At 58.5% G+C, this 57,671-nt stretch carries 47 protein-coding genes and 1 pseudogene (1 of these 48 running past the window's edge); 26 read left to right on the top strand and 22 right to left on the bottom strand.

Annotated features, from left to right (window positions below; genetic code table 11):
* Window positions 1–250 carry the 5' portion of a serine hydroxymethyltransferase gene (gene glyA, locus ACR0DO_RS17825; protein WP_480560826.1) on the bottom strand. Its footprint begins 1,004 nt before the window's first position, so the window shows 250 of its 1,254 coding nt (coding positions 1–250); it begins with the start codon at window positions 248–250; the stop codon falls past the left edge of the window.
* A 146-nt stretch (window positions 251–396) separates the two neighbouring features.
* Here glyA and ACR0DO_RS17820 point away from each other — a divergent pair, with 146 nt between their 5' ends.
* The gene (locus ACR0DO_RS17820; protein WP_170328704.1) at window positions 397–999 is read left to right on the top strand and encodes a helix-turn-helix domain-containing protein; all 603 of its coding nucleotides are present in this window, start codon (window positions 397–399) and stop codon (window positions 997–999) included.
* 27 nt (window positions 1,000–1,026) lie between these two features.
* Here ACR0DO_RS17820 and ACR0DO_RS17815 read toward each other — a convergent pair whose 3' ends face one another.
* The 3 genes from ACR0DO_RS17815 to ACR0DO_RS17805 all read right to left on the bottom strand — a co-directional run bounded on the left by ACR0DO_RS17815 (window position 1,027) and on the right by ACR0DO_RS17805 (window position 3,690).
* Window positions 1,027–2,136, bottom strand: coding sequence for a mandelate racemase/muconate lactonizing enzyme family protein (locus ACR0DO_RS17815; RefSeq protein ID WP_480560824.1), 1,110 nt, complete (start codon window positions 2,134–2,136; stop codon window positions 1,027–1,029).
* A 27-nt stretch (window positions 2,137–2,163) separates the two neighbouring features.
* Window positions 2,164–2,715 carry a TetR/AcrR family transcriptional regulator gene (locus ACR0DO_RS17810; protein WP_480560822.1) on the bottom strand — a complete coding sequence of 184 codons (552 nt, stop codon included), beginning with the start codon at window positions 2,713–2,715 and terminating at the stop codon, window positions 2,164–2,166.
* 93 nt (window positions 2,716–2,808) lie between these two features.
* Window positions 2,809–3,690, bottom strand: a complete 882-nt coding sequence (locus ACR0DO_RS17805; protein WP_480560820.1) for a LysR family transcriptional regulator — start codon at window positions 3,688–3,690, stop codon at window positions 2,809–2,811.
* A gap of 268 nt (window positions 3,691–3,958) precedes the next feature.
* Between ACR0DO_RS17805 and ACR0DO_RS17800 the strand changes: the two genes are divergently transcribed.
* From ACR0DO_RS17800 to ACR0DO_RS17765, 8 genes are all read left to right on the top strand, one after another.
* Complete coding sequence (locus tag ACR0DO_RS17800) at window positions 3,959–6,412, top strand: GcvT family protein (RefSeq protein ID WP_480560818.1); 2,454 nt, start codon at window positions 3,959–3,961, stop codon at window positions 6,410–6,412.
* 16 nt (window positions 6,413–6,428) lie between these two features.
* On the top strand, window positions 6,429–7,949 hold the full coding sequence (locus ACR0DO_RS17795) for a trimethylamine methyltransferase family protein (protein ID WP_480560816.1): 1,521 nt from the start codon (window positions 6,429–6,431) through the stop codon (window positions 7,947–7,949).
* A gap of 57 nt (window positions 7,950–8,006) precedes the next feature.
* Window positions 8,007–9,017 carry an Ldh family oxidoreductase gene (locus ACR0DO_RS17790; RefSeq protein ID WP_480560814.1) on the top strand — a complete coding sequence of 337 codons (1,011 nt, stop codon included), beginning with the start codon at window positions 8,007–8,009 and terminating at the stop codon, window positions 9,015–9,017.
* Window positions 9,018–9,032: 15 nt separating this feature from the next.
* Complete coding sequence (locus ACR0DO_RS17785) at window positions 9,033–10,277, top strand: NAD(P)/FAD-dependent oxidoreductase (RefSeq protein WP_480560812.1); 1,245 nt, start codon at window positions 9,033–9,035, stop codon at window positions 10,275–10,277.
* Between the two features lie 851 nt (window positions 10,278–11,128).
* A complete protein-coding gene (locus ACR0DO_RS17780; protein WP_170448863.1) occupies window positions 11,129–11,986 on the top strand; it encodes a LytTR family DNA-binding domain-containing protein in 858 nt (285 codons plus the stop codon).
* A gap of 140 nt (window positions 11,987–12,126) precedes the next feature.
* Window positions 12,127–12,648, top strand: a complete 522-nt coding sequence (locus tag ACR0DO_RS17775) for a helix-turn-helix transcriptional regulator (protein ID WP_480560810.1) — start codon at window positions 12,127–12,129, stop codon at window positions 12,646–12,648.
* A 789-nt stretch (window positions 12,649–13,437) separates the two neighbouring features.
* Window positions 13,438–17,496, top strand: a complete 4,059-nt coding sequence (locus tag ACR0DO_RS17770; RefSeq protein WP_480560808.1) for a beta strand repeat-containing protein — start codon at window positions 13,438–13,440, stop codon at window positions 17,494–17,496.
* A 337-nt stretch (window positions 17,497–17,833) separates the two neighbouring features.
* Window positions 17,834–19,177: a ferredoxin reductase family protein gene (locus ACR0DO_RS17765; protein ID WP_480560806.1), complete on the top strand. Its 1,344-nt coding sequence runs from the start codon at window positions 17,834–17,836 to the stop codon at window positions 19,175–19,177.
* 554 nt (window positions 19,178–19,731) lie between these two features.
* Here ACR0DO_RS17765 and ACR0DO_RS17760 read toward each other — a convergent pair.
* The 7 genes from ACR0DO_RS17760 to ACR0DO_RS17730 all read right to left on the bottom strand — a co-directional run bounded on the left by ACR0DO_RS17760 (window position 19,732) and on the right by ACR0DO_RS17730 (window position 27,473).
* Window positions 19,732–20,289 (bottom strand): hypothetical protein, encoded by a 558-nt coding sequence (locus tag ACR0DO_RS17760; RefSeq protein ID WP_480560804.1) that lies wholly within the window; start codon window positions 20,287–20,289, stop codon window positions 19,732–19,734.
* A gap of 15 nt (window positions 20,290–20,304) precedes the next feature.
* Window positions 20,305–21,282 carry a hypothetical protein gene (locus ACR0DO_RS17755; protein ID WP_480560802.1) on the bottom strand — a complete coding sequence of 326 codons (978 nt, stop codon included), beginning with the start codon at window positions 21,280–21,282 and terminating at the stop codon, window positions 20,305–20,307.
* Between the two features lie 27 nt (window positions 21,283–21,309).
* Window positions 21,310–21,753, bottom strand: a complete 444-nt coding sequence (locus ACR0DO_RS17750; RefSeq protein WP_170448874.1) for a hypothetical protein — start codon at window positions 21,751–21,753, stop codon at window positions 21,310–21,312.
* 168 nt (window positions 21,754–21,921) lie between these two features.
* The gene (locus tag ACR0DO_RS17745; protein ID WP_480560800.1) at window positions 21,922–22,770 is read right to left on the bottom strand and encodes an ABC transporter six-transmembrane domain-containing protein; all 849 of its coding nucleotides are present in this window, start codon (window positions 22,768–22,770) and stop codon (window positions 21,922–21,924) included.
* Between the two features lie 6 nt (window positions 22,771–22,776).
* Window positions 22,777–23,196 carry a DUF2141 domain-containing protein gene (locus tag ACR0DO_RS17740; RefSeq protein WP_480560798.1) on the bottom strand — a complete coding sequence of 140 codons (420 nt, stop codon included), beginning with the start codon at window positions 23,194–23,196 and terminating at the stop codon, window positions 22,777–22,779.
* Entirely contained in the window at window positions 23,193–26,321 is a 3,129-nt protein-coding gene (locus ACR0DO_RS17735; protein ID WP_480560796.1) for an efflux RND transporter permease subunit, read from the bottom strand. The genes ACR0DO_RS17740 and ACR0DO_RS17735 overlap by 4 nt, the downstream gene beginning before the upstream one ends.
* 3 nt (window positions 26,322–26,324) lie before the next feature.
* A complete protein-coding gene (locus ACR0DO_RS17730; protein WP_480560794.1) occupies window positions 26,325–27,473 on the bottom strand; it encodes an efflux RND transporter periplasmic adaptor subunit in 1,149 nt (382 codons plus the stop codon).
* A 66-nt stretch (window positions 27,474–27,539) separates the two neighbouring features.
* On the opposite strand from ACR0DO_RS17730, the gene ACR0DO_RS17725 reads away from it, so the two are divergent.
* A complete protein-coding gene (locus tag ACR0DO_RS17725) occupies window positions 27,540–28,190 on the top strand; it encodes a TetR/AcrR family transcriptional regulator (RefSeq protein ID WP_480560792.1) in 651 nt (216 codons plus the stop codon).
* A gap of 141 nt (window positions 28,191–28,331) precedes the next feature.
* Here ACR0DO_RS17725 and ACR0DO_RS17720 read toward each other — a convergent pair whose 3' ends face one another.
* From ACR0DO_RS17720 to ACR0DO_RS17705, 4 genes are all read right to left on the bottom strand, one after another.
* Window positions 28,332–28,646 carry a carboxymuconolactone decarboxylase family protein gene (locus tag ACR0DO_RS17720; protein WP_480560790.1) on the bottom strand — a complete coding sequence of 105 codons (315 nt, stop codon included), beginning with the start codon at window positions 28,644–28,646 and terminating at the stop codon, window positions 28,332–28,334.
* 18 nt (window positions 28,647–28,664) lie between these two features.
* A complete protein-coding gene (locus ACR0DO_RS17715) occupies window positions 28,665–29,099 on the bottom strand; it encodes a pseudoazurin (protein ID WP_480560788.1) in 435 nt (144 codons plus the stop codon).
* Window positions 29,100–29,128: 29 nt separating this feature from the next.
* Complete coding sequence (moaA, locus tag ACR0DO_RS17710) at window positions 29,129–30,229, bottom strand: GTP 3',8-cyclase MoaA (protein WP_480560786.1); 1,101 nt, start codon at window positions 30,227–30,229, stop codon at window positions 29,129–29,131.
* 80 nt (window positions 30,230–30,309) lie between these two features.
* Window positions 30,310–32,979: a molybdopterin-dependent oxidoreductase gene (locus ACR0DO_RS17705; protein ID WP_480560784.1), complete on the bottom strand. Its 2,670-nt coding sequence runs from the start codon at window positions 32,977–32,979 to the stop codon at window positions 30,310–30,312.
* Between the two features lie 114 nt (window positions 32,980–33,093).
* On the opposite strand from ACR0DO_RS17705, the gene ACR0DO_RS17700 reads away from it, so the two are divergent.
* Entirely contained in the window at window positions 33,094–33,798 is a 705-nt protein-coding gene (locus tag ACR0DO_RS17700) for a response regulator (protein ID WP_170448892.1), read from the top strand.
* On the opposite strand, the gene ACR0DO_RS17695 is transcribed toward ACR0DO_RS17700, so the two are convergent.
* Window positions 33,771–36,551: an ATP-binding protein gene (locus ACR0DO_RS17695; RefSeq protein ID WP_480560782.1), complete on the bottom strand. Its 2,781-nt coding sequence runs from the start codon at window positions 36,549–36,551 to the stop codon at window positions 33,771–33,773. The two genes, ACR0DO_RS17700 and ACR0DO_RS17695, sit on opposite strands and share 28 nt — an antisense overlap.
* A gap of 103 nt (window positions 36,552–36,654) precedes the next feature.
* Between ACR0DO_RS17695 and torT the strand changes: the two genes are divergently transcribed.
* Together torT and ACR0DO_RS17685 are read left to right on the top strand one after the other, a co-directional pair.
* Window positions 36,655–37,530, top strand: a complete 876-nt coding sequence (gene torT / locus ACR0DO_RS17690; protein WP_480560780.1) for a TMAO reductase system periplasmic protein TorT — start codon at window positions 36,655–36,657, stop codon at window positions 37,528–37,530.
* A 131-nt stretch (window positions 37,531–37,661) separates the two neighbouring features.
* On the top strand, window positions 37,662–38,363 hold the full coding sequence (locus ACR0DO_RS17685; protein ID WP_480560778.1) for an endonuclease III domain-containing protein: 702 nt from the start codon (window positions 37,662–37,664) through the stop codon (window positions 38,361–38,363).
* Window positions 38,364–38,535: 172 nt separating this feature from the next.
* Here ACR0DO_RS17685 and ACR0DO_RS17680 read toward each other — a convergent pair whose 3' ends face one another.
* The 3 genes from ACR0DO_RS17680 to ACR0DO_RS17670 all read right to left on the bottom strand — a co-directional run bounded on the left by ACR0DO_RS17680 (window position 38,536) and on the right by ACR0DO_RS17670 (window position 40,944).
* Window positions 38,536–39,159 carry a hypothetical protein gene (locus ACR0DO_RS17680; RefSeq protein ID WP_480560776.1) on the bottom strand — a complete coding sequence of 208 codons (624 nt, stop codon included), beginning with the start codon at window positions 39,157–39,159 and terminating at the stop codon, window positions 38,536–38,538.
* Window positions 39,160–39,265: 106 nt separating this feature from the next.
* Window positions 39,266–40,120 carry an amidohydrolase family protein gene (locus ACR0DO_RS17675; RefSeq protein ID WP_480560774.1) on the bottom strand — a complete coding sequence of 285 codons (855 nt, stop codon included), beginning with the start codon at window positions 40,118–40,120 and terminating at the stop codon, window positions 39,266–39,268.
* Between the two features lie 41 nt (window positions 40,121–40,161).
* Complete coding sequence (locus ACR0DO_RS17670; protein ID WP_170448902.1) at window positions 40,162–40,944, bottom strand: IclR family transcriptional regulator; 783 nt, start codon at window positions 40,942–40,944, stop codon at window positions 40,162–40,164.
* Window positions 40,945–41,102: 158 nt separating this feature from the next.
* On the opposite strand from ACR0DO_RS17670, the gene ACR0DO_RS17665 reads away from it, so the two are divergent.
* The 13 genes from ACR0DO_RS17665 (at window position 41,103) to ACR0DO_RS17605 (ending at window position 53,616) form a co-directional block, all read left to right on the top strand.
* Window positions 41,103–42,425: an extracellular solute-binding protein gene (locus ACR0DO_RS17665; RefSeq protein ID WP_480560772.1), complete on the top strand. Its 1,323-nt coding sequence runs from the start codon at window positions 41,103–41,105 to the stop codon at window positions 42,423–42,425.
* 70 nt (window positions 42,426–42,495) lie between these two features.
* A complete protein-coding gene (locus ACR0DO_RS17660) occupies window positions 42,496–43,389 on the top strand; it encodes a carbohydrate ABC transporter permease (protein ID WP_480560770.1) in 894 nt (297 codons plus the stop codon).
* A 4-nt stretch (window positions 43,390–43,393) separates the two neighbouring features.
* Entirely contained in the window at window positions 43,394–44,257 is an 864-nt protein-coding gene (locus ACR0DO_RS17655) for a carbohydrate ABC transporter permease (protein ID WP_170448909.1), read from the top strand.
* A gap of 4 nt (window positions 44,258–44,261) precedes the next feature.
* Window positions 44,262–45,356: an ABC transporter ATP-binding protein gene (locus tag ACR0DO_RS17650; protein ID WP_480560768.1), complete on the top strand. Its 1,095-nt coding sequence runs from the start codon at window positions 44,262–44,264 to the stop codon at window positions 45,354–45,356.
* 6 nt (window positions 45,357–45,362) lie between these two features.
* Window positions 45,363–46,472 carry a mandelate racemase/muconate lactonizing enzyme family protein gene (locus tag ACR0DO_RS17645; protein WP_480560766.1) on the top strand — a complete coding sequence of 370 codons (1,110 nt, stop codon included), beginning with the start codon at window positions 45,363–45,365 and terminating at the stop codon, window positions 46,470–46,472.
* On the top strand, window positions 46,472–46,801 hold the full coding sequence (locus ACR0DO_RS17640) for an L-rhamnose mutarotase (protein ID WP_480560764.1): 330 nt from the start codon (window positions 46,472–46,474) through the stop codon (window positions 46,799–46,801). Before ACR0DO_RS17645 ends, ACR0DO_RS17640 begins: the two co-directional genes overlap by 1 nt.
* Before the next feature lie 7 nt (window positions 46,802–46,808).
* Complete coding sequence (locus ACR0DO_RS17635; RefSeq protein WP_170675042.1) at window positions 46,809–47,558, top strand: SDR family oxidoreductase; 750 nt, start codon at window positions 46,809–46,811, stop codon at window positions 47,556–47,558.
* 15 nt (window positions 47,559–47,573) lie between these two features.
* Window positions 47,574–48,419, top strand: coding sequence for a fumarylacetoacetate hydrolase family protein (locus ACR0DO_RS17630; protein ID WP_480560761.1), 846 nt, complete (start codon window positions 47,574–47,576; stop codon window positions 48,417–48,419).
* Window positions 48,416–49,705 (top strand): L-fuconate dehydratase, encoded by a 1,290-nt coding sequence (locus tag ACR0DO_RS17625; protein ID WP_170448921.1) that lies wholly within the window; start codon window positions 48,416–48,418, stop codon window positions 49,703–49,705. Before ACR0DO_RS17630 ends, ACR0DO_RS17625 begins: the two co-directional genes overlap by 4 nt.
* Before the next feature lie 69 nt (window positions 49,706–49,774).
* Window positions 49,775–50,749 carry a sialic acid TRAP transporter substrate-binding protein SiaP gene (locus ACR0DO_RS17620; RefSeq protein ID WP_480560759.1) on the top strand — a complete coding sequence of 325 codons (975 nt, stop codon included), beginning with the start codon at window positions 49,775–49,777 and terminating at the stop codon, window positions 50,747–50,749.
* 60 nt (window positions 50,750–50,809) lie between these two features.
* Window positions 50,810–51,352: a TRAP transporter small permease gene (locus ACR0DO_RS17615; RefSeq protein WP_480560757.1), complete on the top strand. Its 543-nt coding sequence runs from the start codon at window positions 50,810–50,812 to the stop codon at window positions 51,350–51,352.
* A complete protein-coding gene (locus ACR0DO_RS17610) occupies window positions 51,343–52,623 on the top strand; it encodes a TRAP transporter large permease (protein WP_170448927.1) in 1,281 nt (426 codons plus the stop codon). The genes ACR0DO_RS17615 and ACR0DO_RS17610 overlap by 10 nt, the downstream gene beginning before the upstream one ends.
* A gap of 27 nt (window positions 52,624–52,650) precedes the next feature.
* Window positions 52,651–53,616 carry an aldo/keto reductase gene (locus ACR0DO_RS17605; RefSeq protein WP_480560755.1) on the top strand — a complete coding sequence of 322 codons (966 nt, stop codon included), beginning with the start codon at window positions 52,651–52,653 and terminating at the stop codon, window positions 53,614–53,616.
* A 364-nt stretch (window positions 53,617–53,980) separates the two neighbouring features.
* Here the strand turns inward: ACR0DO_RS17605 and ACR0DO_RS17600 are convergent.
* The 3 genes and pseudogenes from ACR0DO_RS17600 to ACR0DO_RS17590 all read right to left on the bottom strand — a co-directional run.
* A pseudogene (locus tag ACR0DO_RS17600) lies at window positions 53,981–54,139 on the bottom strand (IS5/IS1182 family transposase); the annotation flags it as partial.
* A gap of 205 nt (window positions 54,140–54,344) precedes the next feature.
* Complete coding sequence (locus ACR0DO_RS17595) at window positions 54,345–54,962, bottom strand: response regulator transcription factor (protein ID WP_480560752.1); 618 nt, start codon at window positions 54,960–54,962, stop codon at window positions 54,345–54,347.
* Window positions 54,959–57,349, bottom strand: coding sequence for an ATP-binding protein (locus tag ACR0DO_RS17590; RefSeq protein WP_480560750.1), 2,391 nt, complete (start codon window positions 57,347–57,349; stop codon window positions 54,959–54,961). The genes ACR0DO_RS17595 and ACR0DO_RS17590 overlap by 4 nt, the downstream gene beginning before the upstream one ends.
* Window positions 57,350–57,671 lie beyond the last annotated feature (322 nt).

Genomic DNA, 57,671 nt, shown 5'->3' with positions numbered 1-57,671 from the left:
ACAACTGCTTAAGCCGGTCGATCGCTTCGACTTCGACCTCATCCACATACTCGCACCCGCCATAGTAACGGCGGCCAGGATACCCTTCGGCGTATTTGTTGGTCAGCACCGAACCCTGCGCCTCGATCACGGCCTGAGAGACGATGTTTTCGGATGCGATCAGCTCGATCTGTTCGGCCTGACGTGTGCCTTCACGCGCAATCGATGCGGCGATCTTCGGGTCGGCCTCGGCCAGCGACGTCTTAAACATAGTCTCCTCCTCTTCTTCGAATCCCCGGTTCGAGAATTTGTTTCCTATAGGGGAAATAGTTCCCCCAAATCAACAAAAATCTCGTATTCGTAAAGTTGCGTGCGAATAGGGGAACGGGTAACCTGCCGCAGAATAGGGAGATTTTCATGGGCGAAGACCAAAGGAACGAAGCCTCAGCACCTGAGGAGCTGGACGAAGGCGCCGCTTTGGGGCGCTCGATTCGGGATGCGCGGCGGGAGAAAGGCTGGACGCTGGAAGAGGCCGGACGCGCCGCGGGAATCGGTCGTTCCACCTTATCGAAGATCGAAAACAACCAGACAAAGCCCAGCTTTGAGATCGTGCGGCGCCTGACACAGGCGCTGGATCTGAACCCGCCGCAACTGTTTCTTCAGTCCGGCCAGACCGGTATCACCGGTCGGCGGGACTATACGCCGAAAGGGCAGGGGGAATTTCGCGAGACCGCAACCTATCTGCACGAGCTGCTGTGTTCGGACCTGACCAGCAAGCGGATGCTGCCTTATGTGGCGACGATCCGGGCGCGGGATATTTCCGAGTTCGATCCGTGGATTCGCCACTCGGGCGAAGAGTTCATGTATGTGCTGAGCGGTGAGTTGATCTTTATCTCGGAACACTACCGCCCGCTGCCGATGAAGGCGGGGGATTCACTCTATTACGACAGCAGCATGGGGCATGGGTGCGTGTCCACCAGCAAGGAAGACGCGCAAGTTCTTTGGGTGTCGCTGGAATAGGCGCAGGGGGTCAACGCCAGGTCAGCATCAGCCCCCAAAAGACGCGACGGGTTCACCAAAGAGCGTCTCATCCGGGTGGATATCCAAACCCGGCCCCGTTGGCCGTTCGATGTGGCCGCCGACGATTTGAATGCCATTCTCCGGGTCGTAATTGCCTTCGATGTATGGCGCGGCCAGCCAGACCCCTTCGCACAGCTCGGGTTTGACGGTTGCGCCGATCTGGGTGCAGGCGGCGGCAATGATGTCCCCGCCCCAGCTGTCATCGCAGGTATGCGGCAGGTTGCGGGCCTCGCAGATGTCGCGGAAGGCACGCATGTGGGTCAGGCCGCCGATACGCGTGACCTTCATGCCGAACCCGTCCACCAAGCCGGTGCCGGCAGCTGAAATGACAGTGTTCAGGTCGATGCTGTTTTCATCCATGTAGATGCCGTGGCTAACCTGCGGGCGGATTTTTTCCAAGTCCTGTATCGTGTTACAGGGCTGCTCCATGACGAAGGGTACATGCGGCAATTCCCGGCTGACGCGCAGGGCGTCGCGGGTTGTCCAGCCGCGGTTGCCGTCCACTGCCAGGCGCATACCTGTGCCTTTGACGACCTCCCAGACCTTGGAGATCACCTCGATATCGATCTCGACGGGGCGACCGCCAACTTTGATCTGCAGGCGCGGATAGCCCTCGTCCAGCTTCTCTTTGGCCAGTTTTGCAATGTCATCCGGCGCGCCGACACCGGTTGCGTAGTATGATGGCACGCGGTCGGTCACGGCACCTCCCAGCAGGTCGGCGACATTGACGCCCAGCGACTTGCCGAACAGGTCATAAGCCGCGATATCCAAAGCGGCCTTGGCGTAGTTGTGACCGGCCAGCAGAGTATCCATCTTGCGGCGCAGAGTGCCCGGTGTCGCCTCGGCGCCAATCAACCCTCCGGCCATTGCCATCAGCGCAGCACGGGCGCCTTCCGCATGGGCCTCGGCATAGGTTGGACCCACCGGGCAGGTCTCGCCCCAACCGACATGACCGGTGTCCGACACCAGTTTGACAAGAGTGGTGTCCAGCGCCCAGACCGCACCGCTGGCCATCGTATAGGGGCCATTCCTGACCGGCAGCTCATGGGCGTAGATATGGATTTCCTTCAGCTTCATGTTGCGGCTTTCCTTGGTGTGGAGGGGTTACTTGATACCCGCCGCAGCCAGGATCTGGTCTGCAGTGCGGAGGGTTTGTCGGCTGGCCCGTTCGGACCCGATCATGCGGGCGGCTTCGGTCAAGCCTTCGTGTAGAACGAACAATTGGTCGGCCAGTGCGTCCGCATCACAATGCGGAGCGACATCCACAAGGCGTCGGTGAAACTGAGCCCGTACCGCAGACTTATGGACCTCGACCGCGGCGCGGATCGGAGCGCTGTCGGGATAGGCGGACAGGGCGTTGCGGAACAGGCAACCGCAGTTCGATATTCCAAGTAGCCAGTCGGACAGCCGCTGAAGAATATGGACAACATGCGCCGCGCCGTCCTTGGGGCCGTCGCCGATCCAGTCGGCATAGGCACGGTCGCGGTGCTGCAACGCGCCCACCACCATGGCCTCGCGGCTGGGGAAATACTTGTAGAGGGTTCTCAGCGAAACATCCGCACCCGCGCGCAGAGCCTCGACGCCGGGTCCGGCAAACCCCATTTCCTCGAACTGACCATGCAGACGGGCGGCAATCTGGTGTTTCATGTCGATCATGAGAAAGTGGTAGAGCGATCACTCTACTTTGGACTTGACGAAAACCGACGCGTTCTGACGGGGTGGCGACATGGCGGTGAGACGACAAAAAACTTAGGTCGTTTCCGCAAGCCATCGATACACGAGTTTGGCGCGATCAGATGCAGTGTTGTGAAGCGCGACGTAAAAATCCAGCGGTGAGGAAAGGGTCTGTGGCAGCAGGTTGACCAGTTTCCCGGATGCGACAAGTTCCGCAGTCAGCCCCTCCCATCCCAACACTGCCCCCATGTCGTCCTGCGCGGCCTGAAGCGCAATGGTGTAGTTGTTGACGCGATGCGCCGAATTCAAAGGCCCGTCATACCCCAGTTGGTTGGTCCATTCGCGCCAATCCGTCCACCCCGTTCCCGGCGCATCAAGGTGGATCAAGGGGATGCGCGCCATGTCCTGAATGCCAGTAATATTGTTCTGTTCCAAGAACCGGGGGCTGCCGAGGGCCATGATGCGGTCACGAAACAGAACATGGCTGGTGCCCTTCTCCTCGGAGGCATCCCCATAGCAAATACTGAGGTCGCATTTCGTTGTGTCAAACCCCAGATCCGTGACCACTTGCGTCACCGATATATGCCCGTGCCTTTTCCAGAATTGCGCAAGCCGGGGGGTCAGCCAAAGCGAACTGACGGCCGTGCTGGACCGAATCGTCACCCCGGATCGGTCATAATGCGAGCGCAACTGCTGCAAGGCCTCGCTGATATCTTCAAGCCCCCGTTGCAGGGCGACCAGCAGGTAAGCCCCGCTTTCGGTCAGTTCGACCCCGCGATGGTGCCGGCGAAACAACGAACAGTTAAGCTCGTTTTCCAGTGATTTGACCTGGTGGCTGATGGCCGCCGGGGTGACGTTCAGCTCTGACGCGGCGTTTTTAAAGCTGACATGACGCGCGGCGGCTTCAAAGCTGATTAACGAGCTTACCGGGGGCAGTTCATATGGGCCTTTGGGCAAGGTGGTTTGACCTTTGATCCTGAGTTTTCCGACTTTTTAGCACAAAAATCCAAGTTTGAATTACTTCAGTTATTGCAAAGTGAATTTTTTTGCGATTGCCCGACGGCCTGTCGCCCGCGATGTTGGTCATCAGCATTCGGGATGTGTCTGTCTTGGGCGGCAACGGAGGTGTTCATGGTAACGTAAATGCCTGCGGTCCCGGACAAACCCGGCATCAGCGAATTGCCAGTATGGCCGGGTTTTTGGCGCAAGTTAGGGAGTCGATTGAATGAAGTCGCACGCAAAAGTAGTGGTTGTCGGTGGCGGATGCGTTGGGGCATCGATCCTTTATGGTCTGACCGAGCATGGCTGTTCGGACGCGGTCATGCTGGAGCGCACGACGCTGACCTCCGGGTCCACCTGGCACGCAGCGGGGCTGTTGGTGACCTTTGTGCGGTCGCACAATGTGTCGAAGATGACGATGGAAACCATTTGCATCTATTCCGAGGTCGAAGAAAAGATGGGCACCTCGGTCGGCCTGCGCAAAGTTGGCCAGCTGCGGGTTGCCAATACCGAGAAACGCTGGGATGAGTTCCAGTCCTACATCTCGATTGCCGAGGCCGCAGGCGTACCCTGCAAGCTGGTCACGCCGGAAGAGATTGCGGATATCCATCCCCTGCTGAACCAAAGCCCGGACATTCGCGGTGGTATTCTGCACACTGAAGACGGCTATGTGAACCCGGCCGATATCACCATGGCGCTGGCCAAGCTGGCGCGGGACGCGGGCGCAAAGGTTTACCAGAACACCGAAGCGCAATCTTATGAAAAGCTGGACAATGGCCACTGGAAGGTGACAACCAATCAGGGTGAGATCACCTGTGAACACCTGATCTTTGCCACCGGCAACTATGCCCGCGAAAACGCGCGCCGGGTGGGGCTGGACCTGCCGTGTATCCCGATCGTGCACCAGTATTGGACAACCGAGACCGTGCCGTTGCTGAAAGAGCGCCGGGCGCAGGGCCTGACGGAGTTCCCGATCCTGCGGGACGAGGATTATGGTGCTTATCTGCGTGAGGATGTCGGTGGCATCCAGTTCGGCCCCTATGAGTTCACCAAAGACCTCAAACTGTTCGCCGAAGATCGCGTGCCGCCGGATTTCGGGGCGGATCTGCTGCCCGAAGATTTCGACGCTGTGGAAACCCAGTGGGAGCGCGCCATCGAACGGGTTCCGACCCTGGGCGAGGTTGGCATCAAGGCCAACACCCGCGGCCCGTTCCAGATGACGCCTGACGAGCTGCCTCTGGCCGGTCCCGCGCCGGGGCATGAAAACCTGTGGCTGGCCGAAGGTATGCCGGGCGGCATCCTGTGGGGCGGAACCGTGGGCAATCGTCTGGCAAAGTGGATCGTCGATGGTGATCCGGGCATGGACATGTCGGAACTCGACCCGCGCCGGTTCTCGGATTACGCGTCCAAGCGCTGGACCATGGACAAGGTGCGCGAAACCTGGGGCACCCATATGGATGCGCATGTTCCGGGCGAAGATTTCCCCGATGCGCGCCCGATGAAGACTGTGGGATCATACGATCTGCTGACTGCCCATGGCGCGGTCTGGACCAGCTTCAACGGCTACGAATTCCCCCGTTGGTTTGCCAAGTCACCCAGCGAGGCAATCCCCGAACACAGCTTCCGCCGCACCGACCACATGGAACTGGTGCAGGAAGAGGTGCGCCGCACAAGGGAAGAGGCTGGCTTCATCGAGATGTCGCCGATGACCAAGTTCACTGTGCGCGGTCCCGGTGCCGCCAAGTGGCTGGACGGTCTGATGGCGAACAAGCTGCCCAAAGTGGGCCGCATGACCCTGTCGCTGATGCTGAACGACAAAGGCGGCATGGATGCGGAATATACCATCGTCCGCTATGCGCAGGACGATTTCTATCTGATCTCGACCCCGAACTGGCGCGCTTACAATTGGGATCAGTTGCAGCGCGTCTTGCCGCGCGACGGGTCGGTGGTGATCGAGGATATCTCGGAGCAGCTGGGTGTGATCGCTCTGGCCGGGCCCAAGGCGCGGGATATCCTGCAGCCGCTGACCGATAACGACCTGTCGAACGAAGCCTTCCCGTGGCTGTCGGCCCAGATGGGTGAGGTGGGCTATGCCAAGGGCGTACACCTGCTGCGCGTGTCTTATACCGGTGAGTTGGGATGGGAACTGCACCACCCGGTCGGATACAACCGCCACCTTGTTGATCTGCTGCTGAAGGCGGGTGTGAAACCGTTCGGCCTTGAGGCGCTGGAATCGATGCGGCTTGAGAAATCCTATCGCGCTATCAACCGCGAGATCTGCAAGGACCTGACGCCGTATGAGGCCGATCTGGGCCGCTTTGTGGCGATGACCGAAAAGATCGGCGGGCAGGTGGCCGAGCGTGATTTCATCGGCAAAGCCGCGCTGCAAAAGCAGCAGGAAACGGGCGGATACAATACTCTGGTCACGCTGAAACTGCCGTTCTGCGATACCTCGGTGATGTTCGACGAAGGGGTCTATGCTGATGGCAAGCTGATCGGTCGCGTCACTTCGGGCGGGTTTTCGTATTACTGCAACCACGACATCGCGATGGCGCTGGTGCCGCAGGGCATGACTGCACCGGGCACAAAGATGCAGGTGCTGGTGCACAATGAAATGCGCGATGCCGAGGTGATCGACACCTGCGCCGTTGACCCAACCAGCGCCCGTGCGCGCGCCTGATCTGGGAGGATTTGATATGGCAGACGCCAAAGCACGCCCTGGCCGTGGTGGTCGCGCAGCACGGGTTCAGGCTCGCACCAACCCTCCACCGGTTTACCTGCCGACGCTGAACCGCAAGATCGGCCCGATTGATTTGCTCGGCCCCGAAGGGGTCGAGAAAATCCACAACGCCGCGATGACGATCCTTGAAACCACCGGTATCGAGTTCCGCGACCCGGTCGCCTTGGCCGATTGGAAGAAATACGGCGCGGATGTTCAGGGCGAGCGGGTCCGCATCGGCCGGGACATGCTGATGGACCTGATCTCGGCGGTTCCGTCGGAATGGGGTTACGCGGCGCGCAACCCGGACCGTTCGTTGCGGGTCGGCAACCAGCATTCAGTGTTCGCCAACGCCTATGGCGCGCCATTTGTCTATGGTCTGGACGGAGTGCGTCGGCCCTCGGTGTTGGAGGATGCGCACAACTTTTTCAAGCTCAGCCAGATGAGCCAGTCGATGATGGTGCCCGGCGTTCTGCCGGTCGAGCCGCAGGACGTCCCTGTCCCGCAGCGCCATCTGGAGCTGGTCCACGCCGCGCTGACGCTGACCGACAAGCCGATCAAGGGTTCGGTCCTGTCAGAGCAGGCGGCGCGGGATTCGGTTGAAATGGCGCGGATCGTGTTCGGTGAGGATTTCGTCGATACCAACGTGGTGATGGCCGCGCTGCTGAACTGCAACACGCCGCTGGTCTGGGACGAAACGATGCTGCAAAGCTTGCGCGTCTATGCCTCGGCCAATCAGCCCTGCCTGCTGTCGCCCTTTGTTCTGGCCGGGGCCAGTACGCCCGCCAGCCCGCAGGGCGGTGTGGCGCTGCTGATCGCAGAGTCGCTGGCGGGGATGGCCTATAGCCAGATCATCCGCCGTGGCGCGCCGATGGTGCTGGGCGTGGCGATCATGGGTGTGTCGATGAAGACCGGCGCGCCGATGATGGGCTCGCCCGAGCCGGGGCTGATGAACTTGCTGGTAGGCCAGATGGCGCGATTCTATGGCGTGCCGTGGCGGACCTGTACGATGTGGACCGGCGCGAAATCTCCGGACATGCAGGCGGCGTTCGATACGGCCAACACCATGTGGCCGGTGCTGCTGGGCGGGGCCAACTACATCGTGCATTCGGCAGGTTTTCTGGAAGGCGCGCTTGGGGTCAGCTATTCGAAATGGGTTCAGGACACCCGGCAGCTTGAGAACTTCCACCGGTTCTTCAGCGGGCTTGAGGATGAAAATCTGGACGCAATCCTGGATGACATTGCCGAAATCGGCCCCGGTGGTCACTTCCTGGGGACAGACCACACCAGGGAAAACCCGCTGCACATGAACCCGCTGCAGAACAATGACAGTTTCGAACAGTGGGAAGCGGAAGGGTCGAAAACCGCTGAAACCGTCGGCAATGAAGAGGCTCAGCGCATGTTGGACAACTATGTCAAGCCGCCGATGCCGGATGATCAGCGTGGAGCACTTGACGAATTTGTTGCCAAGAAGAAGCTGGAATATCAGAACGCGTAACGGAAAACACGGGCGCGCAAGCGCCCGCAAGCCCGACATAAGGACAGGATGAAGCTAATGACCGACGCCCCGACGAAAACGCTCTCACTCGAAGAGGTGAAGGCATTGGCCAAATCCGTCCTTGTGTCCGCTGGCCTTGATGCGCATAGCAGTGAAGTCATAGCAGATCTTGTACGGATGTCCGAACGCGATGGCCCCCGCAGTCATGGACTGCGCTTGTTGCCGGTTTACGCGCAATATCTGTCATCGGGTTACGCCAACCCGAAGGCTGCGCCATCAATTCAGCGAATAGCGCCCGGTGTGTTACGTGGCGATGGCGACAACGGGTTCTATCAGGTAGCCGCATTGGCGGCACGGGCAGAGCTGATTGAGATGGCGCGCGAGAACGGGATTGCGGCCTTTACCTGCGCCAATTGCCATCATCTGGGCGCGCTGCGCTTTGACACCGGGCCGCTGGCCGAGGCGGGGCTTGTGGCGTTAGGGGTCGTGAACTCTTTGTCCATGGTTGTGCCGCAGGGTGGGGTGCGCCCGGTCTTTGGCACCAACCCGATGTCCTTTGCGTGCCCGCGTCCGGGGGGCGATCCGATTGTCTGGGATCAGGCATCTTCGATGGTGGCGCTGATGGACATCAAGATGGCCGCGGCCGAGGGCCATGATCTGCCGCGCGCCGGGGGGCTGGATACCGATGGCCAGCCCAGCACCGATCCGAACGCCATTCTGGAAACCCGCAGCCTGCTGCCCTTTGGCGAACACAAAGGCGCGGCCATTGCCTTCCTGATCGAGGTGCTGGGGGCGGCGCTGGCCGGCGGCACCCTGTCGGTCGACAATCAGGAGCGTGAGGCTCATGGCGCCCTCAACGTCAAAGGTGGCGCAACCCTGATCGCGATTGACCCAAGCCGGTTTGGCAACCCGGCGTTCGACGACTACGTCACCCGCATCTGCGCCGAGATCGAGGGCAACGGCACCGCGCGCGTTCCCGGTGACGGACGGTTGAAAAACCGCGCGGCGGCCGAGGCGAACGGAGTCCCGGTCGCACCGGACCTGCTGGCGCAGTTGCAGGCCTTGTAGGAAAGGTCGCAAAACATGCCTGATCTGGTGGTGATCGGCGGCGGCGTCGTGGGTATCTCGTGCGCGCTGGCTTTGCAGTCCGAGGGACATCAAGTCACCGTTATCGAGCCGGGCCCGGTGGGCGAGGGCGCCAGTTGGGCCTCGTGCGGCTGCATCGCGGTGGGTGAGGTCGTGCCGCTGTCCCAACCCGGAATGCTGGCGAAGGTTCCGGGGCTGTTGATGCACCCCAAGGCGCCGTTGACCTTGCGCCCGGGCTCGGCCCTGCGATTGATGCCATGGTTCACCCGATTTGTCGCCAATGCGCGCCCTTCGAAAATGCGGGCCATTGCGGCGGACTTGGCGCGGCTGACCTTTCTGGCGACCACGGATTTCAAGGCGCAACTGGCTGATATCGGGCGGCCTGACCTGTTGGTGGAACGCCCTGTCATCAAGCTGTTTGACGGCGATGACGATCGCGCCAACATGGCCGCCGCCTTTGATCTGGCCCGCGAACTAGGGTGCTCGATCGAAGAAGTCAGCGGCGCAGAGGCACATGACATCGACCCGGCCATTGCGCCGGATTTCAAACATGCTGCCCTGCTGCGCGACTGGAGTTTCGTGACCGACCCCAAGCGATTGGTTGAGGCGCTGCATGACGCCTTTCTGACGCGTGGGGGAACGGTCATCCCTGACAGTGCGGTCGGTTTTGACCGGGACGGCCGTCAGGTAAAGGCCGTGAAGCTGCGCGATGGCCGCGCCATTACGGCTGACGAGTTTGTCTTGGCTGCGGGCACGCGCTCCCGCGATCTGGCGGCAGAATTGGGCGTTCCGCTGCGGATCGAAGGCGTCATCGGCTATTCCACCGCCTTGAAGAACAGCGGTGTCGACCTGTCCCATACCGTGTTCTACGCAAAGGGCGGGTTCGGTATCACGCCCTACGACGGCGCGCTTGCCGTTGCCGGGACAATTGAATTTGCCGGTGCCGACGCGCGCCCAAACTGGGACCGTGCCGATATATTGGTAGAGAAGGCACGGCGGGTTCTGCCGGGGTTAAAGACGGGCAGCGCAGAACGCCGGTTCGGACGGAGGCCGCTGACACCCGACACCCGACCGATCATTGGCCGAAGCGGAAGTCTGGCGAATGTCACCTTTGCAACGGGCCACGGGCAATTGGGCCTGACTTTGGGTGCAACAACGGCCCTGCTGGTTGCGGACGAGATTGCAAATCGGCAGTCCCGGACCGACATACAGGCATTCAGCCCGGATCGTTTCCGGGGATGAGCGACCGTCGGCAGCGCAGTCGCTTTGGGTGTCGTTGGGATACGTTTCAGTCCTAATCGAAACAGCGCCTGCACACCCGTCTCGTCCCTGTTCGACTAGAGGCGTTTGAATTCCAAAGCTTACATTTTTTAGTGTTTTTTGGTGAAATGCAGCCGAAATCAGAGTTAGTCTGTCAACGAGGCCGGGGGCCGTTGACGCCGCGCGGCCTCCCCTCGCCATCAAGCCGCGTGGATTCGAACAGACAGCCAAAAATCGGGCGTTACAGGGCTATGTCTGCGTTCTTTGTTCGTCGTTGGCTGGCCGCTCGCGACGTTGCAGTGCGGAAACAGTGCAATCTGACGAAAAAGAAGGGCGACAGTGAAATCACCGCCGAACGTTACTCGCACCAAAATGCCAGTTATTCACACCAAAGCGGGAATTCCCAAATGTCAGCCGGTTTAGATGAGGGCAACTACACTGTAGGTTCCGCAAAGTGCCGACCTTGAGAAACTTGCTCTTCCGGACTGAAAACCAAGCGCAGAATTGGTCACAACAGAAATAGTCATGTCGCGCAGATTCAACTTTTCGCAGATCAAACCCCTGCAACCTAAAGGCGTGCGGGGCTACAAGTTGGGGATGGAAATGGTCCAGGTGGCATGCAGACCGAAGCGTCCCGCTACTCGCATCAGGTTTTTGTTTGAAAGGGGACTCTATGCCCAAAGCCCATTCAATACCTACTTGGCGGTTCTGGGTCGCGGTATTACTACCCTCCACAAGAACCTGTTTGTGACGAGTCTTGCGCCAGCTCTCAGTTTTTCGGTAGCGGCGGAAAGCAGGTATGTCCGAATTGATGATCGCTTGGGGAGCAAAGTTTGTTGCTGACGAAGGCTGAACTTACGGTCTGGCTACGTGGCTTGATGAAAGACAAAGTCTTCATTTCAGCCTATGCCGTCATTTTTCTAGCTCTCGTAATTGTGGAGCGCGGGCATGCAGTTCCCAACATCAGCCAGCTTCAGCACGCCTTGTATGTGCTGGCATGGGTTATTGCGTTTTATGCGTTCTATTTTTTTGCCGGGCCCACTCTGTTCTACTGGTCTCTTCGAAATTCAGTTTGCGTCTTTTGGGCAGCTTTAGGCAGCTATCTAATAATTCTGTTCCTGAAAACCTTTATTGTAACTTACTTGCTGGCGGGCGGATCATCTTTTGGACACGCAATTCTGTATTATTGCACATCTGCGTTTGTCTCTAGCGTAATTACCTACGCTATATTTTTGCACTTCAGAGCGCAGGCGGTAAACGGTTTCGGATACGACCCCCTGAAGTACCTGTTCCGGCGCCCACCAAGGCACTTGGACTGCCCGATCCAGATGAGGCTAGACGAGGCAAATCGCGGACCCTTGCTGATGCTTGAAGCTCAGAACCAATATGTATCGGTTACAACTGAAAACGGAACACAGTTGATACGAATGACGCTGAAAAGCGCCGCAGAAAACCTGGATTCCGATGCCGGTCTGTTGGTCCATCGGTCGAGGTGGCTGTCCAAGAAAGAAATGGGCGAGCTCGTTTACAGAAATGGGAACCCATACATAGTGACTCCGGGGGGTGATCAGTTTTCGATAAGCCGAAAGATAGTGCCCAAGGTTAAAGAAATAATCGAACAACGAAAAGCGCAGACTCCCGAAACCAAGCAGGCGGATAAAGCAACCAAAAACAAACGGGCTCAATGCTGAGCCTTTTCGGGCAGCATCAGTGCTCGACCCTCTAACAACATCTCGTCTGCTCAATTTTTCCTCATCGAGGCGTTCTGCATGGCGAGGATGGTCAACTGACCAGCTTGATCCGCACATAAGAAACAACGACTGGCGCAAAGATGACCGGCAATTTGAAAGACCCCACTATGACGCCCTCCAAAGAACGTCTGGCACTATCTTTTTTCGCATCACTTGCTGCAGCACTCGTGATGCTCCTGGAAGAGTTCAGCGAGGCGATGGGATGGGAGTGGCTGCACAACTGGGATGAGTACCACATCTGGGCAATCATCGTAATGCTGTGTTTGTTGGGGGCGATCGCTGTTCTGGGAGTAGAGTTGCTTCGAATGGGGAACCACGTCACCAAGCTGGAAGGCAAAGCGACCCGCGCCTCAGAAGCGTTTGAGGAACTCTTGATGAGTTACTTTGAAAAGTGGGCATTTACCAAAGCCGAAAGGGATGTCGCACGGCTTCTTCTGAAAGGATGTTCCACAGCGGAGATTGCTGAAGCCAGAAATGCGAAAGAAGGCACAGTGAAAGCGCAAACGTACTCAATCTACAGGAAGTCAGGCTATTCCAACAAAGCGCAGCTGTTCAGCGCCCTTTTGGAAGATCTTACCGGTGACGGATCGAAACCAAAGTGACAGCGCTTAGAGCGTGATTGGTAGTATTTCTGACTGGCGCTCAGCCTGCGGCACGTCGTCAAGGTGCCGGCATGCAGATGTCTATTCTTGAACCGTTGTTGGTCTGGAGCGAAGACCCCTTCGAACAGAACGGCGCCCTGCTGGAGTGAACTTTACCCTCAAGCCCAAGGACGGTGACGCAATCCAGGCACCTCGGTCAAGCTGCAGTTTTGATAGAGCCGACAAACCGTTCATTTTCGTGTTTTGATGGTCAGCCGTGCAACCTATGCGTTCCGTGCTGCCTGCGCAGAACTAAAAGCGTACGGTTTGGTCGGGCCGCTCTTCATGTCTTCGAAATCGCGAAGTTTCAGGCTGCGATAAACTAAGGTGTAAGCGACATAAACTAAGGTTCAATACCTGTGAAACAGCCGTATTCTCGCCTTTTTTGACCCTTCAAGCCCAGTATTGAGTGTGCGAGCAAATGCGCATTGAGCGGATGACGCTGGGTAATCAGTCCTGATCGTTCACAACAAAAAATATTAGCCAGATGGGGCAGAAAACATGCAGGTCGAGCAGCGGGTACGCGCTTTTGCGCGCGGGGGGCGTCTAACCAAGTGGAAGGGACAAGTGGCGAGCATTGCGCCTTCGCTCTTCTTGTGCTCTGCCTCCGTTTTGGCAGTGTCCGCAGGGGCCTCGGTGGGAGAGGTTGTGAACGGCCCGCGAACTACGCCCCTGATCAGCAGTGTGGATGAAGACCATACCATCACCAGCACCGGGTCGATTAGCATCAATCGCTTGCCGGGGCCTGCCTTGGTTCAGGTCAACGTGGCGGATTATTCCAGCACTGTGACGAATGCCGGGCAATTGACAGCCCCCGAGGCGAACGTCAGGACCCGCGCAGCGATCGACATCACTGGCGATTTGTCCGGCACCGTCCTGAACTCGGGAACAATTTCTATGGGTGCGGCGCTTGGTGATACAGCAGTCATTTTCGGCGTCGATGTTTCGGGCGTCACGACAGGATCGGTGCAGAACACTGGTGTCATTGACATCGCGAATTCAGCGCTGACCATCGGAACCTCAGTGGGAATTTTGACCAATCAAGTCGACGGCACACTCGCAAACAGCGGGACGATCACCCTGCGGGGCAGCAACAGCAGTAGAGCTGAAGCAATCGGGTTAGTGGTCGACGTTGTGAATGGATCCGCGAGTAACAGCGGTAGCATTGATATTGATGTCTCAAGCACTGGCGGGCAGGCCATCGCGGACGGTATTTCTCTAACGACGATCAACGGGGTGGTCGATAACTCTGGCCCCATCAATGTTTCCGCGACCGGCTCAACTATTGCCGGTGCAGATGGGTTTGGCATTGGCGATCTGAATGGAAATCTGAATAACGTCGGTGCCATCAATGTGTCGGCAACTGCTGGAAACAATGCTAATGGGGACGCGATTGAAATCACAAACCTCTCCGGTCGCCTGACAAACACTGGCCCACTTACGGTCATGATGACAGCGGGCAATACCGGCGGTGCTTTTTTGGACGTCGTCGAAGTTTCCAACCTGACCGGGTCACTGACAAACACTGGCTTTCTTGTCGGGCTGGCCCGTGGTGGAAACGTGATTGCGGATGGGTTTGACATTGGAGGTGTTGCTGCCGGTGCCAGCTTTGATAACTCGGGTATCGTGATTGTTCAGGCCCGAGCGACAACCTCAACCGCAAGTGCTGATGGGTTGGAGTTTGGTGATGTTCTCGGCAGTGTGTCGAACTCCGGGCCTGTCAATGCCATTGCCGAGGGTGTCACCTCTGCTACAGCCCGCGGAATTCGGGCGGGTAACGTCACTGGTACTCTGTTGAACAGGGCGAACATTCTTGCAGATGCTTTGGCCAGCAACGGGTCAGCCACGGCTGTTGGGCTTCAGGCTGGTGAGGTGCGCAATCAGCTGACCAATGATGGAGAATTGGTAGCTTTAGCAAATGGGAGCCGCAACGGGGCCGCAATCGGCATTTCGACGGATTTCGTTCAGGGCACTTTGGCCAATAACGGAGCTATCAGGGCAATTGGTCAAGGCAGCAGCGCCAACGTCATCGGGATAGAGACTGGCAACGTCGACGGTTCCCTGATCAACACCAACACAATAACTTTAGAGGCCGTCGCCACATCTTCGTCAGCACTGGTGACAGGCATTGATACCGGAAGGCTGAACGGGACACTTCAGAACTCGGGCAACATCAGCGTTCGGGCCGATGCCGTCAGTCACGCGTCCGCCTATGGTATTGATGTTGGCGAAATAGGCGGCGCTTTGAGCAACTCTGGTTCAATCGCTGTCCAAGTGGACAACGGATCGAGCATAGAGGCTATTGGCATCCGGTCTTCGACGGTTTCGGGGACGCTTTTCAACAGCGGGAACATCATGGTTGCCAGTCACGGGTCCAGTGGCTCGGCCGAAGGCATTCGCGCAGGTTCCATTGCGGCAAATGGGGCCATGACAAACACCGGTACGATCACTGCCACCGCCGTGGGGCAAGGATCAGGGGCGGGTGCCGAGGGGATCAGGGTTTTGGGCCGTGTAGCGGGCACGCTGGAAAACAGTGGTCAAATCATGGTCCAGGCGATCGACACCAGTTCCGCCAGTTCAACCGGCATTCTGACCGGTGCCATTGATGGATCGTTGACCAACAGCGGGACAATATCGGCGGCCGCTGGGGGAGGGTCCTTTGCATACGTCGAAGGGATCGAAATAAGAGGTAACCTTGATGGGGCCTTCAATAACAGCGGTGCAATTACGGCTCAGGCCATCGGCACAAGCTCTGCCTACGTAGATGGGATTAATGCTATTGATGTTGCCGGTACGTTCAGCAACTCGGGCGTCATATCTGTATCCGCCCAGGCGGCGTTTGCAGGTGCAGAAGGGCTGAGTTTGGATGATATTCAAGGTTCAGTCGATAATTCCGGGGGTATTTCGGCGATAGCCTCGGGAACCAGCACTGCGAGAGCGAGCGGGATTTTCCTCGGCGCCATCGACGGCAGTTTTTCAAATTCAGGAAGTATTACAGCAAGTGCGACGACACTCGGTTCGGGCGCGTCCTTTCCTTTCCAACGCGCTGTTGCCAGCGGGATTTACGTGGATAACATCAACGAAGACCCGATGGGCGGTTTCGGCTCGTTTGAGAATTCGGGCGCGATTGCGGCCTCGGCCTCAGGTTTGAATGCCTCCGCCTTGGGCCTTCGGTTTTCTCACGTCGGTGGCAAGCTGTCCAACAGCGGTAACATTTCTGTCGGCGCGATGGCGGACCAGGGCTCCTCAGCCTTTGCAGCTGGGATTATCGGTGCAAACGTTCGGGACAGCGGGGACGTGTTCAACTCCGGCACCCTTCAGGTTTCTGCGATAGGTCAAAACGTTTCTACCGTTGCAGCCGTCGGAATGGCTTTTGACCAGATCGATACGACAGTTTCGAATAGCGGAGCGATCGCGGTTTCAGCCCAAGGTGACTCGCTTGTCCGCGCGCACGGTATTACCACGGCCGTATTGTCCACTGGTGGCGTTCTGAGCCATAGCGGCGCGATCTCGGTCTCTGCCAACGGCGGCACGGACACGGAAGCATATGGCATTTTTGTGGGTAGCGCCCAAGGCACAGTCAATGTGATGGGCGACGTCTCTGCCACTTCTACCGGCAGGAGCTATGCGGTGTTTCTGGGTGACGGCGGCGGCACGCTGAATGTCGAAACCTCTGCGGATATCGACGGCACCATTCGCGTCAGCGATCACGATGTTAACCTGAGCCATATCGGCGGACGGGTTGTTTATCGTTTCCAGGACGATGACACGGCCAACGGTGTGTTCACGACGTCTGTGTCCTCGGCGTCGCAAGGTTGGTTTGTTGATGATGAAGGGGGCGCGGCACCCGTTTATGCCTCGTTTGACGCCACCGAACTACAGCCGAACACAAACCAATCGTTCGAGATCGCGGGGCTGTCATACACTCTTGCACGTCAGTTGGACAACGGTGAGGTCGACAATGTCAGCCGCGACAGGGTTGTGCTCAGCACTCGGGGGAGCGGCCCTATCGACGGCTTTCGGCCATACGTCTCGGTGAGTGGCAGCAGAAGTGATGGGACGGCAAGCGGCAGTTCTACGTCGCTTTCCTCGAATATGTGGAGCGTCAGCGTAGGCGCGACCCGCGACCTTGGAACCGGTTTGCGATACGGGTTTGGGGCCAGCTATTTCGAGAACGATGGCACCTTTGGTTCTTCGTCCTTTGACACCTCGGGTGTGTTTATCAGCGGTATCGTCGCCCAGAACTTCGGGTTTGCCGATCTGAGCTTTGGTTTGGGATATGGTGATCTGGACACTGACGAGTCTCGCCCCGTCGGGAGTGATACGTCAGAGGCTGACTATTCCGGCGACATGATAACCGCCTTGGTTGCTGCGAAACGGCAATTCGCCTTGAAAAACGGCGCGATCCTGACCCCCAGGGCAAGCTTTCTGTACGGCGAACAAAATTTGGATGGCTACACCGAAACAGGCGGTTCCGCCAATGCAACAGTGGGGGACAGAACCGTCACGTTCAATGAAACCCGGATCGGTGGTGAATACGCGACTTACACGCTTGGTGGGCGTCTTTCAGCTTCATTGGCGGCAGTCCGCCGGGATGCAGATGCGCCGTCAGTCGTGGATGTAACCATATTTGGCAATACGCTTGCTCTGGCCTCAGGCGGAGGAGGCACCGACACCTTTGGCGAGGTGGGGCTGAACTTCGAAAAGCCCTTCGATCATGGGGGAATCCTGCACCTTGAAGCAAGATCAACCCTCGGGGCTGATGTATCAACACAGGCCCTCTGGGCATCCTACGAATGGAAGTTCTAAACCGGAGGTCACTCGTGTTTTGGCAAGTCAAAACAGAGAACTCCCATTGGCCACCTCGATCTTCTTGTGCGTGGCCCTGAGATAGCAACTCGCCAAAACGTCTGTCTCCGTGGATCACCTCAGGCCGCTCGCACAGGTGGTCCACAAACTCTCTCGGGGTTTCAGGGCCAGACAAAGTGACGAGGTGGACGTGAGCTCCGTCAGTTTAGGCCGAACTGAGCGCCATGCGGGACATAAACCTTCGGCCTATGTCGCTTGAATTCTGCCAAAAGACCAATTTTGTCGGACGCAACAGCTTCTCAGGTAAAGGCGACCCCATTCTCAAAAAGGACCCGAGATGAATCCAGTTGGCCTCATTCTGATCTGCGCAACAACGCTAGTCCCAGCATATCAGCTATTCTCCCTGCCGGGTATCACTGACCAAGCCGCGCTGTTTTCCCAGTATCTGGGTCTTGCCGCGCTGGTCCTTATGGCGTGGGGCCAGATACTGTCCACGCGCCTGACGGGTATCGAGCATTTGTTCGGTGGGCTGGACCGCGTTTACGTCTTGCACAAATGGGCGGGCATCGTGGCCATGGGCGCGCTTCTTTTGCATGATACTATAGGGGCTGAAATGCGCGGGGTGGGTCGCGAAACCGCACTAAGTGACTTTGCTGAATCCCTCGGCGAAATCAGCTTTTATGGCCTGCTGTTGCTGGTTCTCATCTCAGTTGCGACCTTTATTCCTTATCACTTGTGGAAGTGGACCCACAAAGCCATGGGCGCCCTGTTTGCATTCGGAGCTTTGCATTTCTTCCTGATCACGAAACCCTTTGCCATGACCGATCCTGCCGGGCTTTATACAGGTTCATTCTGTGTGGTCGGCATGGCGGCCTATCTGTGGATGCTGCTACCGGACAAACTGCGCCCGTCTTACAGGTACAGGATCGCAAAGCTTGAAACCACTGGCGGAGCATTGGCCATCACACTTGCGCCGGAAGGCAATCGGCTACACCCGCAGCCCGGGCAGTTTGGTGTTCTGCGTTTCACTGGTGCCGGAAAAAATGAACCCCACCCGTTCAGCTTTTCAAAGATCGGGTCCGACGGCAAATTGCGCGTGACTGTAAAATCGCTCGGGGACTATACAGCCATCCTCAAAGGTGCGCTGAAAACAGACCAGATGGTGCGTGTTCAAGGGCCGTTCGGAAGGTTCCGGTATGTCGGAAAAGCGCCCGAGGTTTGGGTGGCCGGTGGTATCGGCATCACGCCCTTTCTTGCCTGGGCGGATGCGCTGGATGCTGAAAACGAGCCTGTAGATCTGTTCTATTGCGTCAGGTCGCGCACGGGCGCGCCGCATCTGGGCGAAATCGAAAGATTGGCTGAGATGAAACCGAACCTGCGCCTGCACCTTGTCGTCTCGGATGAAGGTCAGAGGATCACCGCGAAAGAGATTGCAGGCGAGATTGGGCCGAACCTGTCCCGAGCCCTGGTTTCGTTCTGTGGCCCAGCTTCCCTTCGCGAGTCGCTTCGGGCAGGGTTGAGGCCCTACGGCGTCACTTCGCGGCGGTTCCACTATGAAGAATTTGAATTTCGAACCGGTATCGGGTTCACACGCTTGGTAAAGTGGTTGAGAGACCGGTTTTCGAACTACGGTACAATTAACCGGCTGGAGCGGATCATACCTCCGTCCGGTCGAGGCTGAAGCGCCGCAAGAACGGGCTCTGTCACTTGACCCGGATTTTGACCGGGCCCTTGCTCGCGCGCGCATTCTTGTTTCGGCGGCGTCCGCAGACCGCGAATTCGGCCACCACTTGGTTTCGCGCCATCGGCAAATGGCGGCAAAGGGGCTGCCGTTGCAGCATCAAGGTGTTGGATTGGATGTCGGCTATGGGCCGTTCTACACCTCGGCGAGGCGGGGTCGTCGATAAAGACGCCGCGATCGCCCGACGTCAGCTTTGAACCCAAAGACGCCGATGCTGCGTTGAGCTCTTGTGGCCGTTTCTGACGTTCGGCCAGAACTTACCGTTTTTTCCCAGGTCGCTTGAGACTTGACCCACTATGGCGGTTGCATTGTCAATCAAATGGGGAAGGCCCCAAGCCCTCTGCTCTGAAGAAGTTGGGTGTCGGGTCGGCAAACGTGTCAGTTCACCGGCCTTCCGGTTCTGCTTTCACGTCATTTCCGGATCACCTGGACACGTTTCGTCAGCTCTGTTCGTTCGGAATGGTTGCGGCAAGAAGGAACCCACCCCTCAGTTGTCAAGGGACGAAAGGTCGTGAGATAAACCCCCCGAATTCCTGACGTGCTTCGCTGCGTGGGATGTTATGGGTCACGGTAAAACCCACGACGGTGCATTCCACCGTATCGACCCAGCTTTCGTTGATGTTGTTCCAGATTTCGAACAACTGAACTGCCATATCATCATTTGGATTGCTGATATTCCATTCTGTCGACTCCCCTGTGGTCGTGCTGCCTGACACGGTAGCCGCAGTTCCGTCACCCTCGCCGGTGACCGAGACGCTACCTGTCGCTGAGGCCGAGGTCGTCCATTTCCGGCTGCCTCCGGCCGGTATGACAGGGCCCGGAACTTCGAACGTTTCGGTCTCGGATTCGACGTTTGAGCGGCCCTGAAAAGTACACGGCCAGGGTGTGGGAATGTCGCCCAGACATACGCAGAAGGCATGCGGGCTGGAGCGACGCACGAGCGACGGCACTGCTCCCAATTGCATACAGGCGCCACAGGGCGATCCAAGCGGTCCAAAGGTCCACTGATAGACCGTGATTGACGAGTTATTGGGTGGAGGAGGCGGGGGCATGGCAGGTCTCCGGAATCAGATTGGCAGGGGGTCGCCCTGCATGAGGGTGAGGCGGGCTTCGAGGCTGGTAAGACCAGTGTCGGTGAGCGCACTGCCCGTCCAGAGCAGAAGCGCGCCGGGGTTGATCCCGGCAGGCAGGTCATCTTGCGACACCGAGGTGATTTCGATCCGCCAGGTCAGTTTGAAACGTTTGCGAAAGAATACTGTGAGAACGCCATGGTTTTCGTGCATCCCCGAATATTCCAACAATGTGCCATCGGCCAGATCAGCCAGATCGACTTGTGGGCGGCTGGCGGGTACAGCCATGGCGACGGGGCCGTCGACTGCCTCGTCATGCGTGATCCCATCTGGCGCGTCGCGATCAAGCACCAACATCAGCGACCGCGCTTGTGCAGTCAGCGCCATCGGCAGATAGGCGGCACGATCATCGGCAAAGGCGAGGATCGCGCTTTGTCCGGCGGCGACCATTTCGATCAGGGCATAGCCGCGTTCATTGGTGCGATAGGTCCAGGCGACGGCTGTGCCGCTGCCAGGCGGGTCGATGATGAACACCTCGGCATCGGCTACGGGCTGCAAGTCCGGGTCGACAACACGCACCAGAAGCGTGCCTTTCTGATAGCGCTGTGCCGCACCGAGTTGAGCTTTCAGCAGATCTTGCATCGCAGCCGGATGTCCCGCACCGTCCAGCGTGGACATGAGGTCTTCGGCATCCGAAAGCATCAGCGTGCCATAGTCGTGTCCCCGTTGGGCAAGATCGAGGGCCTGTGCCTCGCTAAGCCCGTCGAGCCGCAAAAGCCGTGCTTGCGGGATGAATTCTGCCATCAGGTTTTCAACCGTCAGCCCGCCCAGATCGGCCAGGCTTTGCGCAAGGACGATATCAGGATGACCCAAGAGCTGTTCGGAGTGGTGAATGCCAACGCCTGAGAGCGCTTCGGCCATTACGGGGCCGATACCGTTCAGCACTTGTGTGTCATGCCACGTCGTGTCGATCATTGTGTCCTCCTGTCATGGCCGGGTCGGTTAATCGATTGCGTCCCCCAAACCGCTGTCGATCAGAAGCGTAGTGAGCGAGGTCCAAGTCGTGCCGGAAACGGTTTCGACACCTTCAGTGGGGTTCCCACCGGGTTCGGGCGGGACAAGCACGGTGCCGACAAAGCGATCGAAGGATCGCGCGCCTTTGCTCGTCCGTAACAGGATCTTGCGGCCCAATGCCCGGTCACGTGTCAGCGCGAAGGCTGCAACAGCCCGTTCGTGCGTGACCCCACTGGTGCCCCGCAATTCCGGCGTATCCACGCCTTTGAGACGAATTGGAACATAGCTGTAGGTGAGAAAGCCCAGATCAGCGACGACATCAATGGTGTCACCGTCCACGACGTGTTCACAGACGCACCGAAAATAGTTCGCCTGCGACGCCTCGGCGAAGGAAAGGGGAAAATCTTCAAACTGGAATGGCTCGCGGCTCATGTTCTGGCCCGCCCAAAGTATAGATTGAAATAATACGTCGATTTTGCACCTCATGGCCGAGTCGATGCAATGAGGTTCTGTTTAAGCGGGTTATTCGGCAGAAAATGGCCGTCAGGAATAGGCGCCGCTCGGGATCATCCTGTCATCAGATTGAGAAGGCCCCAACCGTCAGCCGCTCTGCAGCCGGGTCGTGATTTCGGACAGTCGTGACCAGGACTGCAATGTCACCGGCAAGGTAAGCGCCGCTTCAGCAAACTCCCACGAATAGCTGACAATCGAAAAGATCGTTCCCGGTGTCGCATCCAGGTTTTGCGTTGCGAACCACAGGTTGAAGAGGATAAGGCCAATCAGCAGAACGAAGATCACGCCGTACAGAATGGCTTCGGTGTCCGAGAGCTTTATTTCGAAGCGGCGCAGTTTTTCCAGGTGAATCAGCACCGGGCGGCTGCGGCGTTGTTCCAGAATGCTGACTTGATGCTCCATTTGCTCATTCAGCGCACGGTTCCATTGCCAGAACGTCGAATGAAACAGGGCGTAGACGGATATCATTCCGACAAGAACACCACAGGCTGAAAGAGCCAGCTCTGGCGAGAAGTAAAACAGCAAAACCGCCGAAACAACGAACTGTACAACCCCGGCAATCGCGTTGGGCAATACCTCTTCCAAAAAGTCGGCCAGTTCGCGCCCCATCCCGATCCGAGCGTTCAGCGACGAGATTGGCAGGTTCGAAAACCGCGCGGCAAGTGCTTTGCCCAGTTCGACGCGGATGGTTCCGTACACGCGGGTATCGTAAATCCGCCGGATCACGCTGATCAGAGTCAGAGTGACCATGAGCGCACCCAAATGCAAAAAGGGCTGAAAATCTCCGGCCAGCAATCCATCTATGGCGAAGCCAATGAAGAGCGGGATCAACACAGTTAGGGCCGTTTCTGACAGGATCAGAAACCATGTGATCCCGACCCGCCAGCGAAACACACGCAGAAGCGTTCCGATTTTCAGTTTTTGGTTCTTCAACATTGGGCGCTACTGGTCATAGTGGATACGAACGTAAACATCGCCCGGCCAGACCGATGCAGCTTTGAAATCAGGCTCGTCCTGGGGATTGGGGGCACCTGTTGCCCCCAGCCCCTCTAACAACTGCGTCGCAGTCATATTCAGGTCTTCGTCCTTGTTTTCATCATGAAACAACAGCACTGCATATGGGCCTGCGTTCAGGCCAGCGAACTCATGGCTGACACTGCCTTTACGCGACGGAATCTGGGCGTAGTCAATGGCGCTCCAGACATCCAAACTGTCAAAGGCGCGCGCGTCATCAAAGACAAGGATCACGATGTTTCCCTTGGTATTGCGGATGCCGTCGACAGTCACCTTCAAACCATCGGCGGCGGCGGGCGTCGCCAGCGCCGTCAGGGCGAATGCGGGGGCCAGAAGGATTCGTGTCATGGCGTTGTCCTTTCTTCAGAGGTCTGCGGAAGGGGTGGTTTGAAAACGGCGATGACATCCTCGGTGATGGCGATCAGCACCGGCACCAGCACCAGCATGAGAGCCGTGCCGAAGAGCTCCCCAAAGGCCAGAGAAATAGCCGCAGGGATCAGATACTGCGCTTGCTCAGAGGTTTCGGTCAGCAATGGCAGCAGGCCGATCACCGTCGTTGCGGTGGTCAGAAAGATCGCCTTGAAACGTCCGATGCCTGCGCTCTTCAGCGCCAGATTCACGGGCTGACCTTCCTCGCGCGCCTGATTGTAACGGGTGATCATGACCAGACTGTCGTTCACGATCACACCGGTCAGAGCCAGCATGCCGAAGAACGAAAACAGCGACAGCGAGACATCCATGATCAGGTGCCCGACGGCGGCCGCGATAAAGCCAAATGGGACAATGGCCAGGATGACGAAGGGTTGCCAATAGCTTTTCAGCGGCACGGCCATCAGCACATAGATCAGAACAGCCGCCAGCAGCAGCGCACGTTTCAGGCCATCGCTGATATCGGCCATCTCTTCCAGTTCACCGGCGGGCAGGACTGTTACGCTGGGGTATTTGGCGCGGAGTTTCGGGACCAACTGTTCGAACACCGCCTGACCGACCTCTTCGGGGGCAACACGGTCGCGGTCGATAGACGCGGCCACGATGTTCATACGCTTTCCGTCACGGCGGTCGATGGTGCCAGAGGTGTAGGCACCTTCGATTTCGGCCACCGTATCAAGCGGCACCCAGGCGCCGGACGCGCTGCGCAACTGGGTCCGCATCAGATCGGCAAGCGTATCGCGGTTTTCCCGCGCGTTCTGCACGACCACGCGGACTTCGGACCCATCACGCCTGACCTTGGTCACCTCGGCACCGCCGAACCCATAGCCTATCTGTCTGGCCAAGGCCTCGGCGTTGAAACCAAGGTGCCGCGCGTCCGGGCGCAGACGGAGTTTCAGTTCGGGTTGGCCGCCTGCCAACCCATCGCGAACATTCGCCACACCCTCGATATTCGACAGGAAGTCTTTCATCTCGGTGCTGGCTTGCTGCAGCAGGTCTTCGTCTTTTGACGCCAACCGGATGCGGAACCCTCCGGCAAGCGTTTCCGATCCGGTGAACTCCAGCTCGGTTGCGCCTTCGACTGCACCAACCCGGTCGCGCCATTCGCGGACGACGGAGAGGATCGGAACATCAGGGCGCTCGGTCACCGGGATCATTTCAGCGTACATTTGCGCGCTTCCCGCACTGTTGATGATGGTGAACACTGTCTGAACGGGCGGCGTGACCATGCCTGCGTCTTCGGCAAGTTCGGTGTTCAGATCGTTCAGCACGCTTTCGATCCGATCCACGTTCGTGCGGGTCAGTGGGAAGGGCGCGCGGGCATCCATTTCCAGGTTCATCGTGATGATCTGACCCGGTGCCTCGGGAAAGAACACCGTCCTGACCTTGCCCTTGTACATCAGGCCCAGCCCCAGCGTTGCAGCGGCAATGAAAAGGATCAGCACGGCGTAGCGCTGTCGCACGGCCGCAACGAGCAACGGCTGATAGATGCGATCCCGGACCCAGTTCAAACCGCCCTGCGCAGTATCCTGTACGCGGCCCCAGAGGCGGGTCAGCAGATGCCGACGCTCTTGCTCCATCGAAACCTGTGCCAGATGGGCGGGCAGGATGAATTTGCTTTCGATGAGCGAGAAGATCAGCGTCAGGATCACGATCCCCGCGAACCCGGCCAGCACCTTGCCCAGCGAGTTGTCGATCAGCAGCATCGGGAAAAAGGCCGCGATTGTGGTCAGCACGCCAAAGACGGTGGCGACGGCCACGCGATGCACACCGCGTTCCGTGTCTTTGATCGGGTCTTTGCCCTTGCGGCGTTCTTCAAAAACGCTTTCGCCGACCACAACGGCGTCATCGACCAGAATACCCAAGGCGATGATCAGGCCAAAAGTCGTGACATCATTCAGCGAATAATCCACCCATTTCGAGCCCGAGACCGCGATCGCGCCCATGACCGAAACGGGAATGCCCATGGCGACCCAGAAGGCCAAACGCACGTTCAGAAACACCGACAGCATCAAGGTCACAAGGATCAGCCCCTGCACCCCGTTCGACCGCAACAGCGCCAGACGGTCCGAGATATAGCCAGCGCTATCGCCCCAGACCTCGACCTGGACCTGCGGCGGCAACTGGCGGCTGAACTCATCCACTGTGCGGCGCACAACGTCACTGATTTCCAGTAGGTTCTCTTTCTGCCCGACCAGAACCTCCATCCCCACAGTCGGTTTGCCGTTCAGCCGGAACAGGAACTCGCCATCCTGAAACCCGTCTTCGATTTTGGCAATGTCGCCCAAAGGCACAAAGGACCCGTCGTCACGTTCAATGACTGGCAGGGCCGCGTATTCCGGCACGTATTTTGCCCTGTTGTCCGCGCGCAGATAGATCGTGCCGCCTTCGGTCCGCAGACGGCCTGCCTGAAAGGCCAGCGAATTTCCTTCGATGGCGCGAGTTACATCAGAAACGGTCAGCCCATAATGACGCAACAGCGCCGGGTCGATCTCGATGCGCAATTCCCTTGGAATCAGACCCCAGATTTGCAGCCGGGACAGTTCCGGTTGCGCCAGCAGCTCTTCCTTCAGGCGCTGCGCCAGGCTCTGCAAGGTGGCCGGATCTGTTTCACCGAACAGGTTCAGATACAGGGCCGGAAAATCGAAACCCGACGCTTCGATCACAGGGCGGCGCGCGGTGTCGGGCAGGTCGGTCAAGCCGTCGACCCGAATACGGACCCGATCCAGAACGGCTTGCAGTTTCTGGCCACCTGCGCGGCGGACGGTGACCACGCTGAGGTCATTTTGGGATCGTGAGGTTACGCTTCGCACACCCTCCAACCCTTCGAGTGCCTGCTCAACTTTCTGGGCCACCAATTCATCGACCTGTTCGGCCGTGGCGTCCGGAAACTCGATCGCGATTGTGACACTTTCCGGCGGAATGCGTGGGAAGCCTTCGATCCGAATGTTCAGCAACGTCTGCACGCCAAGGAACAGGATCAACGCCATCATCAGATTGGCAGCGACCGGATTTCGGATGAACCAGGATGTCAGCGCGTGCATGGCTCAGCCCCCAACCGACTGCGGTGTCACCCGCTGGCCCGGCAGAAACGAGGCCAGAGGTGTTCTGGCCACGCGCCACGGGCCAGTTCCATCAGGGGCCACGATTGTGACTGTACCTTCGCTGCGGAACAGAATGTTCGGGCTGAGCCTTTGCAAGTGCTCCTCATCATCCACCAACCAAATGTACCCCGCACGGGTCAGCGCGCTTTCCGGTAGGGTCACGGTGTCTTCAATCCGGCGGCCGGGAATATGAACCTGAAGGAAATCTCCGGCAAGAATGCCTTCATCCGGGTTCGTGACGTCTAAGAAAACACGTACCTGCCGCGTGTTTTGATCCAGAAACCCGCCGCCACGCCGAACCTCAGCCTGCCCCAAGGAACGACCTGAGCGTTGTTTCAGATCGGCAGTGGCGCCAGAGATCGGATGATCCAGCAGCGCCCAATCCGCCTGGTTGAACTCGGCAACCAGTTCGAATTGCCGGTCGTCCGAAAGGTGTATCAGAGCATCGCCCGGGTTGACCGTCTGGCCAAGGCTGGCAAAGCGATTGGTGACAAAGCCCGAAAACGGGGCAACAACCTCTGCGTCCTTCAGCTCATTGCGCGCCGCATTCAAGCGTGCCTGCGCCGCCGCAACGGTTTTTTCGGCAATGCGCAATTGCGGCAGGTTCAAAGCCAGTTCGTTTGGGGGTGCTGTTTCGTCCCGGTCAAACTGTCGCTGCGCAACGGTTACGTTGTTCTGCGCGCGCAACAGCGCCAGTTTCGCCTGCTCAAGTTCCATCTCAGCCGCGGCAACGGCACTTTGATACGGTGCCTTTTCGATTGAAAACAAAGGGTCGCCCCGTTCCACCTGTGCCCCGGCCAACGCGGCGGCATGCACTGCTGTGATGCGCCCGGTCACGGCAGATCGCAGCTCGGCATCCCAACGAGGGCGCACTTCGGCAAAGGCCGAAACCCGCGCCTGCACGGTCTCCGGGGCAACGCTGACGACAGAGACGGTCGGCGGTGGGGGTGAGGTGTTTGTTGCCTGAACATCAATTGTATCTTCGGTGTCAAACAACAGCATGACGATCGCGATAAACAGCGCCAGCGACAGTCCAATCCAAAGCCATCGCCGGGATGGCTTTTGCTGAGTTTCCAGGGTTTTGTCCGTCATCGTCCTGTTTTTCCCGTTCCGCCGAATCCATTGTGCCTTGTGGTATGAGGTGAAATCTCATATAATATGAACGATCGTTCGTTCAATACAAAATGCGAAAAAATGACCAAAGACACCAAAAAGCCGGGTTCAATCCGGGAAAAGGCAACAGCCAAGCGGCGCAACCAGATTTTGGAGGCCGCGGTTATGTGTTTTCTTGAGAGCGGCTATCATCAGACCGGAGTCCGCGACATTGCGGCCCGGGCGGGCGTCAGCCTTGGAAACCTCTATAACCATTTTCGTGGCAAACATGATGTGCTTGTGGAAATCGCAATGCTCGAACGCCGCGAGCTGGAGCCGTTTCTGAAAATCCTGAATTCAAATGCGCCCGCGCCGAAAGTTCTGAAAAAGTTCATCGCAGCCTACGCCAAGTATCTAGCAGCGCCGGAAAACGTTATTCTTGCGTTGGAGATTTCCAGCGAAGCCATTCGTCAACCGGACATCGCGCAGCTGTTTGTCGAGAACCGCTCCAGCTTGAATGACGCTCTTGAAACGGTTGTAAGGCGAGGGATAGCAGACTGTGATCTGCGCGCCGTTCCTGATCCGACGCAGGCTGCGCAATTGGTGATAGACGTTCTGGAAGGTAGCGCCTATCGCAGCGTGTTGTCAGAATTGCCCATGAACAAAATCATTGGAAGCGTGGAAGATTTTGTTCTGAGTGCACTGCTGGCGCGGTGATATCCGGTCTTCGGATGCTTGCTCAGATCAAAGGGCGCTGAATCTCCAAGAACGCCGGTTCTGATCGTTTCGGATAATCAGCGATGCAACCCATTGAGCCGCTTGAAAATGTGGTGCCGGAAACCCGGCACCGCGTTGAATTTACTTGTCGGTCACGTCCGAAATCCATGTTCCGGCGGCGACAGCGCGCGGCAAGCCCAGAGGGCCGATCGCCAAAAGCGCAACCTGCTGCATATCTTCAGCCGAGATGCCTTCGGCCACCCCTCGGCGGCTATGCGAGTGCACGGCACCTTCGGAAGCGGCACCAATTGCAAGCGCAAGTTTGACGAGGCGGCGTTCCCGTTCGGTCAGTGAACCCGCCTGTGCGGTTGCTGATCCAAGCGCGGCATATGCATCCCAAATCGTCGGATGTTTCGCGGCAAGCGCCCCTGCGGCGCCGGGCAGATCTTTCGTCATCTCAGTCTCTCCATCCTGTTAGCTTGTCCCTGTGGCAATGATGTCTTCAAACGCCTTCTTGGCTTTCTTGGGCATTTTTGCGTCGAGGAACCCATCGGGCATGTCACCAGCGCCGACCTGAATGACCATTACCATACCCATGCCAAGATGTGGTTTGCATTTCACGCCGATCATGCCTTCGGTGGTCAGTTCGACCTCGATCTCTTCATTGATCTTGCCTGCAAAAGGCTCTTGTCCTTCGGGGACCATGCCCTTGACGGTTTCGGCATTGTGACCTTTGTCTGCCGCGCGGAAGACCACAACGTCTCCAATCTGGGCCGAGACAAATCTCGGTTCGAACACCATAGCGCCCGCTTCGCCGCGGTTCAGCATCTGTACCTCGATGGTATCGGCAAGCGCGGATATCGGGGCAAGCGCCAGCAGGGTGGTGGCGGTCAGAGATTTAAGTTTCATCTTACGTTTCCTTGTCAGGCTTGAACGTTTCATCCACCAAGCGCGGACATATGGCGCGCCACGGCGGGTTTTGATATTTGTGAAAGGTCGAAGCGGTGACGCTCGGGCTTCATCAACAGCGCGCTTCGAATGGCGGACGACGCCTCGTCCTCGGATCGGCGCAGGGGCGCGCGCAGGTCAACCGACCCTTCGTCGCCCATGCAGGTATAAAGGCGTCCGGTGCAACTGACCCGCACCCGATTGCAGAGAGCGCAAAAGTTGCAGGACATCGGGGAAATGAACCCAAGCTGGCCACCTGTCTCTGCGATCTGCACATAGCGCGCCGGACCGCCAGAGCTGCGGTTTAGCGGAGTCAGCGTCCAGCGGTGCGACAGGTCCGATTGCAGATCACGCAGGGACAACGCGCTGTCACTTCGATCCAGACCGGTATCGCCCAGCGGCATTTCCTCGATCAGCGTCAGGCCCATGCCGCGCCCATGGGCAAAGCGGATCAGGTCGTCGACTTCGTCTTCGAACGCGCCACGACTGGCAACCGCGTTCAGCTTGACTTTCAGACCCGCGTCCTGCGCGGCATCCAGTCCGGCCAGAACCATGCGTATATCCCCAAGCCGGGTCAGGCTGCGGTATCGGTCCGGGCACAGCGTGTCGAGTGAGACGTTGACCCGCTTTACCCCGCAAGCCGCCAAACCATCTGCGTGGCGCGCCAGCAATGTACCGTTGGTGGTAAGTGTCAGTTCATCCAGCGCGCCGGACCGCAGATGCCGCGACACATCCCGAAACAAGTCCATCACATCGCGGCGCACCAGAGGTTCGCCCCCGGTAATGCGCAGCTTGCGCACACCGCGCCGTATGAAAATGTCGCTGAGGCGGGCCATTTCTTCAAGGCTCAGAAGGTCGCGCTTGGGAAGAAATGACATCTTCTCGGCCATGCAATAGGTGCAGCGCAGGTCGCAGCGGTCGGTCACGGACAGACGCAAATAGGTGACGGCTCGGCCAAAACCATCGACCAGCGGATCGGGCGCTTTTCTTTTGGATGTGGCAGATGCGCTGATACGCGCAGATTGAATGGGGGCCAGTTCAGAAGGGTCGGCATTTTTTCCGAAACCACTGCTGTTTGTATTGTCTAGCATCGGACCCTCCTGCATGTGTTAGTGAAATTCTGGGGGGATGCGCGGCCGGGCTTGGACCCGGCCACGCTGTTTTTGGTGTCTTAGTTGGCGTCGGCCGCGTTCATCATCAGGTATTCCATGACGAGTTCGCGTTCGCCGTCATCCAGACCAGCCCGTTCGAACATGGACGGCACGATGCCTTTCCATTGTTGTTGCGTGTAGTGGGTCACTTCCCGAGGGGCGTGACAGACGGTGCAACGCTGGAAGAACATCTTTTCGCCCGGGGTCATGTCGGCATAAAGAGACGCGGTCAACGCTTCGAGCCGTTCCAGACCCAGCTTGTCGTCGTCAATTGCGGCAAGCTCCGTATCCTCGATGATCGCTGGCTTTTCATAGGCCATGTTCGGACCTTCCGGGTCTTCGCACTTGCGCATTTCGATCAGCACGGTGTTGGCCGACGTGGCCTCGCTGAGGCCCGAGGCGCGCTGCGTGGAGGTCAGGAAATTCACCAGCCCCGAGTTACAACGTCCCTTGCTGTCCAGCGACGGCCAGCACCCTTCGTAGATCGAAACGACGCCCGGCATGATCTCGTCGCTGACAACGGCCCCGGCGATAACGGTACCCCGGTCGTTGTAAAGCTCGACCAGATCGCCATCGGCGATGCCGCGTTTTGCGGCGTCATCGGCGTTGATCCGAACCGGTTCGCGGCCCTGTACCTTGTAGATACCCCGCAGCGTTTCCGACTGGTCCATCTGGCTGTGCAGGCGATACCATGGGTGGGGGGATACGACGTGCAACTGACCTTCTTTGGCGTTGCCGAGATATTCGTGTTTTTCCATCCACATCGGCATGCCGGGGCAGTCCTCGATCTCCATGTTCGCGATGTTTTCGCAGAACATTTCGATCTTGCCCGATGCGGTGTGCAGCGGGTTTGTGTCCGGGTCGGAGTAGAAATCGCCGTGGCGCACCCATTTCCGGGCCTCTGCAGGGACCGGCATCCGGGCATAGCCTTTTTCCCAGAACTCTTCGAACGGGGTTTCCTTGGCTGCGCCCGACGCCTCATAGGCCAGTTTGATGTGATACATCTTGTCTTCGCTGTCGGTGAACTGCGCCCACAGACCCAGCTTGTCGGCCAGACCTTCGAAGATTTCATAGTCGGGCAGGCTTTCGCCAACGGGTTCGATCACCTTCTTCATCGCGTAGACGCGGTCGTTCGAATAGGTGCCGCCCGAGGTGATGTCATCCTGTTCCAGTGTCGAGGCCGCAGGAAGGACGATATCAGCCCAGCGGGTTGCAGCGGTCCACCACACATCGACCGAGACGATGGTGTCGACCTTCTCAAGCGCGCGGATCAGCCGGTTGGTATCTTGCTGGTGCGACATGAAGTTGTTGCCGGCGTTGAAGATCATCTTGATGTCGGGATAGGTGTTGGTCTGCCCGTTATAGAAGAAATCCACGCCCGGACTTTCCAGCGCCTCGGTAATGCGCGAGGCCGGGACGATCTTCTTGACGAAGTTCCGGCCCTGGCTCATGCCGACCGGTGTGGCGTTACCACCTTGGGGCATACCGCCGTTACCGTAGTGCCACGAGAACCCGACGCCCTCGCCCGGTTTGCCGATCTTGCCAAGCAAGGCTGCAAAGTTGATCAGCGACCAATAGGCCATTTCGCCATGCTGGGCACGTTGGATGGCCCAGGAACCGGCAATGCTGGTTTTCGACGACGCGATGAGTTCGGCGAGATCCTTGATCTCCTGCTCGTCAATGCCGGTGATTGCCGAGGCCCAAGCGGGTGTTTTCGGTGTGCCGTCGGTCTCACCTTTCACATAGGCAATCCACTTGTCGCTGCCGACCGTGTACTTGTCCATATAGGCCTGATCTTCCAGACCGTTTTCCAGCGCATGATAGGCCATCGACAGGAACAGGGCGGTATCGGTGTTCGGTATGATCCGCTTCCATTCTGCGTTCAGATAGTCGTCGCTGGCGGTGCGCTGCGGGTTGATCGAGATGAATTTGACGCCCGCATCCCGGATTTCTTCCCAATGGGCATACATGCCGTGGTCGGCCACGCGGTATTCGATCCGGTTGTTCTTGATCGGGTCACAGCCGACAAGCACGAACAGTTCGGTATTGTCACGGATGGTTTCCCACGCGGATTGCGCGGAATAGACTTCCATGTCGCCGATGATATGCGGCAGGCAAACCTGACCGGCACCGGCCGACCAGTCGCCTGCGGTGTTCGTGCAGCCGCCCATCAGGTTGATCAGACGTCCCTGCAGAACGTTCGGACGGAACACACCGGCATTCGACCAGCCGCCATAGGACGAGCTGAAGATCGCTTCGTTGCCGTGGTTCGAGGCCGTATCCAGCAGCGCCTTGGCGGTCAGGCTCCAGGCGGTATCCCAATCGACGCGGACATATTCTTCCTTGCCGCGCAGTTCGGGTTTGATGTCGCCACTTTCCCAGCCTTCCAGATAGGATTTACGCACCATCGGATAGTTGATCCGGCTCTTGTCATAGGTACGGTCCATGACGCCGTAGGCCAGCATCTCGGTGGGGCGGGCATCAAGCTCCATGATCTTGTTGATGCCGATCAGCTTGCCATCGCGGACCACGGCCTCGAACGGGCCGAAATGGGTCGCGTGGAACGTGCGCCCTCCGAAAGAGTTGGGATCAAGCGCTGCGAGTGCAGTGGAATTCATCAGAGCGGTTGCGCCGAAGGTGGCGATACCCCCTTGCAAAAAGGCGCGGCGGGTTGGCGTTGAGAAAGACATATCGGGCCTCCTGTGACTGGCTTCTGGGCGCACATTATTCTGTGGGCGAAGCTGTCACTTTGATTGCGCACAACTGCGGTTGTCCGAATATGTAAAGAAATGTAAAAGCGGCTTATGGCGCAGCATATCCTCATCGTCGAAGACGACCGCACAACCCGGATGCGGCTTGCCGCATACCTGCAAGAGCAGGGGCATCGCGTCAGCATGGCCGAAGATGCGGACGAGATGGAAAGCATCATCGAGTATGATCCGCCGGATCTGTTGCTGGTCGATATCAACATGGACGGAAAGGATGGCCTGACGATCACCCGTGAACAGCGTGCGAAATCACGGGTCGGTATTATCCTGCTGACAGCCCGCGATGATCAGGTCGACAAGATCGTCGGATTGGAAATGGGCGCCGACGACTATGTGACCAAACCCTTCGACAAACGCGAGCTGGCGGCGCGGGTGAAAAACCTGCTGGCCCGGATTGCGGATATCGGGCAGGCACCCGAGGGCGCTCCGCCGGTCGAATTGTTTGGTGTTTGGTGTTTTGATCGGATTCGGCGCCGGTTGGTCTCGGCCGCAAGAACGGAAACGCTTACACCTCAGGAATTCGCGATCATGACAGCGCTGGCGGATCATCCCGGGCAGACGCTCAGCCGTGCGCGGCTGTCCGAGTTGATCGGCCGCAGCTCAAGCCGCGCCAATGACCGGATGATCGATGTGGTGGTCGGACGGCTGCGCAAGAAGCTGGAAAAGGACCCGGCCAATCCCGAATGGATTCTGACCCAACATGGTCAGGGCTATCACTTCGTTGATCCGGCCTCGACCTGAAGCCCCGCCTCGGCAGCCGCCGCTTCAAGGGTCGCCGCCGCAGTCTTGGCACTGGCGCAGACCCGATCCAGCAGGGCCTCGCTGGCATCACTGTCCTGGGCCTCCAACTCGGCAAGCAGCGTACACAAGGCTTCAAGCTGGAAGTTCGAAGCAGCCCCTTTCAATCGATGGGCGGCTTTGCGTTGCTGGGCGGCTCGAGTGGATTTGATCGTTTCTATTGCCTCGGGCAATGCGCGCAGAAACTCGGATACGATCAGACCGGTTGTTTCGGGGCCAAGATCTGAAATATCACTGCGCAGACTGTCCAGAACCGCCGTTTCGTGCCGGGGCGGTTCGGTCGGGCTGACGGGCGACAGAACTTCTGTCAAAGCCCTTGGCGAGATCGGCTTGGCCAGAATGCGGGCAACACCCAGCCGGGCGCGGTTCTGTTCGGTGTCATCAATCAGATGTGCCGTCAGCGCGACCAGCATCGGCGCGTGTTCCCCGGCGCCAATCCGTGCGGCCACCTCCTCACCCCGCATGTCCGGCAAATCAAGATCGATCAGGACCAGATCGAAGCGGTTGTCATGGCAGCACTTCAATCCTGCCACCCCGGTTTCGGCTTCCTGCACCTGACAACCCAGCCGCTCCAGATACCCCCGTGCCACCATGCGGTTCACGGCATGATCGTCGATCACCAGAACATTGCGGTCGAAATCAGCCTCGGACAGTTGGGTTTCGTCCTCGGCCACACAGTCGGCATCGCCGGGCATCAACGGGACGGTCAGAGTAAACCGGGTGCCGACGCCGGGTTCACTTTCGACGCTCAGCGCCCCGCCGAGCGCTTCGGTCAGATTGCGCGAGATGGCAAGGCCGAGGCCAAGGCCCTCAATACCTGCGCGCTTTACGGCTGCTGTCCGTGTATAGGCATCAAACGCCTGAGCGATCGCCTCGCGCGTCATGCCAATTCCGGTGTCGGCCACCGTGAAACTGACAACGGGCTGTCCGGTGTCATCCGCCACCGCATGGTCCACAGTAAGCGTGACGGTCCCGCGCTTGGTATACTTGACCGCGTTCGAGATCAGGTTGCCCAAAATCTGGCGGATTTTCACAACATCGCCGAACAGCACCAGGGGCGCGGGCTCTGCGAGTTCGACAACGGTCTGCAACCCTGTCTTGGCGGCCAGCGACTGCAACTGGTGACCAAGCTGGCCAACCAGATCGCGCAGGTGAAAATGCACAGGGTTGGTGCGATTGCCGCTGTCTTCACTGCTGGCATAGTTCAGGATGTCATTGGTGATTTCGAGCAATTCGCGGGCCGAGCGGTGTGCCGTTCGCACCCGATCTTGCCGGGCCTTGTCCGTCACTTCGGCCTCCAGCAGCCCCAACATCCCGATAATCCCGTTCAGCGGGGTGCGGATTTCATGACTCATCCGGGCCAGAAACTCGGTCTTGCTGCGGTTCGCGGCCTCGGCCTCGGTGCGCGCCGCGTCCGAGGCCTGCATTTCGGCGACGACATCGCCGGTGCGCGCGATCACCGCATCTTCGAGATGTTCGCGCAGCTCGGCCGCTTCGCTTGCACGGCGGCGCAGGATGTTGAGTGCTTTTTCCATGCGCCCGATCTCATCATGGCCGCTGATCTGCATCGGAGCGCCATATTCACCTTCTGCCACGGCCACGATGCGCCGGGCCAGCTCTCCCAGACGGGCGACCAGTTGCCGTCGGGCATAAAGCCACAAGATCGAACCGGTGATCACCGCTGCAGCGACCACCACAAGCAATGCGATGTTCATCACGGACGACTGCCGTTCTGCCGCCGCGATCTGGGCGACCCCCTGAGCCTGCACGGCGTCACGAGCCTGTCGGGCTTGCGACGACAAGCTGGCGATCATGGATTGCAGGCGTTGACTGTCGTCAGCGATGGCCATCTGCAAGGCGATTCTGTCCCGCTGCGTATCGACCAGCCCGCCTTGCGTGATGGTCCCGTGCAGTTGGTGCAGCGCGGCCTGGGCCGTATCCCGCGCCGTAGGGGTCGTCAGATAACGGATGCGGCGGTCGGCCAAAGTCAGACGATCCGATAGCTCGGTGCGCAGATCGGCCAACGCATCCGGCGCGGCAATCACCTGTACCTGCTGCAGCTTCAGCCGGATCGCATCAACCACGTTTGCAAGCTCGGTCAACCGTTCGAAGGCAAAGAAATGGCGATCCGCAAGCTCGTCCAGCGCCGGGCGCGGGTCGCCATCAGACTCGGTATAAATCCCTACGATACCCGCTGTTATCCTAAGGCGCGCCAGATCGGTCTCGTCGCTGACGAGCGCATCCAGTTGGCCCGCCAGCTGGATGATCTCGCTCGTTTGCTCCGCGACCCGGATGGCAAGCTGCAACTCCTCCTGTCCGTTTTCGGCCATTTGGGCGACAATTTTGCTGGCACGAGGTTCCGGCCCCGCGCCTGCCATGGCGGGGGTCATGCCCTGCAGGACCTGAACCCCACGTTCGATGCTTTCGACGGTCTGGCCAAGCGCGACTGAAATGCGATCAAGATCATCACTGGTATCTGCTTGCGTGAATGCGGTGGCAAGCGTGCCGACAACTTCGGCAGAGGCACCGATCCGGCTGGCCAGCTCAATCGCGGGCAGGTTGGTTTCGATCAGCTCGTTCTGCGTGCGTATAAGATATCGGTTGACGGCAATCGCGACGATACCCACCATAATGGCAAGCGCCCCCATTGCCGAAAGAATCTGGATCAGCCGCGTGTCAAATCTCGTCCGTCGCATTGTCAGACACTACGGGGCCATCTGGGCTGGTTCAATCTTGGTGACCGGACTATGTGTCGCGTTCTGGTCTGCCGCGGCGGCAGGTCCGCGGCCTCTGGTGTGCGTGCTTGTTCCCCATTTCAAGGATGAATACTGGCTAAGCGTCGGCTACGGCTTGGAACAACAGGCTGAGCGGTTGGGATTGGACCTTCTGTTCTATGAGGCGGGCGGCTATCGCGCCCGGTCCCGGCAGATCGGGCAGATTGATACCTGCCTCGAACAGGGCGTCGATGCGATCCTCATCGGTGCGGTGACATCCGATCACGCAGATCTGATCGCCGCGATAGAACAGGCAGCGCTGAGGACCCCCGTTTTTGGTCTGGTCAACGAGCTTCATGCAGAGACGCTGAGCGGGCGCATCGGTGTCGACTGGCAGGATATGGGACAAGCCGTTGGGCATCATTTAGCCAAGCTGCATCCCCAAGGATCGCCAGCAAAAACCGCAATCCTCATTTCTGGCCCGTCAGAAGCCGGTTGGACCGGCCCGCTGGAGGCCGGGCTGCGCAATGGCCTGAGCGGCAGCGAGGTAACAATCCTAGAGGTCTTTGGTGCCGATACGGGCCTGAGCCAGCAATTGGCTCAGGTCGAAACGGCCTTGGAGCGCTATCCCGATGCCGATTATCTGATCGGCAGCGCCCCCGCGATCGAGGCGGCCATTGGCACCCTAATGCACTCCGACAACCCGCATCCGCCCGGGTTGATTTCGACCTATATCAGCCACACAGTCATTCGAGGCCTGATGAATGGCAAAGTTCTGGCGGCCCCCTTCGATGACCCGACCGAGCAGGGAACTATGGCGCTTGATCAAGTTGTGGCCGTCCTGACCTCAGGAGAGCGAGAAGGGCTGATCGGCCCCGACATCGTTCTTTTGACCCGTTCGGATGCGGAGTTGACCAAGATACTCATTTCGCCTGCCGAGTACTTTCCAAGCATTCAGTGATCGCCAGTAATTTCATCACTTGGGTATCCTTCCAGGTGATTTGATCCGCGGTTGTGAGTGAAGGTGCCTGATTAACAGTGCGCGAGCCTATGTGTTCGCACTTTGTTCCAAATTCGTCTATGCTAGTTGTTATGCAGTTACTTTTGATGCCTGACGAGCGCACGGACCGATTGGCCGCAATTCATAGGCGGCTGTTTTGCTGTTTTGGTCAACCTGGATCGTATTTCCTGCTGGATCCTGTCTCGCAATTGGTCATGGGGCTCGTAGGGGGGAGGACCCGAGGAGACGTTTCGGCTGCGGCCTTTCTCCGCCTTCGGAAACGGTTTGCCGATTGGGAAAGCCTTCGGGACGCGCCTGCCGCCGAAATCCGGCGTTTCATCTTTGACGTCACATTTTCTGAGGTTAAGGCGCCCAAGCTCAAAGAAGCACTTCAGGCAATCACCGCCAGCCAAAACGCGCTAACGCTGGATTTTCTGCGGACGTTTTCCGTGAACTCAGCACTCGGATGGTTGGAACAGTTGCCCGGCGTAGGCCGGAAAACAGCCGCAACTGTCTTGAACTTCAGCACGCTTAGAAAGCCTGCCCTTGTTCTGGACACCCATCATTTGCGTGTCCTCAGACGTCTGGGTCTGATCGGACAGCGCGATAGTACCGAAGAGGTTTATGAACGACTGGTTCCGCTATTGCCCAACAGTTGGAACGCAAAGGACATCGACGACCATCATCAGCTTGTAAAAATGCTTGGCCAAAGACTGTGCCGTTCAACTCAGCCGGTATGTTCCCTATGCCCCTTACGCGACATTTGCATGAATGGTCGGGCCGCGTCGGATTAGTCCGCAATCGGGGGCTGCACATGCTGCGCTTGATCATGAAGGCCGGCTTTTGCCGGGGTTCGCTCCACTTGGAACCGACCGGGTGCGGTCAACTTTTGGTGCTACGGTGCCTTGGTCTGATGATTTCCACCAGTTGTTATTCGAATGTCACATGTGTCGTTCAAGGGGGGCGTTATCCGTGAACGTTCCAATTGGGTTTGTTGCTTTGGATTAAAAGCTCTTCGATTGCGCTCCTGACTTCATCAGGGGCAACGTGAACTACACTCACACCAATATCTTGATCGTTCTTCAGGCACATTTGCACATTTTCAAGCTGTGCTCCTGTACGCCTGTCTTTTGAAAACAGGTGTTGGCACAGTCGCTCTCTTATGCCTTTGGATTTCCGTTGGCCGATGTATTGAAGTCGCCAGTAGTCGGTACCTTGATCCCTTGACCAAAGAGCATATACGTTGCCGCCCTCAACCAGGAGCGCTTTGAGGGAAGCCCTGTTAAACTGACGAGATTCTTTCATCCTCTGTGCCAGGCAGCTGTTCGGATCGGCATTATAGTCGATTTTGACAACTCGTTTTTGATCCAAGAGGATGTCTCCGGCTTTTGTAGCCGCAGCCTCAAGCTCAGTGGTTAAGTCAATACTCGTTTGATTTCGGTCTGTCATAATCTTGCAGGTCAAATGAAAATGAATACGCCGTGCAACCTGATCTAGCTGGTTTGTTTTTTGATTGTAAGTGGATAACCGTTTCATAGAGGCAGAGTTTCTCTGCGGGTTGAAGCCGAAGGAATGTGAGAAACCAGCCACGAAACTCTTCGTCGCCCAAGGTGAATGGGTTGACGTATGGCGGGTTGGATATTGGCGACTGATCTCAGGTGCAGTGATTCTGCGCCGCTACATCTGTCGTGCGCTATTATCCTTTTGGCAGCCTTGGGTAGGCGCGACAGGGGGTTTCGGACAACATCACATCCCAGTCCAGTACATTTGAAGCACCTGCATACTGGCGCATCATATCAACCCAGCAGTCATAGTCTGAGACCAGATTGAGAACCGGCCAGTCGCTGCCGAACAGCACGCGGTCCGGTCCGAAAGCGCCAAGCACGTGGTCCAGATAGGGTTTGAGATCCTCCAAGCCCGCGCCCTCGGGGGCTTCGGTCAAAAGGCCCGAGAGTTTGCAGAAGGTATTGGGGTGTGCTGCGATGGCAGCGATGTTCTGTGCCCAGTCTTCAAAACGGCCCTGATGGAACTCGGGCTTCGCGCAATGATCAACCACGACCCGAAGATCGGGATAGCGGCCCAGAAACGTGTCGAGCACGGGCAGATGCTTTTGCAGAACGAGCGCATCAAATGTCAGGTCGTTTTCAGCCACCGCAGCGAACCCGTTTTCAAGCGTCGGCCGTAGCATCCACCGATCGTCTGCGATGTCCTGGATCATGGGTCGGACACCTAGGAATTTCGGTGATGCGGCCAGTCTCTGCACCACATCAGCCGCGCTTGTGCTTTCCAGGTCCACCCAGCCAACCACTCCGACAATCCAGGAATGGTCTTGCGCAAGGTCCAGCAGAAACTCGGTTTCGGCGACATTGTCATCTGCCTGAACGACGATTGTGCCGGTGACGTCATTATCTTGCAGTAGTGGCTGCAAATGCTCCGGTTCGTAATCGCGATAGAGCGCGGGCAGATCTTTGGGCATCCAGGCGTAGCCGCCACGCGACAGGCGCCAGAAATGCTGATGGGTGTCAATCATCGGTTTTGTGTGCTGAGCCATGATGTATTCCCCATTCAGCTAAGCAGCTGCTCCGCGCGCAATCAGGCTTGCGACTTGCCGGTATAGAAATCGGTCAATTCATCGGCCAGCGATTTGTAGAGCAGATGAACTTCTTCCAATCCGGGAACGTCCAGTTGATCGATCCTTTCCAGGAAGGGACAGTTCACGACGCTGACGGCTCGTCCCTCGTGGTCGAGCACCGGATAGGCAAGGTTTGTCACTCCAACTGCGGTGGCTGATGGCATTCGCTCATAGCCCCACTCGCGGATGCGGGCCACATGTTCTCTGAATTCGACCGGGTCCAGCTTTGGTTCGCCCTGTGCCAGCCGGTGCTTGTCCAGTAGCTCGTCAAGTGCTGCGTCACTGCGGAACGCCGCCAGCACGCGCCCGGTGCCGGTATTTCCAAGGCCAATCACGGTCCCGACGCGCAACGCCAAACCCCAATTCCCGGGAGAGGCGATCGACGCAACAACAACAATGTCTCCGTTGCTTTCCATGCCCATATGGCAGGACTGCCAGGCTTTTCGCGTAACGGCCCGCATTTTGGGTGGCGCCATTTCAAGCAACCGTTCGACCGGAGGATACCTTTGCGAAATCGCAAACATTTTCAGGCTGAGCGAATAAAGATCGTCATCAGACGACCGGATCACATATCCGCGCCGTACCAAAGTCGAGAGCATCCGATAGATCTCGCTTTGAGAGCGATCAAGCGCGCGGGCAATGTCACCCTGCGCCAGCCCGTCGGCGTGCTGAGAAAGCAGTTCGATAATGTCCAGCCCCTTCTCAAGGGCAGGGGCGCGATATTTCTCAGAAGCTGCCGACACGTATTCCTCCCAGGTCGCGTATTAGGACGACTGCCTGCGATGGTGGCTTGAATATATGGCAAATGTCAATGTTGATTTATTTGTGAATAAATGTTTTAAATACGAATGAAGGCGATGCAGGAGAGTCGCCAAGGGTTAAAACTAGGGAGAAGCACGTGATGAAATCGTCCAGAACAATCAGCGGGTTGCTGGCCAGTTGCGCCGTCATGGCCGCAGGTGCGGTGCACGCCGAATCGGACTGGGGATCGTTCCCCGGAGCTGTTGTCGAAGCCAAGCTGATCGGTGGTCAGCAGTATGAGGGCCTCTATGGCCGCATCGCTGAGTGGGAAGAAGCCACAGGTGCCAAGGTCGATATCATCTCGAAGAAAAGCCATTTTGAGATCGACAAGGAAATCAAGTCGGACATGGCCGCGGGCACGACGTCCTGGTGCGTGGGGTCGAACCACTCATCCTTTGCGCCTCAGTACGAAGGTCTCTATGCCGACCTGAACGGGCTGGTTTCGGAAGACACGATTTCTGAATTCGTTGCGGGCAACATCAACGCCTCAACCGTGAACGGTGAATTGCTGATGCTGCCGCGCGCGCAGTTTGACGTCTCGGTTCTGTATTATCTCAAGTCGAACTACGAAGACGCCGAAAAGGCCGCGAAGTTCAAAGAGGAATACGGTTATGATCTGGCCGTTCCCGAAACATGGGAGCAGGTGAAGGATCAGGCGATCTTTTTCGCAGATCCGCCGAATTTCTATGGCACACAATATGCAGGCAAGGATGAGGCCATCGTAGGCCGGTTCTACGAGATGGTTGTGGCCGAGGGCGGCAACTATCTGGACGAAAACAAGAAACCCATCTTCAACTCGGACGCGGGTCAGCGCGCATTGCAGTGGTTCGTCGACCTCTACGAAGCACAAGCGGTTCCCGCAGGCACCACGTCCTACGTATGGGACGATCTGGGCCAGGGCTTTGCCAGCGGCACGGTTGCGCTGAACCTGGACTGGCCGGGCTGGGCCGGGTTCTTCAACGATCCTGAATCCTCCAAGGCTGCGGGCAATGTTGGTGTTGCGATCCAGCCGATGGGGTCGGTCACACGCACCGGTTGGTCGGGCCATCACGGTTTCTCGGTCACAAATGACTGCGAAAACAAAGAGGCCGCCGTCTCGCTCGTAAAATTCCTGACCAGCGAAGACAGCCAGCTGGCTGAATCCGCCGGTGGTTCGCTGCCGACCCGCAGCGCCGTCTGGGAAGCCAACGTGGCCGCAGCGCAAGCCGGTGACGATCCGTTCCGCGCCGAAGCTCTGGCCGCTTTTGCTGCCGGTGCCGAATACGCGTTCGCGGTTCCGCCGATCCCGGAATGGGGTGAGACTACCAACATCGTCTTCCCCGAACTGCAAGCTGCCATCGTCGGTGACAAATCCGTCGAGGACGCGCTGAATGACGCCGCCGAGGCGGTGGACGAGCTGATGCGCGATTCCGGATACTACTAAGGGCTCCTCCGGCCCGTGCGGGGGCGGCGACGCCCTCGCACACTACACACTCAACCCAAGGAAAGACGTTATGCGCCGCCGCTTACCGGAGTGGTTTGTCCTTCTGTTGCCTGCATTCATCATCATGGCAGCCGTTGTTCTGATCCCGCTCCTCTTCTCGCTGTACTCCAGCTTTACCCCATACAAGCTGACGCGTCCGTCGTCGCTGTGGCGCTGGATTGGCACCGCCAACTACGAGAAAATCCTTGGAGACTGGAAATTCTGGTCGGCCTTTGGCCGTACCGTTTTGTTCCTGACCATCGCGCTGAACCTGGAGCTGCTGCTGGGGCTGGGCATCGCGCTGATGATGAATAAGGTCACATGGGGTCAGCGCACCCTGCGCACGATCCTGATGTTCCCGATGATGTTCTCGCCCATTCTGGTGGGCTTTCAGTTCAAGTTCATCTTCAACGACAACATCGGTCTGGTGAACAACGTGCTGCAATCGCTGGGCATTACCAATGCGGCGCTGCCTTGGTTGGTGGACGGTAAGCTGGCGATGTTCTCGATCATTTTTGCCGAGGTCTGGATGAGCACATCCGTCTTCGCGATCCTGATCCTTGCCGGTCTGTTCGCCATGCCGCGTGACCCGCTTGAGGCCGCCAAGGTCGATGGTTGCACCGCATGGCAGACCTTCCGCCACATCACGCTGCCCTTCCTGATGCCCTTCATCTATATCGCCATGACCATCCGCTCGCTCGACGTAGCGCGGGCCTATGACATTGTGCAGATCATGACCGGTGGTGGCCCCGCCCGCCGGACCGAGCTGCTGTGGACGCTGATGAGCCGCACCGGCTATGTCGACGCCCGTATGGGGCTGGCCAATGCGATGGGCTATGTCTCGATACTGCTGTCGATTGCCTTCACCATTTACTTCTTCCGCAAACTCAGCGCCGCCCGCGCCGAGCTGGGTATGGGGGGCTAAGCGCATGGACCGCAATCAATCCTACCGCAACCAGCGCCGCCTGATGAAAGTGCTGCATCTGACTGGCCTGTTTCTGGTGATGTCAATCATCTGTATTCCCGGCCTGTGGATTGTGCTGAACTCGTTCCGCCCGACGGTCGAGATCATGGCAAAACCGCCGGTCTGGACCCCGACCTTCACGTTGGACCATTACCGCGCCATGTTTGGTGGTGCGGGTGAGGGCGGAGTGCCGGTGTTCCAGTACTTCCGCAACTCGCTGATCGTCTCGGTCACGTCGACCGCGATTGCCATTCTGATCGGGATGGGCGGCGGATATGCCTTTGCGCGCTATCGGTTCAAATTCAAGAACGGCTATTTCGTTGGTCTGATGCTGTTTCGCGCCGTACCCGGTGTCGCCCTGTCGCTGCCGCTGTTCATCGTCTTTGCCAAGGCGGGGCTGATCGACACGCATTTCGGCCTGATCCTTGTCTATGTGGCGATGAACGTGCCCTTCACCATTTGGCTGACCGATGGTTTCTTCCGCCAGATCCCCAAGGAACTGCACGAAGCCGCTGAAATTGACGGCTGCACCCGCTGGCAAGCCTTCTGGCGTGTCGAGTTTCCGGTGGCACGCTCGGGCGTGGCCTCAGCAGCGATCTTCGCCTTCCTGACTTCGTGGAACGAATTCGCGCTGGCGTCGCAGCTGACCCGCTCGGTGGGGTCCAAGACGATGCCCGTGGGCCTGCTGGATTTCACCGCTGAATTCACCATCAACTGGGGTGGCATGTGTGCATTGGCCGTGCTGATGATCCTGCCCGCCCTGATCCTGACCTTTATCGTGCAAAAGCACCTGATCGCCGGCCTGACCTTTGGCGGCGTGAAAGGATAATGAAATGACCGAAGTTACACTCAACAACGTCGTCAAACGCTATGGCAAGCATCAGGCTGTGCATGGCATCAACCTTGATATCCATGACGGAGAGTTTTTGGTTCTGGTTGGCCCTTCGGGTTGCGGCAAATCCACCACGCTACGGATGATTGCGGGGCTGGAGGACATTTCCGACGGAGAGATTTCCATCGGCAGCCGGGTGGTCAACGACCTGCCCCCGCGTGAACGCAACATCTCGATGGTGTTTCAGAACTATGCGCTGTATCCGCATATGACCGTGCGCGAAAATCTGGGCTTTACGCTGCAGATCGCCAAGCGTCCTGAGGCCGAGATCACCAAGGCCGTGACCGAAGCCGCCGCGATCCTCGGGTTGGATGAGCTGATGGACCGCAAACCGGCGGAGCTGTCCGGTGGTCAGCGCCAACGCGTCGCCATGGGCCGCGCCATCGTGCGGCACCCGGACGTGTTCCTGTTTGACGAGCCGCTGTCGAACCTCGACGCCAAGCTGCGCACGCAGATGCGGGTCGAGATCAAGAAGCTGCACCAGCGCGTCGGCAATACCATCGTCTACGTGACACACGATCAGGTCGAGGCGATGACGCTGGCCGACCGTATCGTACTGATGCGCGACGGTCATATCGTGCAGGTTGGCACCCCGCTAGAACTGTTCAACACGCCGGTCAACACGTTCGCGGCGACCTTTATCGGTTCGCCTCCGATGAACCTTGTGGATGGGGTTGTCACCGATGCGGGAACCATCGTTCTGAAGGATGCGGTCACGGTGCCCGTCCCGGCCTCGGCGCGCGATCATGTGCGTGCGGGGCAGGCGGTACAATTCGGCTTCCGCGCCGACAATCTGATGCCGGTCGGCCATGCGGTTGAAGAAAAGGGCGATCTGGTCGATCTGGAACTGCCCGTCGCGCTGGAAGAACCGCTGGGCACCGAAACCCTGCTGTTTGCAGAACTGGCAGGGGTCGAGGTTCAGGCCAAGATGTTCAACCCTCGCCCCGTGCATCCCGGCGAGACGCTGCCGTTCCACCTTGTTCTCGACAAGTGCCACGTCTTCGATGCGGGCACCGGCGAGGCACTGAGAGGGTAAGCAACCGTGGCCACCATCACCCATATCGAACTGCGCATGATCGACCTGATCCCCAAGGTCAAGCGGGTCGATGCGATCCAGTCCTTTGTCAGCCAGGAAACGCCCATCGTGACCGTGACCGACAGCGACGGGGCACAGGGTGTGGGCTATTGCTATACCATCGGTACCGGTGGCCCGTCGGTGATGGCGCTGCTTGAGAAAACGCTGGCACCCGCGCTGATCGGGCGCGATGCGGACCGGATTGAGGGCATCTGGCGCGATCTGCTGTTTCTGACCCATGCGACGGCGGTGGGAGCGATCACTTCGCTTGCTTTAGCCGCGATTGATACCGCCCTGTGGGATTTGCGCTGCCGCAAACAGGGGCTGCCGCTGTGGAAAGCCGCAGGTGGGACGCGGGATCGCATCCCGCTCTATTCGACCGAGGGCGGCTGGCTGCATCTTGAGACACAGGCCTTGGTCGATGACGCGCTGGCGATGCAGGCGCAGGGGTTCCGGGGCTCGAAGATCAAGATCGGGCGCGACCACATCAGCGAGGATGCCGCCCGTCTGGCCGCTGTGCGCGAGGCGGTTGGGCCGGGCTATGAAATCCTGACCGATGGCAATCAGGGCTTTACCCTGTCCGAGGCGATCCGCCGGGCGCAGGTCTTGGAAGACTACAATATCGGCTGGTTCGAGGAACCTCTGCCCGCTGATGACGTCGCAGGTCATGCCGAGCTGTCGCGCCGGACCTCAGTTCCGATTGCCGTCGGCGAAAGCATGTATTCGTTGAGCCAGTTCAAGGACTATCTGCAAGCAGGCGCGGCCAGTATCGTACAGGTCGACGTGGCGCGGATTGGGGGGATCACCCCGTGGCTGAAAGTCGCGCATCTGGCCCAGGCATATAACGTCATGGTCTGCCCGCATTTCCTAATGGAGTTGCACCTGCCACTGGTCTGTGCCGTACCCAACGCGAAATGGCTGGAATACATCCCGCAGCTTGACAGTGTGACCACGCAGGCGATGCGGATCGAGGATGGGTTTGCCATTCCGTCAGATGCGCCCGGGCTTGGCATCGCGTGGGACTGGCAGGCTATTGCCGCGAAGTCCACGCCGATTGAGATCACGGAGGGCACATAATGCAACGTATGGGCATGGTAATCGGGGTGAAGCCCGAAAAGCTGGACGAATATAAACGCCTGCACGCCGCCGTCTGGCCGGATGTGCTGGCGCAGATCGCCAAAAGCAATATCCGCAATTACACGATCTTTTTGCGTGAACCCGAGAACCTTTTGTTCGGCTATTGGGAATATCACGGCACCGATTTCGAAGGGGACATGGCCCGCATGGCGCAAGACCCCAGAACGCAGGAATGGTGGAGTTTCACCGATCCTTGCCAAAACCCGCTGCCCAGCCGCGCCGAAGGCGAGAAATGGGCACCCATGATTGAAGTATTCCACACGGATTGAGGACGACATGACCAAACCACAGGGCCGTCTGGCCGGAAAGAAAGCGCTGATAACCGCCGCAGGGCAGGGCATTGGCCGCGCCAGCGTCGAGAAATACGTGGCCGAAGGTGCGCAGGTGATTGCTTGCGATATCAACGATGCAACACTTGCGGAACTGGCTGCGATCGACGGTGTGACAGCCTTGAAGCTGGACGTCACCAATGCGGATGCCGTGGCCGAGGTCGTCGCGACCGCCGGAGCGCTGGACGTGCTGTTCAACTGCGCGGGTTTCGTGGGTGCCGGTTCGATCCTTGAATGCGATGATGACCAGTGGGATTTCAGTTTTGATCTGAACGTCAAGGCTATGTACCGGCTGGCCAAGCTGGTGCTGCCCGGCATGTTGGAAAATGGCGGTGGTTCGATCATCAATATGTCCTCGGTCGCCTCGTCGATGAAAGGCGTGCCGAACCGTTTCTCGTATTGTGCCTCAAAGGCGGCCGTGATTGGCCTGACCAAATCCATTGCCGCCGATTTCATAACTCAGGGCATCCGCTGCAACGCAATCTGCCCCGGCACCGTCGACAGCCCCAGCCTGCACGACCGTCTGCGCGCGACCGGCGATTATGAGCAGGCGATGAAAGACTTCATCGCGCGCCAACCCATGGGCCGCATCGGCCACGCAGATGAGATTGCCGCCTTGGCCGTCTATCTGGCCAGCGATGAAACTGCATTCACCACCGGACAGACCTTCGCCATCGATGGCGGCTGGACCGTTTGATCAGGGAGATTTGAGATGAAACTGCTGCGTTACGGTCCGGTTGGACACGAAAAACCCGGCCTAATGGATGAAAACGGCACGATACGCGATCTGTCTGGCAAAGTCAGCGACATCGCGGGCGACACGCTGTCGGATGCCGGGCTTGATGCCCTGCGCGCTTTGGATGTGAATGCGCTGCCGGTGGTCGACGGTGCGCCGCGTATCGGCGCTTGCGTCGGTCAGGTGGGCAAGTTCATCTGCATCGGCCTGAACTATGCCGACCATGCTGCTGAATCCGGCATGGCGCTGCCCGAAGAACCGGTGATCTTCTTCAAGGCCACCTCGGCGATCATGGGCCCCGATGACACCGTGGAAATCCCGCGCAACTCGGTCAAGACCGATTGGGAAGTCGAGCTGGGCGTCGTCATCGGCAAGCATACCAAATACGTCTCCGTCGAGGACGCGCTGGACCACGTCGCGGGCTACTGCGTGATCAATGACCTCAGCGAACGCGACTTTCAGCTGCACCGCTCGGGCCAGTGGGTCAAGGGCAAGTCTGCCGACACATTCGGCCCCATCGGCCCCTGGCTGGTGACGCGCGACGAGGTGCCGGACCCGCAGAACCTGCCGATGTATCTTGAGGTGAACGGGCATCGCTATCAGGACGGCTCGACCAAGACGATGCATTTTGACGTGGCGACCGTGGTCTCGCACCTGTCGCAGTTCATGTCGCTGCAACCGGGCGATGTGATCTCGACCGGAACGCCTCCGGGCGTGGGTCTGGGCCAGAAACCCGAGGTCTATCTGAAACCCGGCGACGTGATGGAGCTGGGCATTGAAGGGTTGGGCGTACAGCGCCAGAAAGTCGAGGCCAGCAAATGACCCGTATCACAGGCATTCGTACCGAAGATTTGCGCTTTCCAACCTCGGACAGTCTGGACGGGTCGGACGCGATGAACCCCGATCCGGATTATTCCGCCGCCTATGTGGTGCTGGAAACCGATGGCGCGCATGAGGGCCACGGCCTGACGTTTACCATCGGGCGCGGCAATGAGATCTGCGTGGCCGCGATCGAGGCGCTTGGTGCGCTGGTCATCGGGCTGGATCTGAACTGGATCACCGAAGATATGGGCCGGTTCTGGCGTCATATCACGGGCGACAGCCAGCTGCGTTGGATTGGCCCCGATAAGGGCGCGATCCACTTGGCCACCGGCGCGGTGGTGAACGCCGCGTGGGACCTGTGGGCCAAAGAAGCGGGCAAGCCCGTCTGGCAACTGGTCGGCGAGATGAGCCCGGAAGAGATCGTGCGCCTGATCGATTTCCGCTATTTGACCGACGCGATCACGCCGGATGAGGCGCTGGCGCTGCTGCGCGCCGCCGCGCCGGGCAAGGCAGAGCGTGTGGCAAAGCTGAAGGCCGAAGGCTATCCCTGCTACACCACCTCGGCGGGCTGGCTTGGCTATTCCGACGACAAGCTGCGCCGCCTGTGCCGCGAGGCAAAGGAGGCGGGCTTTACCCACACCAAATTCAAGGTGGGCCGCGATCTGGACGACGACATCCGCCGCCTGACCATTGCGCGTGAAGTGCTGGGCGAAGACATGAACATCATGATCGACGCCAATCAGGTGTGGGAGGTTGATCAGGCCGTAGACTGGGTCAAGGCCCTGTCCTTTGCGCGGCCTTTCTTCATCGAGGAACCCACCAGCCCCGACGATGTGTTCGGCCACAAGGCGATCCGCGAAGGGGTTGCCCCGGTCAAAGTGGCGACAGGCGAGATGTGCCAGAACCGCATCATCTTCAAGCAGTTCATCAAGGAAGGCGCGATCGACATTGTTCAGATCGATAGCTGCAGGATGGGCGGATTGAACGAGGTGCTGGCGGTCATGCTGATGGCGGCGAAATACGATCTGCCGGTCTGGCCTCATGCCGGGGGCGTGGGCCTGTGCGAATACGTTCAGCACATGTCGATGATCGACTACGTTGCGATCTCGGGCGAAAAGGACAGCAAACGGATCGAGTTCGTCGACCATCTGCACGAGCACTTCATCGACCCCTGCGTGGTGAAGAACGGTGCCTACATGGCCCCCGACAAACCTGGTTTCTCAATCGAGATGAAACCCGAAACCATCAGAGATTTCCGGTTCCTGCCCAAACTGGCAGCGGAATAACCCCCGCCGCCTGACCATAAAAGCAACAACAGTCGGGCGGCTTATCACCCAACCTGGAGGAATGAGAAAATGTTGAACTTTGGTAAAACGGCCTTTGGGGCCGCCTGTATTGTTGCGCTTGGCGCAACGGCTGGTCTGGCACAGGAAACCCTGCGCTTTGGCCATGTATATGAGGCCTCGACCCCCTATCACGCCGCTGCTGTAAAAGCCGCCGAGTTGCTCGAGGAAAAGACCGATGGCCGCTACAAGATGGAGGTCTTCCCGGCCTCGCAACTGGGCAAAGAGGCCGCGCTGAACGAGGCACTGTCGCTGGGCACCGTCGACGCGATCTATACCGGCGTAGCGTTCCTGGGGCAGTCCTATGGCCCGATCAGCATCTCGGACTATCCCTTCACCATGCGGTCTTATGATCACTGGAAAGCCTATGTGAACTCGGACCTGTTCGATGAGATGGCCGGTGAATACAAGAACATCTCGGGCAATACGATTGCGACCATGACCTATTATGGCGCGCGTCACGTCACCTCGAACAAGCCGATCCTTGCGCCGGACGACATGGAAGGCCTGAAGATTCGCACGCCGAACGCGCCTGCCTATCAGATGTTCCCCGAAGCAACCGGTGCGAACCCCACGCCGATGGCTTTTGCCGAGGTGTATCTGGCCCTGCAGCAAGGTGTTGTGGACGCTCAGGAAAACCCGCTGCCGACCATCCAGTTCAAGAAGTTCTATGAGGTGCAGTCCAACATCAACCTAACCGGTCACATCACCAACTCGCTGGCGGTCGTGGTCTCGCCGGTGACGCTGGGCAAGATGGGTGATGATGGTCAGGCGCTGCTGGATGCGCTGTCCGAGGCGGCCTCGGCCACGTCGGATGAGATCGTGCAATCCGAGGCCGAACTGGCCGACTGGTTCCGCGAAAAAGGCGTGACTGTGAACGAGGTTGATCGCGCACCCTTCATGGAGGCCGTCGCTCCTCTGCTGGTCGGCGATACTGTTCCTTGGGATGCCGAGACGTTCGAACGTCTGCAGGCGATCCAGGAATAATGCGACACGCCGGACCCGGGCGCGCCCCGGGTCCGGCCTTTACGCACGAGGTATGCCTGGATGACACAGACCGAGACCCCACCCGAAATCGACTTTGACGCGCTTGCCGCCGAGGACGATGCGCATTTTCGCAACTATCGTATCACCGTGCCCGATTACGGCCTGCTGGCCCTGTTCGGCCTGCTGTTCGGCGTCGTCTTTCTGCAGTTTTTCACCCGCTATGTCTTGAATGACTCGATCGCCTGGACCGAAGAGGCCGCGCGCTACCTGCTGATTATTCTGGGCTTTGCCGGGGCCATTCGCTGTCAGGCGGTGGGCAGCCATATCGTTCTGGAGTTCGTCGATAAGCACTATGGCCGCTTGTTAAGCTGGGTGCATGTCTTTGCGCTGGTGGCAACCTTCGTTCTGTTCGCCGTCATCATCTGGTCGGCCTGGGAGCTGATCCAGCGCACGTCGTTCCAGCAAATGGTCTCGCTGCCGTTCCCGAAATATTACCTGCACGCCGCGGTCATGGTACTGGCGGTCGGAAATCTGGGGGTTGTGACCTATCAGATTGTCGCGCGGGTGAAGCAGCTGAAGGAAGGCGTCAACAAATGGGCCTGATCATTCTTTTCGTATCGCTGTTCGGCCTGATGCTGATGCGCGTGCCAATCGCGTTTTCACTGGCGCTGTCGTCCTTTGCGTACATCCTCTATTCCGGCCTGCCACCGGTGCTGTTGATGCACAACATGGTCAACGGCATGGACAGCTTCCCGCTGTTGGCGATCCCCTTCTTCATTCTGGCCGGAGCGTTGATGAACTCGGCCGGGATCACCGCGCGCATCTTCGGCTTTGCCCGCGCTATCGTTGGCTGGATGCATGGCGGTCTGGGTCATGTGAATGTGGGCGCCAGCATTATCTTTGCCGGTATGTCGGGCGCTGCGGTTGCCGATGCCGGCGGTCTTGGTGCGATTGAAATCAAGGCCATGCGCGAAGCGGGCTATGACGACGATTTCAGCGTCGGTGTCACCGCGGCTTCGTCGACCATTGGGCCGATCATTCCACCCTCGCTGCCGCTGGTGATCTTCGGGGTCATGGCGTCGGTTTCAATCGGCAAACTGTTTGTCGCCGGGATTGTGCCGGGTCTTCTGATGGCGCTGTCGCTGTCGATTATGATCTGGTGGATGTCACGCACGCGGAATTATCCGCGTGACGTGAGCTTTAGCCCCTCGGTCATCGCCACACGCTTCAAGGCAGCCTTCCTGCCGTTGATGACCCCAGTCATCATCGTGGGCGGTATCGTCTCGGGGGCCTTCACCCCGACCGAAGCAGCCATCGGGGCCGCAGCCTATGCGCTGATCCTCGGCACTTTGGTCTACCGCACGCTGACCGTTCGGAAGCTGGCCGTGATTTCGCTGGAAACCATCGAGACAACGGCGGCGATCATGATGATCGTGGGCGCAGCCTCGGTTTTCGCCTGGATCCTGACCGCCAATCAGGTTGCCGCGCATTTTGCCGAGTTCGTGCTGTCTTTCACTGACAGCAAGGCCGTCGTGCTGCTGCTGATCATGGCCGTGGTCCTGATTGTCGGCCTGTTCATGGAAACCATTGCCGCGATTTCGATCCTGGTGCCGGTGCTGATGCCGGTGGCCGCGCAGTTTGGCATCGACCCGGTGCATCTGGGGATCATCGTCATCCTGAACCTGATGCTGGGGCTGCTAACCCCGCCTGTTGGGATGGTGCTGTTTGTGCTGTCGCGGGTGTCTAAGGTGCCGTTCGAACAATGCGTGCGCGCGACCCTGCCGTTCCTTGTTCCCTTGCTGGGCGTCCTGCTGCTGCTGACCTTCGTTCCAGCACTGGTCCTTTGGCTGCCAAACCTGCTTTATGGATCATAAAATCCGGTCCCTTTCCTGGAGACAAAGATGAAAACCAACCAAATCGGCAATACCGACCTGAAAGTGACCGAACTGTCCTTTGGTTGCGCCAGTATTGGCAACCTCTACCGTGAAGCCTCGGACGCGGACGTACAGGATGTTCTGAACACCGCATGGGAGGCCGGGATTCGGTATTTCGACACGGCTCCGCATTACGGGCGCGGCCTGTCGGAACAACGTCTGGGTCAGTTTTTGTCCGGCAAACCGCGGTCAGACTATGTGATCTCGACCAAGGTAGGTCGGGTCCTGTCGCCGGGCCAAGCCATGGCCGAGGCAGACGGGTTCGTAAACCCGCTGCCCAATAACGTGCGCTATGACTATTCAGGCGACGGGATCGAGGCGTCGCTGGAAAGCAGTCTGGAACGGCTGCAGACCACCATGGCGGATATCGTATTCGTGCATGACATCGGCACCTATACCCACGGTGCCGACAACGCGGCGCAGATGGAGGCGTTTCTGGGCAGTGGCTATGACCGGCTGGTGAAGCTGAAGGAACAGGGCCGCATCCGAGCGTTTGGGCTGGGGGTGAACGAAAACGAAATCTGCCTCGATGTCATGAACCACGGCCCGATTGATGTCATCCTGCTTGCAGGCCGCCTGACCCTGCTGGACCGTTCGGCTGAAGAGGCGTTGACTGCGCAATGCCATGCGCAAGGCACCAGCCTTGTCCTCGGCGGCGTCTTGAACTCTGGCATCCTAGCCACCGGCCCGGTCGAAGGCGCGACCTATGATTATCAGCCAGCTTCACCCGAGATACTGGACCGTGTCCGGACACTGCAGGAAAAGGCCGAAGGGCTCGGCCTGCCTCTGGCGACGGCCGCGTTGCACTTTGCGAAATCGCACCGGCTGACATCATCTGTCCTGATCGGCACGTCGAAGGCGACAAGCCTGACGCGAAACATCGAAGCAATGGCCCAAGCTACCCCGGATGCGTTTCACACTGTATTCCGGTAGGAGTTTTTCGGGCATTGAAACTCCTCTCGTGCTTGGGTCATGTTGACAAATTGTGGAGCCGAACTCGGATCGACACGATGTCTATGAAGTTCAGAAAACTCTCTGCGGTTTTGTCATAGCCGGTCGATCTTGTAGACAACAATCTGATCCATGCGGTTCACGTTTGCAGTACGGCTATCGCATAATGGCAGTGCAATCGTGCCAGCATCGACTGTATGGGCGTCGTCTTACAAGCGATGTTCTTCTATCTGCTCCACTCAGTTTCGCACTCTGATCCAGAAGGGATTCTGGCCGATCGTGATGTCGAGGTCGTTCACACGAGGCTGAACCGCCGGACCGTCAAATACGTGCCATTGGTTGCCCGCATTTGCATGGTGTCTGGCACAGTTCCGCTCTGGTTCAGAGCTTCCATGATCTTTTCCCATAGCTTGGCCAACGTCCAGCGCCGGAACTGGCGATAGACACTGGACCACTTGTAGGACTTATCTCGCAGGTTCCGTCTCGGCCTGCCCATTCGGGATACGGATGGCTAACGTGAAGTGCCCAAAATGCTCGTTCCTCATCTGACATCAGGTCTCGTACAGAGATGCACACTTACAAAATTATGCGACTTTCAAAGCAGTTTTTCTATCGGCGATACACCGTTTACGCGTCGGAAAGAATCGCCGGACTCTCAAGTAAACTGAGTCTGGGTAAACGAATAATACCTTTCTTCTGCAGATTGAGATTCACTGCGTTTGCGAAAACAACTCAAAAAGTTCGATAGTGGTTTTCACTCCGACTTTCTGCTGAATGCGGCCCCGGTGAATTTCGACCGTGCGCGGGCTGATACCCAACTCGGTGGCGATTTCCTTGCTCGAAGTACGGGCGGGGTGGGTCAGGATGTGGTGCAGCACCTGTTCCTCACGCTCGGTCAGCTGGCCGCGTTTGTCCGCCAATTCCTGCCGCCGTGCCTTTTCCGTGCGCAGCTGCGCGCCCACGTCCCAAGCCGCCTCAATCCGTTCGATCAGAACGGTCAAATCAAAGGGTTTTTCCAGAAAATCAATCGCACCCGCCTTGGTTGCCCGCACGGATTCAGGAATGCCGCCATGACCCGAGATAAAGATGATTGGCAGGGTCGACTTCTGACGGACCAGATGATCCTGCAGCTCCAGCCCGTCCATGCCAGGCATCCCATAATCCAGGATCAGGCAGCCGGCAGCATCCGGGCTGACCTGATCCATAAACGATTGGGCATCGGCGAAATGGGCGACACTCATGCCCCGCTTGCCCAATGATCGCGACAGGGCAATACGCACATCATCATCGTCATCGACGATAAATACAGTCAGCGGTTCTGCGATCATGGTGCGCCGTCCTCCGGGCTGTCGCTGCGGCGCAGGGTGAAACAGAACCGCGCGCCCGACCTGACTTCTGAGTCATGCCAGATCGTGCCGCCGTTCGCCTTGATGATGGTGCGGCAGATCGACAGGCCCAACCCCATTCCGTCGCTTTTTTGGGTATCAAACGTGTTGAACAGGGTCACATTGGCACTGACGCCGGGTCCGTTGTCCTCGACCCGGGTTTCGACAAAATCCTCCGTGATCCGGGTGGTGATCGTGATCCGGCCGGCGGCGACCGGGGCGCGGGCCAGCGCGTCGATGGCGTTGCGCAACAGGTTGACCAAAACCTGCGCGATTTGCGTCCGGTTGCCGATGACCTGCGGCAGGGTGGTCTCGGGACAGGTCAGAGCGATGTCATGCACCCGGGCCTCGCCCTCCATTAGCGTCACGGTCTGCCGGATCAGCCCGCCCAGTTCGAACGGGGTTTGCCGCCCCCGGTCCTTGCGCACAACTTCCCGCAGGGCGCGGATAATGTCGCCGGCGCGCCGCGACTGGCGGTCGATATCGGTTAGAATCTGGGTCAATTCGGGGTCCGGATCGCCGATTTCCTCAAGCGTGATCTTGGCCGCATCCACATTGTAGGAAATCGCGCTGAGCGGCTGGTTCAGCTCATGCGCCAACCCCGAGGCCATCTCGCCCATCAGGTTCACCCGCGCCACATGCGACAGATCGCGGCTGAGGCGGCTGGCCTCAGCCTCGGCCTGTTTGCGGTCGCTGACATCGTCGACGATGGCAACCGCGTGGTCAGGTACGCCGTTTTCATCGCGGATCAGGATCGCGTTCACCCGCAGCCAGATGGTCGAGCCATCCTTGCGGATGAACTGGTTTTCCACGATGAATTCGGAATCCTGCAGCAACGTTTCTCGGAACTTGACCGCGATCTGCTGGCCGTCATCGGGCAATGTCTCGGCCAGCGTCATGTTCTCTAATTCACCGGGCTGATAGCCCATGATATCGCAAAGCTGCGCGTTCACCCGCTGGAACCGCCCAGATTCCGGCGAAATCTGCGCCATCCCGCGGGAGGCCAGATCGAAAGTGCGGCCATAGGCGGTCTCGAACCGTTGCCTTTGCCGAACCTCCTGCGTCAGAGCCGCGCCGGTATCTTCAAGCTCACGATAGGGGCTGTGCAGGCCTTCTTCGGGCGTTATCTCTCCGCTGGACAGGCGTTGGGTCTGGCTGGCAAATGTGCGCACCGGGGCATAGATGCGGTCGGCCAGCGCTAGGCCGATCGCCCCGGTCAGGATGGCGATAGACAGCGCTATCCAGATACCCTGCACCCGGTTTTTCTTGATCTCGCCGATGAAACTGTCCTCGGCGGCATACAATCCGATCAGCCAGTTCAGACCGGGTTCGGACACCTCGATCAGCATGGCGACATAATCCTGCCCGCCCAGTTCGAAATCCGTATGCACCGGGCCTGTAATTCCGGCCCGACCGGTCTGCGCCACCGTACCAAAAGCCTGCCGCGCCAGCGGATCGTCGATCTGGTCCACCATCGGCAGTTCCGGATTGTCGAAATCCGCATCCGTGTCGATCAGCACCAGCGTCGGGTGTGCCAGAACCGAGCCGTCTTCATTCAGCACCAGTGCCGCGCCACGCCGTTCCGACCAGATATTCAGCAGGAAGCCGGACAGCGCATCGATCTGAATATCGACACCCAGAATGGCGCGGATGTTTCCCGCCTCGTCCAGAACCGGCACTCCATAGGTGATACCCGGCTGGCGGGTGGTGTAGAAGATGTAGGGCTGGGTCCAGATCGGGGCTTTCGCCTCGGTGACCATGGTGAACCAGGGGCGGGTGCGGGCCTCGTAGGTGTCGGTCTGGGTCTCGGCGGTGTCCAGCAGGGTGAAGCGGTCGTTGCGCCATTGGAAACCCGCCGGGTGCTCGGTGATCTCGGGTGCAAAGGGTGGGATAACCTTGGTCCGATAACGGCCGGGTTCCTCGGTGCGCATGACGTAAACAAAACGCCCGCTTTCATCGGCCAGGTAAATCCCCGCCAGTTGCGGGGCCACCTGCAATTGCTGGAAGAAATGGCTTTCCAGCGCCGCCGTATCGTTGATGTCCAACACATCGTTTTCGGCCAGCCGCCGTGTCGCGTCCAATACCTGCCGCGCCGGGTTCAGAAAGTTCTTAACCTGTCCGATGACATTGACGCTGACCTCATTCAAAGAGATGCGCGACTGCCGCAACAGCGCGTTTTCCGAGCTGACAAAGGTCGACAGAGTGACCGACAACACAGCCACGAACTGCAGCCCCGCCAGACACAAAGCCAGCGTGGCGCGCAGCGACCTGCGTCGGCGGCCGGGTTCGGTCTGATCCCGGTGGAGAGCCTGTTGCGCTGTGGTGTCCAATCTTCAGTCCAGACGGTCTTTGCGGGCGGGTTATGCCATGATGCCCGCTCCATAACCCCCAAGCCTATACGTAATCTACCGTATAGACACGCGTTGTTTGGTTTCGCTTTCATCTACTGCATCTGGGTGGCTGATTCCAAAACCGGGTTTTGGGTCGATCAGGCATTCTCATAAGGATCAAAAAAGACTGACAACAGGAGTGTCAAAGTGCTCAATAAATCTTCAATTGCTGCGGTTGTTACTGCGGCCTTTATGGCTCCGGCGGCGTATGCGGAGGAATTCATCACCATTGGCACCGGCGGTGTGACGGGTGTTTATTATC

Source organism: Ruegeria sp. AM9 (genome assembly GCF_056540565.1).
The sequence above is the reverse complement of the archived record's forward strand: the minus strand, read 5'-3'. Positions and strand labels throughout refer to the sequence as shown.

Bases quoted from the DNA above. Each gene is read 5' to 3' on its own strand.
- ACR0DO_RS17820 (WP_170328704.1), top strand. From the start codon at position 397: ATGGGCGAAGACCAAAGGAACGAAGCCTCAGCACCTGAGGAGCTGGAC.
- ACR0DO_RS17815 (WP_480560824.1), bottom strand. From the start codon at position 2,136: ATGAAGCTGAAGGAAATCCATATCTACGCCCATGAGCTGCCGGTCAGG.
- ACR0DO_RS17810 (WP_480560822.1), bottom strand. From the start codon at position 2,715: ATGATCGACATGAAACACCAGATTGCCGCCCGTCTGCATGGTCAGTTC.
- ACR0DO_RS17800 (WP_480560818.1), top strand. From the start codon at position 3,959: ATGAAGTCGCACGCAAAAGTAGTGGTTGTCGGTGGCGGATGCGTTGGG.
- ACR0DO_RS17795 (WP_480560816.1), top strand. From the start codon at position 6,429: ATGGCAGACGCCAAAGCACGCCCTGGCCGTGGTGGTCGCGCAGCACGG.
- ACR0DO_RS17790 (WP_480560814.1), top strand. From the start codon at position 8,007: ATGACCGACGCCCCGACGAAAACGCTCTCACTCGAAGAGGTGAAGGCA.
- ACR0DO_RS17785 (WP_480560812.1), top strand. From the start codon at position 9,033: ATGCCTGATCTGGTGGTGATCGGCGGCGGCGTCGTGGGTATCTCGTGC.
- ACR0DO_RS17775 (WP_480560810.1), top strand. From the start codon at position 12,127: ATGACCGGCAATTTGAAAGACCCCACTATGACGCCCTCCAAAGAACGT.
- ACR0DO_RS17765 (WP_480560806.1), top strand. From the start codon at position 17,834: ATGAATCCAGTTGGCCTCATTCTGATCTGCGCAACAACGCTAGTCCCA.
- ACR0DO_RS17760 (WP_480560804.1), bottom strand. From the start codon at position 20,289: ATGCCCCCGCCTCCTCCACCCAATAACTCGTCAATCACGGTCTATCAG.
- ACR0DO_RS17755 (WP_480560802.1), bottom strand. From the start codon at position 21,282: ATGATCGACACGACGTGGCATGACACACAAGTGCTGAACGGTATCGGC.
- ACR0DO_RS17750 (WP_170448874.1), bottom strand. From the start codon at position 21,753: ATGAGCCGCGAGCCATTCCAGTTTGAAGATTTTCCCCTTTCCTTCGCC.
- ACR0DO_RS17745 (WP_480560800.1), bottom strand. From the start codon at position 22,770: ATGTTGAAGAACCAAAAACTGAAAATCGGAACGCTTCTGCGTGTGTTT.
- ACR0DO_RS17740 (WP_480560798.1), bottom strand. From the start codon at position 23,196: ATGACACGAATCCTTCTGGCCCCCGCATTCGCCCTGACGGCGCTGGCG.
- ACR0DO_RS17735 (WP_480560796.1), bottom strand. From the start codon at position 26,321: ATGCACGCGCTGACATCCTGGTTCATCCGAAATCCGGTCGCTGCCAAT.
- ACR0DO_RS17730 (WP_480560794.1), bottom strand. From the start codon at position 27,473: ATGACGGACAAAACCCTGGAAACTCAGCAAAAGCCATCCCGGCGATGG.
- ACR0DO_RS17725 (WP_480560792.1), top strand. From the start codon at position 27,540: ATGAACGATCGTTCGTTCAATACAAAATGCGAAAAAATGACCAAAGAC.
- ACR0DO_RS17720 (WP_480560790.1), bottom strand. From the start codon at position 28,646: ATGACGAAAGATCTGCCCGGCGCCGCAGGGGCGCTTGCCGCGAAACAT.
- ACR0DO_RS17715 (WP_480560788.1), bottom strand. From the start codon at position 29,099: ATGAAACTTAAATCTCTGACCGCCACCACCCTGCTGGCGCTTGCCCCG.
- moaA (WP_480560786.1), bottom strand. From the start codon at position 30,229: ATGCTAGACAATACAAACAGCAGTGGTTTCGGAAAAAATGCCGACCCT.
- ACR0DO_RS17705 (WP_480560784.1), bottom strand. From the start codon at position 32,979: ATGTCTTTCTCAACGCCAACCCGCCGCGCCTTTTTGCAAGGGGGTATC.
- ACR0DO_RS17700 (WP_170448892.1), top strand. From the start codon at position 33,094: ATGGCGCAGCATATCCTCATCGTCGAAGACGACCGCACAACCCGGATG.
- ACR0DO_RS17695 (WP_480560782.1), bottom strand. From the start codon at position 36,551: ATGCGACGGACGAGATTTGACACGCGGCTGATCCAGATTCTTTCGGCA.
- ACR0DO_RS17685 (WP_480560778.1), top strand. From the start codon at position 37,662: ATGCAGTTACTTTTGATGCCTGACGAGCGCACGGACCGATTGGCCGCA.
- ACR0DO_RS17675 (WP_480560774.1), bottom strand. From the start codon at position 40,120: ATGGCTCAGCACACAAAACCGATGATTGACACCCATCAGCATTTCTGG.
- ACR0DO_RS17665 (WP_480560772.1), top strand. From the start codon at position 41,103: ATGAAATCGTCCAGAACAATCAGCGGGTTGCTGGCCAGTTGCGCCGTC.
- ACR0DO_RS17660 (WP_480560770.1), top strand. From the start codon at position 42,496: ATGCGCCGCCGCTTACCGGAGTGGTTTGTCCTTCTGTTGCCTGCATTC.
- ACR0DO_RS17655 (WP_170448909.1), top strand. From the start codon at position 43,394: ATGGACCGCAATCAATCCTACCGCAACCAGCGCCGCCTGATGAAAGTG.
- ACR0DO_RS17650 (WP_480560768.1), top strand. From the start codon at position 44,262: ATGACCGAAGTTACACTCAACAACGTCGTCAAACGCTATGGCAAGCAT.
- ACR0DO_RS17640 (WP_480560764.1), top strand. From the start codon at position 46,472: ATGCAACGTATGGGCATGGTAATCGGGGTGAAGCCCGAAAAGCTGGAC.
- ACR0DO_RS17635 (WP_170675042.1), top strand. From the start codon at position 46,809: ATGACCAAACCACAGGGCCGTCTGGCCGGAAAGAAAGCGCTGATAACC.
- ACR0DO_RS17630 (WP_480560761.1), top strand. From the start codon at position 47,574: ATGAAACTGCTGCGTTACGGTCCGGTTGGACACGAAAAACCCGGCCTA.
- ACR0DO_RS17625 (WP_170448921.1), top strand. From the start codon at position 48,416: ATGACCCGTATCACAGGCATTCGTACCGAAGATTTGCGCTTTCCAACC.
- ACR0DO_RS17620 (WP_480560759.1), top strand. From the start codon at position 49,775: ATGTTGAACTTTGGTAAAACGGCCTTTGGGGCCGCCTGTATTGTTGCG.
- ACR0DO_RS17615 (WP_480560757.1), top strand. From the start codon at position 50,810: ATGACACAGACCGAGACCCCACCCGAAATCGACTTTGACGCGCTTGCC.
- ACR0DO_RS17610 (WP_170448927.1), top strand. From the start codon at position 51,343: ATGGGCCTGATCATTCTTTTCGTATCGCTGTTCGGCCTGATGCTGATG.
- ACR0DO_RS17605 (WP_480560755.1), top strand. From the start codon at position 52,651: ATGAAAACCAACCAAATCGGCAATACCGACCTGAAAGTGACCGAACTG.
- ACR0DO_RS17595 (WP_480560752.1), bottom strand. From the start codon at position 54,962: ATGATCGCAGAACCGCTGACTGTATTTATCGTCGATGACGATGATGAT.